Genomic DNA, 57,671 nt, shown 5'->3' with positions numbered 1-57,671 from the left:
TGGATGGCTGGCAAGCGAGCGGACAGCCGTTAGCTCCCGTTTGCCCGCAGCTGCCCGCCCATGCTGAGCGAGCCACCTGCGAGCCTTAATCATTTTATTACTGATAAACAGATTTATTGTCGATAAATCAGCTCAAGTGGTTGGCGAGACGACGTCGCTGTTGAGCTATTAGGGCTTTGACGTTCAGCCTGACTTTCAACTTGATTCTGCAACTGCCTTGTTTGCAACTGCTTTGACTGACGGGCATTGCGGGGAATCAGCGTCGCTTGATCGGACGTGTTGTGGCTGTTTTCTGCGATTAGGCTGTCTAACAACCCATGCTGGAGAGAGTGCTGGCACACCGGGTCGGTGGCGTTCATATCACCGGTTAATAAATAGGCTTGGCAGCGGCAGCCGCCATGGTCTTTATCGCGGTCGTCGCACTGTTGGCAAAGCGTAGGCATCCACTGGGTGCCGCGAAAGCGGTTGAACGCATCGCTTTGGTACCAAATGTCCTGTAGCGACGTTTCTTTGACGTTCGGAAATGCCATCGGCAGTTCCCTGGCGCTGTGGCAGGGCAACACGGCGCCATCTGGGGCTACGGTCATAAAGATACTGCCCCAACCACCCATGCACGCTTTAGGCGCTTGCTCAAAGTAGTCCGGTACCACAAATAGTAATGACATATCGCGGCCACGTGCCGCCAGTGTTTCACGCCAGCGATTGGTTTCCGCCTCGGCGCGTACCAGCTGTTCACGGGTAGGCATCAGCGCCTGGCGGTTCAAAAACGCCCAGCCGTAATACTGGCAGTTGGCCAGTTCAACTGCATCCGCACCTAGCTCATCGCAGAGGGCAATCAGATCGCCAATTTGATCGATATTGTGCCGATGCAAGACCACGTTTAATACCATGGGGTAGCCAGCGGCCTTGACCGCTTTGGCCATGGCTAGCTTGTTGGCGTGGGCCTTGGCAGAACCTGCCAGCGCTTGGGCTAGCTCGGGGTCGGCGGCTTGCAGGCTAATCTGGATATGATCCAGGCCTGCTTCTGCCAAGGCGTCTACCCGCTGGGCAGTGAGGCCGACACCGGAAGTCAGCAGGTTGGTGTAAAAGCCTAGCTGGCGTGCTTCGCTGACCAGCGCTTCCAGGTCTTGACGAATCAACGGTTCGCCGCCGGAAAAGCCAAGCTGTGCTGCCCCCATTGCTCGGGCTTGGCGCAGCACGCTAAACCACGCGTCGGTATCCAACTCGTTTTGGTAACGGGTAAATTCCAACGGATTAGAGCAGTAAGCACACTGCAATGGGCAGCGGTAGGTGAGTTCCGCCAGCAGCCATAAGGGCGGTGAGGTCGTTGTACTAACCACAATGAACCTCCTTCACGGTTAGCCAGCCGTTGTCTCGGGCTTCATCGATAAACTGTATGACATCGTCTGCTAAGGACTCCGCGCCTGGGTAGCGCTGCTGCAGGGTAGCGATAATATCGGCGATGGAGTGATGGCCATCAACCTGCTCAAGAATCGCGCCGGCAGTCGCGCTGAGCTTGACCATGCCTTCGGGATAAAGAATAACGTGGCAGCCCTGAATGGCCTCCCACTGTAGGCGCCAGCCGCGTCGCAGCTGGTAAATATCTTGATGTGATATGACGAGTTGCTGTGACATGGTGAATTCCCCAACGCTAGTCGATCATTGCCTAGTAATGTGAGTGCTCAAGCCCACGGTGATACACCGCTTCGTGGGTGACGGTGTGGTAAGGCGGTCGGTCTAACTGATAGGCCATAGTCATGGCATCCAACATGCTCCACAGCACATCGAGCTTAAATTGCAAAATATCCAGCGCGCGCTGCTGCAGCGCCACCGTGGTACACATGCCTAAAGCGATTTCCAGACCGTGCTCGACGTCTCGGCGGGCTTCACCGAGACGTTTACGAAAATAGCGATAGCCTTGCTCGTTAATCCACGGGTAGTGCTGAGGCCAGGTAACTAGGCGGTTTTGGTGGGCAAGCGGCGCAAATAGCTCGGTAAGCGATGAGATCGCCGCTTCCTGCCAGGGGGCACGGGCGACAAAGTTGCGGTAGGCATCCACCGCAAAGCGCACGCCGGGTAGCACATGCTCCTGGGAAATCAACGTATGACGCGGTAAACCTACGGCTTCACCTAGGGCTAACCAGGCCTCAATCCCGCCTTCATCTCCGGCGTGGCCGTCGTGGTCAAGCAGGCGCTGAACCCATCGTCTGCGGGTGTCGGCATCTGGGCAGTTGGCCAGTAGTGCGGCGTCTTTTTGGGGAATCATCAACTGGTAGTAGAAGCGATTAGCCACCCAGCCTTGCAGCTGTTTCTGGCTAAGCTCGCCGTTGGCCATCGCCTGTTGAAAGGGGTGATTAAGATGGTAGTACTGCCCTTTACCCATTAGTGCTTCACGGAATGCCTCCCGGCTGAGCGGGGTGGCAGAAGCACTGGGCGTTATCGCTGTCATCGCCATAGTCGTTTTCCTGATTATTTTTTTAATATCTAATATATATATTGCTGATTTAAATGGTTTTATTTTTAGCCGTTCTTTATGAATAGGGTTTGTTTAATGAAACAGGGTTTTTTGGTTATAGATCGCTCTATTTGAATTATTTTATTAAGTTATATGCTTATTTTGATTTAATTATTTCAGGGCCTGTTTTCTCACTTTTTATTGCCCTGCTATCTTTTAAATTCTACTAACCTAGTGCTTTTTTAATCTAAGATTTAGGTCTGGATGTTAATCGATTAATACTCAATGATATCTAAGATGAGAGAGTGTTTAAGGTCTATGAACGTTGATTTAAAACGTCAGTTTCATCCCGTCGTAAGCTGTTTCGATGCCTGAGGCCTGCAATGTTTTCGCTGCATCGCTAGCGCCGTCCAAAATCGGGTTGGTGTTGTTGATATGAATCAAAATGCGCCGCGTGCTGCTGGGTAGATCGCTCAATAGCGCACACATACCGTCGCTGCCATTGAGCGCAAGGTGACCCATCTGTTGGCCTGTGGAAGTGCCAACGCCAAGCGTCTGCATTTCGTCGTCTTCCCACAGGGTGCCATCCACCATCACCACATCTGCGGCGTTTAAGAAACGCATGGCCAGTGGTGTTGGGTTGCCAAGCCCTGGGGCGTAGCACAGCGACTTGCCGCTACGACGATCAACAATATACAGCCCCAAATTATCGCCACAGGAGGGTGCGCCGCGCCGAGGTGAGTAGGGCGGCGCATTGCTGTGTAGCGCAAAGGCGGTCAGCGCGATATCTGGCAGAAAGGGAACCGAAAACTCGACAACTTCCTGATGACCTTCCAGCTCAATCGGCTGCCAGTGCAGTCCGCCCCAGTGTTCCAGCATCGGAAATAGCGGAAAACCTGTCGATAAATCGCGATGCACATTAGGTGTGCACCACACCTCTAACGGGCAGCCTTCCCTTAAGGAGAGTAGCCCGGTGACATGATCGATTTGGGCATCGACCAGTAGCACACCACGAATACCACTGCCACGCAGGTCGCTTGGCCATAATTCCGGATTGGCATTGAGCTGAGCGCGAATATCTGGGGACGCATTGCATAGCAACCACTGCTTGCCATCCACGCTTAACGCAATCGATGATTGAGTGCGAGGTTGATGATCTGCACTGCCCAGGCGAGCGTGGTAGCAGTTAGGGCAGTTGCAATTCCATTGGGGAAAGCCGCCACCTGCGGCAGCCCCAAGAACTAAAATCTGCATAGACTGACCTCCTACGTGAGTGCTGTGGTTGTGCTATGAATCCTGGGTAAAAGCCCCTACCTGATATAAACCCAATAAGGCAGGCAGGGGCCGCGGTTCAGTCGCTAGCGATTAGCGGGTAGAGATATACAGCGTTACTTCAAAGCCAAGGCGCATGTTCTGATACGTCGGTTTGGTCCACATAAGTGACTCTCCTGCGTTGTTAAGCATGTTGTTGTGAGTGCCGTTACAAACGTCATGACAAATGTCGTTATAAGTACTGTTGTGGGCGTTTTTGGAGGTTAATCATTATTGCCATACCCACTACTTCAGTTAATCATTGGTGGGGTGAATTGAATGCGGTACTTTGGAAGTAGTTTTCTCTAACTTTTGGTGGGGAATCGTTGTTAAAAAGGGTAGTGTTGTAGTTAAACAACCCAATTGAATCGAAGGTTGAATAGTAACTGGCGGTCGCCGCGTTAGATCCTAAACTGCTATCTGGCGCGACGACGCATGTCAGTAATAATGCCCAGCGTCCAATAACCAAGGGTAAAAATATGACTGTTTTGGTCATGACGCTGGAAATGGGCTAACCAAGGGAGAAAGCGTGTGAAAATAGGCGCACCGAAAGAGACAGCTCAAGGAGAAGCGCGTGTAGCGCTTACTCCTGAGAGCGCAAAACAGCTTCAAAAGCTAGGCCATGAGTGCTTGGTGGAAGCCGGCGCAGGGGCTGCCGCGGGCTTTAATGACGACACGTATCGCGACGCGGGTGTCAGCGTTGTGGAAAGCGCGGAAGCGCTGTGGCGTGATGCGGACGTGGTGATTAAAGTCCGTGAACCTTCGGAAACTGAGGCTCACTATTTGCGAGAGGGCCAGACGCTGATCGCGTTCTTCTGGCCTGCACAAAACGAAGCGCTGTTAGAAACCTGTAAAGCTCAGGGCGCATCTGTTATTGCGATGGACATGGTGCCACGTATTTCCAGAGCGCAGAAAATGGATGCGCTCTCCTCAATGGCCAATATCGCGGGCTACCGTGCGGTGATTGAGGCGGGCAATAACTTTGGCCGCTTCTTTACTGGCCAGGTAACCGCCGCCGGTAAAGTTCCCCCTGCCAAAGTATTGGTGATCGGCGCAGGTGTGGCGGGCTTGTCGGCGATTGGTACCGCGGCTAGCCTTGGCGCTGTGGTGCGTGCGTTTGATGTACGCCCAGAGGTGTCCGAGCAGATTGAATCCATGGGCGCTGAATTCCTGTTTCTCGATTTTGAAGATAGTCAGGACGGTTCAGAAAGCGGTGGCTATGCCTCACCCTCTAGCCCAGAGTTTCGCGAGAAGCAGCTAGAGTGTTTCCGCGAACAAGCACCGGATGTCGACATTGTCATCACCACGGCGCTGATTCCTGGTAGGCCCGCACCCAAGCTGTGGCTGGAAGATATGGTTGCAGCCATGAAACCTGGCTCGGTGATTGTCGACTTAGCCGCTGAAAAAGGCGGTAACTGCGACTTAACCAAGCCGGATGAACGCGTGGTATCTGATAACGGCGTCGTGGTGGTCGGCTATACCGACTTCCCCTCACGCATGGCTACCCAAGCGTCGCTGCTTTACGCTACTAACATTCGCCACATGCTAGCTGACCTCACGCCTGAGAAAGACGGCGTCATCCATCACAACATGGAAGATGATGTCATTCGCGGCGCTACGGTCACGCACCAGGGCGAAATCACCTTCCCGCCGCCGCCGCCGAAAGTAAAGGCCATTGCCGCAGCGAAGCCGAAGAAAAAAGAGCAAGAACCAACGCCTGAAGAGAAAAAGGCGACTGAACACGCGGCGTTTAAAGCGCAAACCAAGCGACAAGCTGGCTTACTCGCCGTTGGTGGCGCGTTGATGCTGTTGCTGGGTCAAATAGCCCCTGCCTCATTTATGCAGCACTTTATTGTGTTCGTGTTGGCGTGTTTCATCGGCTTCCAGGTGATTTGGAAGGTGAGCCACTCGCTGCACACGCCGTTAATGGCGGTCACTAATGCCATCTCCGGCATCATTATTTTAGGGGCGATTTTGCAAATCGGTTCAGGCAGCGGTGTCGTTATCGTGCTGGCGGCCATTTCAGTACTGATTGCGTCGATTAATATCGTGGGTGGCTTCCTGGTGACACGCCGGATGCTGGCCATGTTCCAAAAATCCTAAGCGGCGGAGAAACGAGATGTTAGGACAAGGATTCGTATCTGCCGCGGCAATTGCGGCAAGTGTGCTATTTATTTTATCGCTAGGCGGCTTGAGTAATCAGGAGAAAGCCAAGCGTGCCGTCTGGTACGGCATTGTGGGCATGGCCGTAGCGGTATTATTTACCTCCCTTGGGCCAGGTATTGGCGGCTACTGGTGGCTGGTGCCAGCGATGTTGATTGGTGCCGGGATTGGTGCCTATGTCGCAGGCAAGGTCGAAATGACCGAAATGCCTCAGTTGGTAGCGGCACTACATAGTTTTGTGGGTCTGGCAGCGGTCTTTGTTGCCTGGAGCGCAGATTTAGAGCGCCGCCGGGTGCTGGCCGCACAAGCCGCCGATGGTGCGATGCAAGAGTTTTCTGCGTTTGCCGCCTTGGTGGCCACAAAGGCTCCTGCTGAGCTGACCTTTTTGCAGATCGAGGTGGTGTTCGCGATTTTCATCGGTGCGGTGACCTTTACCGGCTCGGTGATTGCATTCGGTAAGCTGGCAGGCAAAGTAGATGGCAAGCCTCGTCAACTGCCGGGCGGGCATATGCTCAACGCGGGGGCTGCGGTGCTTTCGCTGCTGCTCGCGATTATGTACCTCAACGGTGCAGGCTTCTGGACATTGATCGTGCTGGCAGCGCTGTCATTCTTTATTGGCTATCACCTGATTATGGGCATTGGCGGTGCGGATATGCCCGTGGTGGTGTCGATGCTGAACAGCTACTCTGGTTGGGCGGCTGCGGCGATTGGTTTCACGCTTTCTAATGATCTGTTGATTGTTACCGGCGCACTGGTGGGGTCCTCAGGGGCAATCCTGTCTTACATTATGTGTAAGGCGATGAACCGCAACTTCGTTAACGTGATTTTGGGCGGCTTCGGTGGTGCTCAAGGGCCAGCGGCTGAAATTGAGGGCGAGCAGGTAGCGATTGATGCGAGTGGCGTAGCAAGTGCCTTAAACGATGCCGACAGCGTGATTATCGTGCCGGGATATGGCATGGCGGTGGCTCAAGCGCAAAGTGCGGTGAGCGATCTAGTACGCAAACTGCGGGCAGCGGGGAAGACCGTACGTTTCGGTATTCATCCGGTGGCAGGGCGCCTACCTGGGCACATGAACGTACTGCTGGCTGAAGCCAAGGTACCTTACGATATCGTGCTGGAAATGGACGAGATTAACGACGATTTCTCAAGTACGGACGTGGTGATCGTGATCGGCTCCAACGACATCGTAAACCCAGCGGCCGAGGAAGATCCCAATAGTCCTATCGCTGGTATGCCGGTATTGAAGGTTTGGGAAGCTAAGCAGGTGTTTGTCAGCAAGCGCGGTCAGGGCACGGGCTACTCTGGCATTGAAAACCCGCTATTCTTCAAAGAGAACACGCGTATGTTCTACGGCGATGCACGGGATAGCTTGAACGCACTATTGCCACTGGTAGAGTAAAGATAAGAAAACACTACTATCCTGATAGTGGTACGGGCAGGGCGTCTGACGTCCTGCCTTTTTTATGGGCTCAGTTTTTATTGACTCAGCTTTTAGTAGCTAAGTTGTTATTGGCTAAGAAATAGCTAGTTTAATAATAAATAACTATCGATCTATTGGTTTATTACAAATTGTGACTATCGATGAGGTGCTTTAAAACAGTACATATCAACGCAACGCTTGCTGATTACCTACACTGTAGGCAGCAATATGAGATGTCGATCATCTGTTTCCTTGGCGAGCCCAAGGCGAAGAGCAAGAAGGGGAGAGAAACATGAGTGGAAAATGTCCTGTAATGCATGGTGGTAATACGTCTACTGGCACCTCCAACAAAGATTGGTGGCCAGAGGCGTTGAACCTAGACATTCTGCACCAGCATGATCGTAAAACTAACCCGATGGATCCTGACTTTGACTATCGGGAAGAGGTCAAAAAACTCGATTTTGACGCCCTCAAGCAAGATGTTCATGCCTTGATGACTGATAGCCAAGCATGGTGGCCAGCCGACTGGGGCCACTACGGTGGCCTGATGATCCGCATGGCATGGCACTCTGCCGGAACTTACCGTATTGCCGATGGCCGTGGTGGCGGTGGTACCGGTAATCAGCGTTTTGCACCGCTCAACTCCTGGCCGGATAACGTAAGCCTGGATAAGGCGCGCCGTTTGCTGTGGCCAGTGAAGAAAAAGTATGGCAATAAAATCAGCTGGGCCGACCTAATCATTCTTGCGGGCACAGTGGCCTACGAATCTATGGGGCTGCCCGCTTACGGATTCTCGTTTGGCCGCGAAGACATCTGGCATCCGGAGAAAGACATCTATTGGGGGGCTGAAAAAGAGTGGTTAGCGCCTTCCGATGAGCGTTACGGTGACGTTGAACAGCCGGAAACAATGGAGAATCCGCTGGCTGCGGTGCAAATGGGACTTATCTATGTTAACCCAGAAGGGGTTAACGGCCAGCCTGATCCGCTTAAGACAGCTCTGCAGGTGCGCGAAACCTTCGCCCGTATGGCGATGAACGACGAAGAAACCGCTGCTTTAACAGCAGGGGGCCATACCGTGGGTAAGTGCCATGGTAATGGCGACGCCGCTGCGTTAGGTGCTGAACCTGAAGCCTCTGACGTTGAAAATCAGGGCTTTGGTTGGGGCAACCCACACATGGGTGGCAAAGCGAGCAATGCCGTGACGTCGGGTATTGAAGGCGCTTGGACTACCAACCCAACTAAGTTCGATATGGGCTATTTCGATCTGCTGTTTGGCTACGAGTGGGAACTGAAGAAAAGTCCCGCGGGTGCTCATCAGTGGGAGCCTATCGATATTAAAGAGGAAGATAAGCCGGTTGATGCAACCGATCCCTCTGTGCGTCACAACCCGATCATGACCGATGCGGACATGGCGATGAAGATGGATCCGACGTACCGTGCCATTTGCGAAAAATTCATGGCCGACCCGGAGTACTTCAAGCAAACTTTCGCTAAAGCGTGGTTTAAGCTAACTCACCGTGATTTAGGCCCGAAAGCACGCTATATCGGCCCAGAAGTGCCTGCGGAAGACCTTATCTGGCAAGATCCAGTGCCTGCCGGTAGCACCGATTACTGCGAAGAAGTGGTTAAGCAGAAAATTGCTGAGAGCGGCTTAAGCATTAGCGATATGGTCAGCACCGCGTGGGATAGCGCGCGCACTTACCGTGGCTCCGACATGCGCGGTGGCGCCAACGGTGCGCGCATTCGCTTGGCTCCCCAGAAAGATTGGCAAGGCAATGAGCCAGCGCGTCTTGCCGATGTGCTTAACGTATACGAGCAGATCTCTGCTGATACGGGGGCCAGCATTGCCGATGTGATTGTCTTGGCGGGTAGCGTGGCTATCGAAAAAGCCGCCAAAGCAGCGGGCTATGAGGTGCGTGTGCCGTTCCTCAAAGGCCGTGGCGATGCCACGGATGAAATGACTGACGTAGACTCTTTTGAGCCTTTAGAGCCACTTGCCGATGGCTTCCGTAACTGGCAGAAAAAGGATTACATCGTCAAACCCGAAGAAATGCTGCTGGATCGTGCCCAGTTGATGGGACTCACCGCGCCGGAGATGACCGTGCTGTTAGGTGGAATGCGTGTGCTGGGCACCAACTATGGTGGTACCAAGCACGGTGTGTTCACTCACCGTGAAGGCCAGTTGACCAACGACTTCTTTGCCAACCTGACCGATATGGGCAACAGCTGGAAGCCGGTGGGCAACAATATTTACGAAATTTGCGACCGTCAAACGGACGCCGTTAAATGGACAGCCTCTCGCGTTGATCTAGTGTTTGGGTCTAACTCACTGCTACGCTCCTACGCAGAGGTGTACGCCCAGGACGATAACGGCGAGAAATTTGTTAAAGACTTCGTCGCCGCCTGGGCAAAAGTGATGAATGCAGACCGCTTCGACGTCGCATAAACGTCAAAGCAACGCTTGCTCTAAGTAACTTCCCTGTCCTAACCCGCATCTTTCGATGCGGGTTTTTTTAATGCCAATGGCTTAATTGCTTCCGGTAGGCAATTTGCGCTTGGCTGGCACTGACAGGGCTCAAACGCACCTCGGTTCCCGGTACGCATTGAGCAAGCAGCGCACAGGCCATCGGGGTAAGCGCACCAAGGCGAGGATAGCCACCAATGGTTTGGCGGTCATTCATTAAAATAATCGGCTGGCCGTCGGGGGGGATTTGCACGGCGCCAAGCGGAATGCCTTCAGAAATAACGCCGCCGAGCGTGCAATGCAGAGGCTGGCCAGTGAGGCGGATACCCATGCGATCAGCGCGATTATCGACTGTCCAAGGCTGGTTAAAAGCATTGTACAGGCTACGTCCAGCGAAATGTGAAGCTTGCGAGCCAAGCACCATGCTGAGTTGGCAGCTTTTTTCCGGCATGGCGGGGGCTATTCCTTCAGGCAAGCTGCGCTCGCCGGATGAGCTACCTTGCCAGGTGAGCTGATCGCCGGTTTGTAGTGGCCTGCCGTCGTCGCGGAGCCCGCCAATTTGTTCGCGGGCAGTGCAGGCACGGCTGCCCAGTATCGTTGGTGCGTCTAATCCGCCAGGAAACGCCAGATAGGCTCGCAGGCCGCGACGGGGTTGGCTGAATATGAGTGTTTGACCGCAACGCAGCAGAAAGCTTGTGTTGGTGGCCAATGGCTGACCATCGATGGTAGCACCAAGGTCAGCCCCGGTGAGCGCCAGACGCACCTCGGCATTGGCAACCAAGCTGAGATTGCCACCCATAACAATTTCCAGTGCCGCGCTATCTGGTGCGTTACCAAGTAGCCAGTTTGCCCAGCGAAATGAAATCCAGTCGGCGGCACCTCCCTGAGTGACACCCAAATGACCCACGCCGAACCGCCCTAAGTCTTGAATCAGAGCCAGTGGCCCAGCCTGCTTAACCGTTAGCATTGCTTGGCTCATGGCCGCTCCTCCATCGGCGTGGTATCGCCTCCTGATGCTTCGAACTCTGCTTGGCCAATCGCTTTAAAGCGCACTTTATCACCAGGGCGAAATAGGGGGTCGCCCCGCTTAGCGAATTCAAAGAGCGGTACGGCGGTGCGACCTAAAATATTCCATCCTCCAGGGGAAAGGAGCGGGTAGATAGCGGTTTGTCGATCGGCAATGCCCACACTGCCTGCCGCGACTTTGCGGCGCGGCGTTTTCAAGCGAGGCGTGGCGATGCCCTCGTCTACCAATCCCATAAAGCCGTAGCCGGGGGCGAAGCCCAGTGCGAAGACGCAGTAATCACGGTCGCAGTGACGCTCGATTAGAGAGTCAACGCTGAGTCCTGCACGTTTTGCCACCAGCGGAAGTTCAGGGCCAACGCTTTCGTCGTACCACACGGGAATCTCGTGCAGCTGACCGTTCTGCGATTCGCTAGGCTTTAAGTGGCGCAAGGCACTGCGAATCAGCGTCGCGACTTGACCAAAGCTGAGTTGCTGGCTGTCGTAGTGCACCAGCAGCGTGGTGTAAGAGGGAATCAGGTCAATGAGTGCCTCGCCCAGCGCATCGCGCAGGGTTTGATCGGCAGCGATGATCCACGCCATATTGGATTCATCAATAGTGTCAAACAGCCGTACCGTTACGGCGTCCATGGCCGCCGTTTCTAAACGCAGTTTCACGCAGACTCCAGCGCCGTAAAGGCATCACGAATAGCACGCACGGCAGCGACTGACTCAGGGTTGTCGCCGTGCACGCACAGGGTGTCGCAGGGCAGGTGCAGCGCGCTACCATCACGGGCGGTCAGTGCTTCGCCTTTGGCGAGTGCAACGGCTTGCGCAACGATAGTGGCTTGGTCGTGATGGACAGCGCCTGCCAGGCGGCGAGAAGCGAGGTGGCCGGTTGCTTCATAAGCGCGGTCAGCGAACGTTTCAAACCATAGGGTAACGCCCATTTTTTTCGCCAACTGACGATGAGGTTCCGGATCGGCAGTTGCCATGACCATCAGCGGAAGATTGGCATCATAAGCGCGTACCGCGCGCATGGCACCTTCCAATAGCTCAAGATTCGCCGCCATGTCGTTATACATCGCCCCATGGGGCTTTATGTAGCTCAGCGTCGCACCTTCGGCTTGGCAAATTCCGGCCAGCGCACCGACCTGGTACAGCATCATATCCTCTACTTCTGCGGGCGAGCAGGCCATAGAGCGACGACCAAACCCCATTAAATCGGGATAGCCGGGGTGGGCGCCAATACGCACGCCATGCTGGCTGGCCAGAGCGACCGTGCGGCGCATTACATGGGGGTCTGAGGCATGATAGCCACAGGCGATATTGGCGCAATCGACATAAGGCATTACGTCGGCATCTAAGCCGATTGACCAATTACCGAAGCTTTCGCCCATGTCGCAGTTGAGCAGTGGGGTTGCCATATCGTCTCCTAGCCTGTTTTGAATTTATTGGAGTCACTTGTTGGTTAACAGCGAGTTGTTCGTTAGCTGCGTTGGCAAAGAACGCTTATTTTTAATTAAGAAATGCTAATGTTGAAGAATTTGTTGTTAAAGATGCGATTGTCTGTGTTTGTTATGACTGACCAGTGTAAATAGTTAGCGTGATTATTACTGTGACGTCTTAAAACCAATATATGAACCTATCTTGTTAAGTTCCAATCGTTTTTAGCGATACTTAGTATCGGTGCTTCCTATCGTGCTGTTATTTATTGGGAAAATAGTTGACGCTAGGGGGGAATGCGATTATCAAATAAATAAAGCAGCTCAATAAAAGATTATAAAAAACGCTCACGCCAGCCCTAACGAATATCCGCAGCGCTAATAATAATCGGCGGCCAGTGAGTCGTTTTGAGGAGTGAAACATGCAAACATCGGCCATGAGTCAGCTTGTCACTGTTCGGTTAGACGCTGTTCAGCGAGAAACAGAAGGTAATCTCACGATGCTGGCTCTAAAATTGCATGACACAGCAATGCGACTATTTAACCCAGTGACACATCGCGCTAGGGAGCGGCACTGCGCGCGACGTTACCTGTGCTGTGAAGGAACCCACGCCGATGTTACTGCAACCGTTGGTTAGGCAAACGTATGCTTGATTTCAAGGAGCTAGACGCTTTTGTATGGGCGGTAAAACTTGGCTCTTTTCGTAAGGCGGCGGTACGCCTGCATATCACACAGCCTTCTGTTTCTGAGCGTATTTCACGCTTGGAAAGCACCGTAGGCGAGCTGTTGCTTGAGCGCTCGGCGCGCCCGGTTCAGCCGACCATGCGTGGCCGCGAGTTCTTTCTGCACGCTGAGCGCATACTGCATCAGCGTGATGAGGCGCTGAAGCTGTTTGATAGTGCCGAAACTTTTTCTGCGCCGCTTAGGCTTGGCACCATTGAAACCATTGCGCATAGCTGGTTTCCCGCATTCATTCAGCAGCTTACTGCGCGTTTTCCTGAGCTTATCATTGAGCTAACAGTCGATTACTCGCCGGTCCTCAATGATCGGCTGATGCGCAACGAACTTGATATTTTGCTGGCAATGAATGGTTACTTGGCCCCGGAGCAAATTGAGTGTGAGACGTTAAGCCCTTATGAAATGGGTATGTTTGTTTCGCCTCGTCATGCCGCGTTGCTAAACGAACACCCTAATGCTTGGTGTCAGTCGTTGCCGTTTATTTCCTTTGGCCGGCAGGCTCGCCCCTACGAAGAGCTAGTTCGTTACCTTTCTGACGTGGGCGTTCGACAGCCTCGTATCCATAGCGTTAGTACATTGATGACCATTGCGCGGATGACGATGGAGGGGCTGGGAATCGGCGCGCTCCCGGTCGCCACCGTATTAGATGAGTGGCGACGGGGTGATCTATACCGTTTAACGCTACCCGTACCGTTGCCGCCTATGAACTATGATGTGATATGGCGCAGTGCAAATCATCCGCGCTTTTGTCGCAGCGTGGGCCGAATTGCCCAAGAGTGTGCAGTTAACTATGCCAGAGAGCGGCGCGCTGATATGGCAAACACATGTGTTACCGGTCGCTGGGTTCGTCCTAGCGCAATCTCTACCACTCCCGAAGCAGCACCTCGATCAACCTGAGCTTCCATTAATATGAATAAGAGGACGTCCCCATGCATAAACGTATAACAACGCCGTTACTATTAGTGACCGCTTGCAGCCTTGCCGCTGCGGCAACCGCCCAGGCGGCTGAATGGACCATGGCAACGCCTTATGGTGATGCAAGCTTCCATACTCAAAACAATAAACAGTTTGCAGAAGATGTGGCTGAGGCCACAAACGGCGAGTTAACTATTACGGTGCACAGCGGTGGTTCGCTGGTCTCTCATGGTGAAATTAAACCGTCGGTGCGCCGCGGTACAATTGATGCTGGTGAAGTATTCCTCTCGATTCTTTCAAATGATGACCCTATTTTCGAAGTGGATACGCTGCCGGGGGTAGCCGGTAGCTATGAAGATGCCTATGCCTTGTGGGAAGCCACCAAGCCGATGATTACTGAGCTATTTGCCTATGAAGGAATGGTGCCTTTGTATGCTGTTGCTTGGCCAGCTCAGGGCATTTACACCTCTGCGCCGTTAACGGATCCCGGCCAGTTCGACGGCTTGCGGGTGCGTGCGCCGAATATTAATACCCAGCGCTTCGTTGATAATTTAGGTGGCAGCCCGACAGAAACCGAAGAGTCCGATATTCCTACCGCTTTTAGCACCGGACGTGTGGATGCCATGATTACGTCCAGTTCTACCGGTAACTCCATGGCAGCCTGGGACTATGTAACCGATTACACCGATGCCAACTTGTGGCTGCCTAAGAACATTGTGTTCATGAGTCAGCGCAGCTTTGATCGTTTAGATGAAGCTACCCAAGAGGCGCTGATGGAAGCCGCGGCTCGTGCCGAGGAGCGTGGCTGGCAAATGAGCCGCGAGAATAATGAAGCTAGTCTGGAAGCACTGAAAGAAAATGGTATTTCGGTTTCTGAGCCTAACGAAGCGGTTTCTACTGCCCTGCAAGCGGCAGGGGATGAGCTATTTGCCGACTGGGAATCCCGTGCTGACGATGACGCAAAACAAGCCTTAGAGAGCTATCGCGAACAGCGCGGTAACTAAGTCTTAATGGCTAGTTTTAAGCGCTAGCTTTAATCACTAATGCTGGCTTTAAGGGCGGTTGTTTGTACCGCCCTTACCACCCACGCGCTCAATGAGACTGCGAACATGATGTTTAAATTCGACAAACTCTACCGCCTCGGGGCTTGGGGTGCTGCCGCGTGTATGGTGGCTATTTGTACACTTATTGCACTGCAGGTTACGTTTCGGTTAGTAGATGCGTTGCTTGTTTTGGTTGGCCTTAGCCGGCTCGGCGTGAGCATCACCGGCGTTTCTGAAATGGCGTCTTATCTGTTAGTTGGGGCAACGTTTCTTGGGCTTGCCTACACCTTTGTTCACCATGCGCATATTCGGGTGACGCTGCTGATCTCGCGCCTACCTTCTGCTATACGCGTCTGGTTTGAGGTGTTTGGGCTGCTCATTGCGGTAGTAATTAGCCTGTTGCTGGCCTATGGCTTGATTGGGCTGGCAAGAGAAAGCTTTCAATATAACGATGTGTCGTCGGGCTTTTTATCGATTCCCTTGTGGATACCGCAATTGGTATTGGTTGTTGGGGTAGGGCTCTTAGCATTGGCTCTTCTGGAAGCCTTATGGATAGCGCTGCGGATTGCTATCCACGACCCTGCGAGCTTCCGTGAAGCAACTGCTATCGACGATAACGAAGCGCATTAAGACGCTACCCAGGAGACACCCCCGTGTTATTACTTAGTTTGGCTACCATCATGACTCTTGTGGTGCTGTTGGGCAGTGGCGTCTGGATTGCCTTTGCTCTGATTGGCACTGCTTGGATTGCGCTTCAGTTTTTTAGTCCCTTCGACCCCGGCCCTATTCTTGCCTCGGATTTTTGGGGAGCAAGCTATGGTTGGGATTTAACGGCACTGCCGATGTTTATCTGGATGGGTGAGATACTGTTTCGCTCAGGTCTTGCCGACAATATGTTTCGTGGCTTGTCGCCCTGGTTAAATCGCTTGCCGGGACGTTTGCTTCACACCAATATCATTGGCAGCGGCATGTTTGCCGCCGTATGCGGCTCTTCCGCGGCGACCTGTGCAACGGTGGGGAAAATGACCCTGCCGGAACTCGAACGACGCGGCTACGACAGCAACATGGCGATTGGTACATTGGCCAGCGCTTCAACGCTGGGCTTGCTGATTCCGCCTTCCATCGTGCTGATTGTTTATGGCGTCGTGACTGAGCAGTCCATTACTCGGCTATTTATGGCAGGTATTGGGCCGGGGCTGATGATCTTAGCCATGTTTATGACTTATCTGGTGCTGTGGGCACTGTTGAAAGGTAACCGAAACGGGTTAACCGGTGCTGATGAGTCGGGCATGAGCTTTGTTGAGAAGCTGCGCAATACCTGGTCGCTGGTGCCAATCCTGCTACTTATCGGTGGCATTATCGTATCGATCTATGGCGGCCTAGCATCACCAACAGAAGCCGCTGCGGTAGGCGTTGTACTGTCGATGGTTATTGCGCATTTTAATGGCCACTTTAATCGAGAAATTTTTACCAGCTCGTTATTTGCCGCCGTACGTACCGCATGCATGATCGCTTTTATTATTGCTGGCGCGTCATTTCTAACCTCTGCGATGGGCTTTACTCAGGTGCCAATGCAGTTAGCTCGGGCGATTGGTGAAATGGGGCTGTCCCCCACGATGCTGCTGGTGGCCTTAACGGTGCTGCTGTTGATCATGGGCTGTTTTTTGGATGGTATTTCACTGATTCTGCTAGTCACGGCCATTATTATGCCAGTGGTTAGCGCCGCTGGATTCGATCTGATCTGGTTTGGTATCTATCTGGTGATTGTGGTTGAAATGTCGCAAATTACTCCGCCAGTGGGTTTTAACCTGTTTGTCATTCAAGGACTTACTGGGAAAGATATTGTCACCATCACGAAAGCCACACTGCCATTCTTCCTACTGATGCTTTTGGCGATTGCTTTTATGCATCTCTTCCCTGAAATCGCCTTGTACCTGCCCCAGGCAATGAACAGGTAGTCGACGACTACCCGTTAATCTTGGCCATGAATGGAGATTCCCCGGCGGCCAGAGCGTTTGATGGCATACATGCTCTGGTCGGCGGCATCTATTAGCTCCCGCTCATTGCTGAAATTACCATCGCTTAAACACGCAATGCCCATCGAAGCGGTGATATATAGTGCTGTCTGGTCGATCTTCAGCATAGGTTGCTCGTTTAAATGCTGCGCGATACGTTCGGCTAACTGTCTCGCGGTTTGAGCCGTCTCATCGGGTAAGATAATTAAAAACTCTTCACCGCCGTAGCGCCCAGCCAAGTCGCCTGAGCGAGTTAATGACGCTAGTGTTTTACCAAAGCGCTCGAGAATTAAGTCGCCTGCCTGGTGGCCATACTGGTCGTTAAGCACTTTGAAATGATCTAAATCGATAAACACCACTGACAGTGTGCGACCTTGCTCACTGCAAAGCGCAAAACGTTCTTGGAGCTGCTGCTCTAGCCACGCACGGTTAGCCAGTTGAGTGAGTGGGTCAATACGACTGCGTGCTTCTAATGCAGAATTATGCAGCTGTAGAGTGTCCAGCTGCTGTTGCTGACCATCTAATCGTGCGGAGAGCGTCAAAGAGTGCTGATAGAGCAACTGCTGTGCGTCCGTCAGCAGGGCATGACTATCCACAGGCGCGGGTACGGTGAGATCTAGAATATCTGTTAATAAATCAATTTGTTCTGACAAGTGATGGAAAAGCGCCTCAATGACATTGGTGGGCAGTGTTTCTGTGACTGCTAACTGCCTAAGTAACATTGCTAAGGTGGTGGTTGGCTCAGGGCTGAGCCATGCATCGGCGATGGGGCCGGATAAGCGTAGGCAGAGTGTTGTCATGTCATCGGTTAAAAAGCCGTCATGGCTTTGGCCAATAGCATGCACGATTGAGGACGGTAGCCCCCATTTGGCGGCTAACCAAGCGCCAATTAGTGCATGGTCACTGCCAAAGTGGCGGCGCTCAGCGTTGATTAACTGTGTGTGAGACATTTTGCGTTCAGCGTATAGTGCCTCTGCCTCATCTGGGTAGGTGGAGAGGATCGCCAAAATGCCGATATCTTGCAGTAGGGCAAGCGTGAATGTACTGCCAACCTGTGTGGGGCAGAGTTGGTGCGCCAGCTTGCTTGCTACCACGGCGGCAACAATAGCGCGTCGCCATGTTTGTAGAGCCGCATTCTCTGTGGGTGGCCAGGGGAACAGAGTGAAGCTCAATACGGTGGCGAGCGTTGCGTCTAATCCCAGTCGCTGGGTGGCTTCCAAACTGGTTTGTGCAGGATGAGCTGAACGTAGGTAGTGCACGCTATTCGCTGCCGCAATAAGGCGCGCCGTTAACCCAGGGTCGCGTTCAATAACGCGCGCATAGTCACTCAGAGAGGCCTGAGGGGAGCGTGCGATTTCAAGCGCTTGTATGGCAATAGCAGGAAGCGAAGGCAGATTGGCCGAGCGTAATAATGCATTACCAAGAAAGCTGGGAAGCTCGCTAGTCAGTGAAGTGTAAAGTGTTTCGTCTACCGCTGAACGGCTCGTCATATTATCCCTCAACGTGCTGTCCAGCATAGCGAGCAGCCACTAAGTTATGTACTAGGTAATCAATTCTAGCGTCTGCGTGTGTTAGCAGGATCATAGATAGGCATGGTAAATCAGTAAAATAACTGTTTATGCTGTAGCCCGCTGCATTTTATTGCAATAGCTTATTACAACAGTGCACTGTAAGCAGCTGCTTTACGATGACAAAGGTGAGTGCGCCAATGCACACCAGAAACGAAGCGTCGGAGATTTTCCGTCAGTTGGCGGAAGGTTTAGGGCGTAGCGGAAGACCTGACTTTTATACGACGCTTGTCGAGCAACTGGCTCAACTACTAGGGGTCGATCATGCGTTGATTGCGGTGGTCACCGAGCCGCATATGGCCACAACGTTGGCCGTTTGGTCAAATAACGATCATCAGGAAAATATTGCTTATCCTCTCGCTGGAACGCCTTGTGAAACGGTTGTAGGTAGAGAGCCTTGCTTGTATGCCTGCGATGTTCAGGCGCGCTTTCCTAAAGACGAGCTGCTCAGCGAACTGGGTGCAGAGAGTTACATGGGGTTGCCTCTTTTTTCACCTGATGGCTCGGCCATTGGTATCTTGGCGGTGTTAAGCAATAAACCGATGCAGCTCGACGGGCTTGAAAACGAAATCTTGCGCATTGTGGCTGCTCAAGCAGGGGCAGAACTTGGCCGCTGCCAAGCCGAGCAGGCGCTTCGTCAAAGTGAAGAGTTGGCCCGGGAGAGTGAGCGGCGTTTAAACACATTGCTTAATCACCTTCCTGGCATGGCCTACCGTTGCCTAAATGATCAACACTGGACGATGCAGCTGGTCAGCCAAGGGGCTGAGGCGCTCACGGGCTATCATCCGGATGAACTGCAAAATAACCGAGGCATCAGTTTTGTCTCCCTCATACACGAAGCCGATCAAGACCGCCTTCATCTGGCTGTAAAACAGGCAATCCAGCAGCGTAAGCCATACCGTGTGGTGTACCGATTGCGCCATCGGGACGGCAGTTACCGCTGGATGTGGGAGCAAGGGCAAGCCGTTATCAATGATGATGGGCAGGTGGCCTACCTCGAGGGCTTTATCTCAGATGTGACCGATCAACATGAATCACAGCGCGTGCAGGACGCGGTGGTACAAGTAGCCTCTACAGTTACCTCACGCGTAGGAGACGATTATTTTCACCAGTTGATCGTCACGTTAGTTACGTTATTAGAAGCAGATGCCGGGTTTATCGCGTTACTGGATCAGCCCGTTCCGCGGCCTTTGGGAACATCTAATAAGATAAACACGCTGCGGCCCGCAACTGCAGCTCATACCGTTAGTTTAGTCGCTAATGGCCAGTTAATAGATAACCAAACGTTTATGCTGCAGGGAACGCCGGCTGAACGGGTGGTCTTTGAAGTCGAGAGCGTTGTGCAAAACGGTCATGCGTTTACGCTGCCGGGAACCTCGTTCAGTACCCAGGCGTGGATAGGCCGTCGCTTGGACAATGCTAAGGGCGATGCTATTGGGGTGATGATGGTGTTTTATCAAACACCACTAAACACTAATGCGTTTGCAACTTCCGTGCTGAAAATTCTCTCTACGGGTGCGGCCGGTGAGCTTGAACGTCGCCGTGATCATCGTCACATGCAACGTCTGGCTTACACAGACAATACAACAGGATTGCCTAATCGTGCGTGCTTTATTGAGCTATTGACTAGCATGGGAAAAGAGGTCGCTAGTCAGGGTGACTCCCTTTCACTGCTGCTGCTGGATATCCGACGCTTTAAAGAGGTAAATGATTTACATGGCCACGAGGTAGGAGATCAGTTACTCGCGACCGTGGCCGAACGCTTGCGGCAAGCCAACCGATATCAAAACGCTGTCGCGCGACTTTCCAGTGATGAATTTACCGTGCTGTTGCCCAGCATTGGGGATGTTCGCCTTCAAGAAGTGGTGTTTCAGTTATGCGAAATTATCAAACGCCCTATTCAACTGGGACATCGTATTTTTAATCTCGATGTCAGTATTGGAATTGCTAGCTATCCAAGCGATGTAGCGGAGGTCGATGAGCTGTTTAATGCGGCCAGTATCGCGCTCCATCACGCAAAACGCCGTGAGAATAGCGTATGCCCCTATACGCAAGCGATGCGTCAGGCGCTGGAGCGTCGACAATGGATGACTGAGCGCCTGCATCAAGCCATTACTGAGCGACGCTTACAGCTTTATTTTCAACCGCAGTTCAGCCTTACGAGCAAAACATTAACGGGGGCTGAAGCGCTGTGCCGCTGGTTCGATCCTGAGTGGGGCTGGGTAAGCCCGAGCGAGTTTATTGCTCTGGCGGAAGAGCGTGGCTTGATCCGCAGCCTGGGAGACTGGGTGCTAGAAGAAGCAGCGCGTCAGTTAAGTGTTTGGCAGGTCGGCAATACGCCACTGCCAGGTAGGCTCTCGATCAATATTTCAGCTCAACAGTTTGCCGACCCCCAGCTAACCGCACACGTGGCTAAGCTGACTACCTGTGTACCTCCGAGCACCATTGCACTTGAACTGACTGAAAGTGATTTTATGCGTGACCCTGACCAGGCGGTCACTATTACTCAGGCGATGCGTCAAGCTGGCTACGCGCTGTTTATTGATGACTTTGGTACGGGTTACTCATCGCTCTCGTATTTACGGCGCTTTGCTGCGGACGCGTTAAAAATCGACATTTCGTTTGTGCGAGACATGCTCGATAACCACCATGATCGGGCGATTGTGCAAACCATTATCGCCATGGCTAACACGCTTGATATGAAGACCCTTGCAGAAGGCGTTGAAAATCTTGCCCAGGCTGATTTGCTCGCCAAAATGGGCTGCAGCGAAGCTCAGGGATACTGGTTTGGTCGCCCACTACCCGCCGATGAGTTTGCTGCAATGTGGTTAACCCCTTAAGCCATTTTATGGGTAAAAGAGGAGAGCAATTTCTATTCTCATCAATGGCGTCATCGTCCTGTCATCATCGTTGGCATACCCTACGCGCCGCCGAACTCGCGAAAAAAGGAGTGCCACATGCGCCTCGCTCTGTTTGATCTTGATGACACCCTCCTGGATGGAGACTGCAGCGACCGCTGGAATTTATGGATGATTGAGCAAGGGTGGATCAGTGATGCCGAGACCTTTATCGCCCGTGCCGAACAGATGCAGCAGGCTTACCACGCCGGTAAGTTAAAGCTAGAAGAGTACTTGGCAATGACCTTGGCACCGTTGCGGGGTCGCCGGGTAATCGATGTACAAAAAGAAGTTGAGCGCTTTGTCGCTACCCATTTGCAGCCGCGTATTTTTGATCAAGCCTGGCGCTGCTTGGATGCACACCGTCAGTCAGGCGATATCCTAATCCTCATTTCTGCGTCATCGCATCACCTAGTCGCGCCGATTGCGACAATGTTGGGGATTGAGCATGTGCTGGCGGTAGAGCTAAGTATTGAACAAGCGGCAAGCGGGGCAAGTTACACCGGCCATAGCAAAGGCGTGCTCTCTTACCGTGGGGGGAAAGTAGTGCGTTTTCAGCAGTGGTTAACCGAGCAAAAAATTGCCCCCAGCCATACAACGTTCTACTCAGATTCCCGCAACGATATCCCGCTGCTGCAGTATGTCGATTGCCCAGTGGCGGTTAACCCTGATCCCGTGCTGGCGGAGGTGGCTAGTGTAGAAGGGTGGCAGCGCTTAGACTGGCGGATGGCAGCGTCGACAGGCGCTTCATCGGTCAATGATTTGTCAGGAAAATCGGCGCATGCCTGATGCCTACTACTTACAGTTAACGGAACAGCTTCGTTATTTAATTACCCAGCATGCCACGCAGTGGGAAGGTAGGTTGCCCGCTGAGCGAGCCTTGGCGGAGCGCTTCTCTACGACTCGGGTGACGCTTCGCCAAGCCTTAGCGCAACTGGAAGGGGAAGGGCTCATCCATCGCAGCAATCGGCGTGGTTGGTTCATTTCACCCGCCCGGCTGGTGTATGACCCCACCCGGGATGCAGGCTTTAATGATTACGTGAGCGCCCAGGGAAGGCAACCACGCACGGCGGTTCTAAAGCTGGAAACCCGCTCACATATGACGGCTGCCCGTGCCTTGGGGCTGCCCGATGATCAGCCGTTTCATCATATTCGCCGTCGTCGCTACGTGGATGATCGCGCTGTGCTGGTGGAGTCGCTTTGGGTGGTGCCAGAGCGTGCGCCAGAGTTGCTAGACATCTACAGCGGGCAATCACTCTGGGGGTTGTTAAGAGGGCGATGGGGGCATCACTTGGCCAATCGCTCGATCCGCATGGTGTCCGAAGCGCTGTCGCCATTAGATGCAGAAGAATTACTCGTTACCCCAGGCGCGGCAGGACTCAACATTTGCCGTGCCATTTTTGATGATCAACAGCGCCCCATCGAATATGACGAAGAGCACTGGTTGCACGATTCGTTATGCATCCGTGTTGAGCTGTCGGGTCAGCAGTAGCCTAGCAAAGACAAGGGCGCTCACGAGCTCCCATCCATACGCGTACATAACAACTTAAAGAATTGGTCAAACAAGCGTCATCGCACTGTCATTTAACGACGGCAAACTCCTGGTCTATACCAAAACGCTGGGAGCCTACCATGTCGAAACTTCGCTGTTTGTTCCAACCGACTCAGACTGCAGCCGCTCTGCTTGCAACGGCTGCTGTTGCCTTCACTACTGCGGCTAGCGCCACTGAGCTAACGGTGTACACCGCCGTTGAGTCAGATGACCTGCAAAAATATGCCGAACGCTTCAATGCCGCCCATCCCGATATCACCATTAACTGGGTGCGAGACTCTACGGGGGTGATTACTGCGCGCTTGCTGGCGGAGAAAGATAATCCTCAGGCAGACGTCGTCTGGGGCTTAGCTGCTACCAGTCTGTTAGTACTTGAAGAGGAGGGTATGTTGGAACGCTATGCGCCCGCTGGCGTTGAAAATCTTGATCCAAAATTTATTGATGCCGCTTACCAGGATGGTGAAGACCCTGCGTGGGTAGGCATGGATGCCTGGGTCGCGGCCATTTGCTACAACACCATTGAAGGCGAGCGCCAGGGCGTGCCGATGCCGACTTCCTGGGAAGACCTGACCCAGCCTGAGTTTGAGGGGCATGTGATCATGCCTAACCCCAACTCTTCCGGTACCGGTTATCTGGATGTAGCCAGCTGGTTGCAGCTATGGGGCGAAGAGCAGGGCTGGGATTACATGGACCGCCTGCATAACAATATTTCCCGTTACACCCACTCTGGCTCTGCTCCTTGTAGCCTAGCGGCCACCGGTGAGGCGGTAGTTGGCGTATCGTTTGCCTTCCGCGGCGCACGGTTAAAATCCCAAGGCGCACCGATTGAAGTGATCTTCCCGCAAGAGGGGCTTGGCTGGGATATGGAAGCTGCCGCCATCGTTGCGGGTACCGCCAAACAAGAAGCTGCACAAACGCTAATGGATTGGGCCGTTTCCCGCGAGGCTAACGAGCTCTATAACGAAGGTTACGCCGTGGTGGCTTACCCCGGTGTGGCACAGCCGATTGAAAACTATCCCGCTGACATTGGCGATCGCATGATTGATGCCGACTTCCAGTGGGCCGCGGTTAACCGCGAACGTGTGCTAGCAGAGTGGCAGCGCCGCTTCGACGGCAAAACCGAACAGTAAGCACGAACAGCTGCCCCGGCCAAGGCTGGGGCTTGGAGATGTTATGCAGACCACACTGACATCGCCGCTGACGGCTCACTCGGCGGCGAAAACCCTCTCACCTTCCGCGCACCTAAGCATAGATGGTGTCACCAAGCGCTTCGGTATCTTTACCGCGCTGGACAACATTGCGCTACAGATTCAGGAAGGCGAATTTGTATGTTTTTTAGGGCCTTCAGGTTGTGGCAAAACAACCCTGTTGCGCACTATTGCGGGCTTAGCTCAGCAAACAGCAGGTAGCTTAATTCAGCGCGGCAAGGATATCTCCACGCTGCCCCCGCAGGCGCGGGATTTTGGTATCGTGTTCCAATCCTATGCGCTGTTTCCCAACCTGACGGTGTTCGACAACGTTGCCTACGGGTTATGCAACCGTCGCAGTGATCGAACGGCGATTGCTGCCCGCGTGGCGGAGTTACTTGCGCTGGTTGATCTTAGCGGTAGCGAGTATAAATATCCTGCCGCACTTTCTGGTGGGCAGCAGCAGCGGGTTGCGTTGGCGCGGGCGCTGGCTACCGAGCCTGGCCTGTTACTGCTCGATGAACCGCTCTCAGCGCTGGATGCGAGAGTACGCGGCCATTTGCGGCATCAGATCAAAGCGCTACAGGCGCGTCTTGGCGTGACCACCATTATGGTGACCCACGATCAAGAAGAAGCACTCACCATGGCGGATCGTATCGTAGTGATGAACCACGGGGTGATCGAGCAAGTGGGCACGCCTGCCGAGATCTATCACCAGCCCGCCAGCGCTTTTGTAGCGTCATTTATTGGCACCATGAACTTTCTAGAGGTGACCGCTCAGGCGAATAACCACGCGTTGCTAGGCACTACTTTATGCCCTTGCTTGCCGCACGCCTATACACAAGGCCAAGCCGCTCAACTGGCCATTCGCCCCGAAGCAGTCGCGCTTAGTGCTAGTGCCGGCGAGCTGAGCGGTGATGTCATGGGTATTGAGTTTTTAGGTGCATTCCAGCGGGTATCACTGCGCCTTAACAATACCGAACAATGGTTGCTGGCTGATGTGCCCAGCCGTGATAGCGCCACATTAGGATTACAGCTAGGGCAAACCTTAGGTGTCCATTTGCCAGCCGATGCTGCCCGTTTATATCCGGCAGGGAGCAACCAGTCATGAAGGCGAATACATTTTCAGCGACGGCAGCAGCGCCTTCGTTGGAAGCATTGATACGCCTGATCGTGCTGCTAGCGGCTGTGGCGCTGTTAGTGTTCGGCCTGCTGTTTCCGCTATTTGCAATGTTGGTGAAAAGCCTGCAAGACCGCAGCGGCGACTTTATTGGGCTGGCGAACTTTGTGCAGTATTTTCAAACGCCAGCACTGGTCAATTCGATCGCCAATTCATTGCGCGTTGCGCTCACCACGACGGTGGTCGTCGTAGGGCTCGCCTTTTTATGCGCCTACGGCATTACCCGTACCTGCATGCCGGGCAAACGGCTGTTTCGAATGTTGGCAATTTTGCCCATTTTGGCACCCTCGTTGCTACCCGCCATTAGCTTGGTTTATCTGTTTGGTAACCAGGGGTTTTTGAGCGACGTGCTGGCAGGTCATTCGATTTATGGGTCGATTGGCATTGTGATGGGCATGAGTTTCTGGATTTTTCCCCATGCGCTAATGCTGCTAACCACTGCATTGACCAATAGCGATGCACGCCTCTATGAAGCAGCAGAAGCACTAGGCACGCCGAAGTGGCGTACGTTTTTGACGATTACGCTGCCCGGGGTGCGTTACGGGCTGATTTCATGCCTGTTCGTGGTCTTTACGCTGGCGATTACCGACTTTGGTGTGCCGAAAATTATTGGCGGCCAATTCAGTGTGCTCGCCACCGATGTGTATCGCCAAGTGGTGGGGCAGCAGAACTTCCAAATGGGCGCGGTGGTTAGCGTTATGCTACTGATGCCTGCAGTGCTATCGTTCATCGTCGACCGCTGGATACAGAAACGCCAAGTGGCTCAGCTTTCGGCTCGGGCAGTACCCTGGCAGCCAACGCCTAGCCCGCTGCGAGACTGGACGTTTGCGCTACTGTGCTATTCCGTTGCGGGCATTATTCTGCTGGTCATTGGTACCGCGGTGTATGCCTCGCTCATACAGTTTTGGCCCTATAACCTGTCGTTCACGCTGCAGCATTACACCTTTCAGGGCTTAGCCGGCGGTGGTTGGGGAGCGTGGTTCAATTCCCTAAAACTGGCCTTTAGCGTCGCGTTAGTGGGTACGCTGGTGATTTTCTTCAATGCGTGGCTGATTGAAAAGAGCGAAGGCTATCGCCCGCTGCGCCAGGGCCTACATTTTATGGCCATGCTGCCCATGGCGGTGCCGGGTATGGTGCTGGGTTTGGCTTATATCTTCTTTTTCAACCAGGCAGGGAATCCCCTTAACTGGCTTTACGGCACCATGGCGATTCTGGTGCTCAATACGCTTGTGCACTTCTATACGGTGTGTCACCTCACCTCTGTCACCGCGCTGAAACAGCTCGATCCAGAATTTGAAGCCGTGGGGGCCTCGTTAAAAGTACCGTTCTGGACCACGTTTAGCCGTGTGACATTGCCGGTATCGTTGCCCGCCGTGCTGGATATTTCTGTCTACCTGTTCGTCAATGCGATGACGACAGTATCTGCGGTCGTGTTCCTCTATAACAGTGATACGCGGCTTGCTTCAGTGGCGGTGCTGCATCTGGACGAGGCGGGCTATTTTGCTAGCGCTGCTGCCATGGCTGTGCTGATTTTCCTGACCTCGCTGGTGGTTAAACTGCTCCACACGGCGCTTACTCACGTTCTCTTAAACAACGCTCAGCGTTGGCGTCAGGCGGGCTAAACAGCTCGCTACGCCAATGGCTAATATGTGCTTAAAAACTGGTATAGACCAAAATGATGAATCATTCACAAGCGCCTTACCTCTTAACCCCAGGGCCACTCACCACCTCCCACGCGACCAAAGCAGCCATGTTGCGGGACTGGGGCTCCTGGGATGACGACTTTAATCGCGTCACTGCCGATGTGCGTGCGCAACTGCTTGCCATGGCCGAGGCGGCAAGTGATGTCTATGCCTGCGTGCCGATGCAAGGCAGCGGCACGTTCGCCGTTGAAAGTGCGCTGGCCTGCGCAACCGACCCCAACGGCAAGGTGTTGGTGTTAATGAACGGCGCTTACGGCAAGCGGGCTGCTCAACTGCTCGATATGATGGGCCGCCGTTATGTGACGCTGGACAAAGGTGATTACCTACCACCGCAACCCGACGAAGTAGCGGCGCTGCTACAGCAAGATGCTGACATTACCGCTGTATTTCTAGTTCACTGTGAAACCAGCTCCGGCATTTTGAACCCGCTGGAAGCCATCGCTGAGGTGGTGCGCGATCATGGAAAAACGCTGATCGTTGACGCCATGAGCTCATTTGGAGGCGTACCGGTTAGCCTGGCAAAAACGCCTATTGATGTGCTGATTTCATCGGCCAATAAGTGCATCGAAGGCGTACCGGGCTTTGGTTTTGTGATCATTCGCCAGACGCTACTTGCTGCTGGCAAGGGGCGTGCCCACTCGCTAAGCCTGGATTTACACGCTCAGTGGGACTACATGGAACGCACCGGCCAGTGGCGCTTTACTCCGCCCACGCACACGGTGGTGGCCTTTCAAGCGGCGCTTGCCCAGCACCGGGAAGAGGGCGGCGTGGCGGGGCGCTGCGCACGTTATACCCATAACCGTGATGCGCTGGTAAAAGGCATGCGGGCGTTAGGCTTCAGCACGCTTTTAGAAGATGAGTGGCTATCGCCGATCATCACCACCTTTTTGAGTCCTAGCGACCCTGCGTTTGAATTTAAGACGTTCTATGCAGCGCTGAAGACGCGCGGTTTTTTGATCTATCCGGGCAAGTTAACTGACGTCGACAGCTTTCGCATCGGCTGCATCGGCCAATTGGATACGGCAGTGGTTGAGCAGCTACTCAGCGTTATTCAAGACGCTCTAACGGATATGAATGTTTCTCTCTTCACTGAATCAAGGAGTGCCTGATGCACTATCAATCTCCTCAATGCCTGCAGGCGGTGATTTGTGACTGGGCGGGTACGCTGGTCGATTTTGGCTCCTTCGCCCCGACCCAGATATTTGTCGAAGCCTTTGCCGAACTGGGTGTGGCGATCAGCCTAGAAGAAGCACGCGGCCCGATGGGCATGGGCAAATGGGATCATATCCACACGCTGTGCAATCAGCCTGAGATAGCCGAGCGCTTTCTCCAAGCAGTCGGCCACCTGCCGACTGATACCGATGTGACGGCACTTTATGAACGCTTTATGCCGCTGCAGATCGCTAAAATTGCCGATCACTCGGCGGTGATTCCTGGGGCGCTGGATACGCTCACTTGGTTGCGAGGGCAGGAGCTAAAGATCGGTTCGTGCTCCGGCTATCCGGCCGTGGTGATGGAAAAGGTGGTGGCGCTAGCCGCCGATAATGGCCTGAAGGTGGATCATGTAGTGGCCACCGATGAGGTACCCAACGGTCGCCCACACCCCGCCCAGGCGCTGGCCAATGTCATTGCGTTAGGCATCAGTGATGTTGCTGCTTGTATTAAGGTTGACGACACCACCCCAGGCATACTTGAAGGGCGCTGTGCAGGAATGTGGACGGTCGCACTCACTTGCTCAGGCAACGCCTTGGGGCTGAGTTATGATCAGTATCAAGCGCTAAGCGATCGCGAGCGTCATGCCGCCCACGAGCGAGTAGCCGCACAGTTTGCTCCCTCAAAACCGCACTACAGTATTGCCACTATCGCCGAGCTGCCAAGCGTTGTAGATGACATAAATGCCCGTTTACAGCGAGGAGAACGGCCTTGAGCCCAGCCGCACTGGCATTAGTACTGTTTTCGGTGTGTATGCATGCTGGGTGGAACGTGCTGGGTAAGCGCAATGCGCCGTCGCTGGCATTTTTTACCTTGGCATACGGGGCAGGCGGCGTGTTGTTGCTACCGCTGGTGTGGCTTGGGCCATCATTAGCGGCGCTACCCAATGCATTTTGGGGATGGCTGGCGCTTTCAGGGCTGTGCCAAATGCTCTATATGGGTGGCTTAGCCTGGGCTTATGCGCGTGGGGAAGTCAGTGTTCTCTATCCCATTGCTCGGGCGCTGCCAGTGGTACTTGTGCCGCTCGTATCCATTGCACTGCTCGGCAACCGCACGCTGGATGTGGTCGATGGCATTGGCATGGCTTTGGTGGTGGCGGGGGCGCTGTGCCTGCCGCTAAGCCACCCCGAGGCGCGTAGGCTATCGACCTATTTAACACCAGCCATGGGGTTTGCACTGCTGGCAGCCGCAGGCACGGTGGGCTATTCGCTGATAGATAAGCAGGCACTGGCGTTAATGCAGCTAGCCGGTCATAGCAGCTTGACCGCCGGCGCGGTGTTTATGGCGTTACAAGCAGTGATGACCTTAACCTGGGCTATCCCACTGCTGATGCTGCTACCCACGGAGCGTCGTCGGTTGCCCGCCATCCGCCGGCAAGGGCTAGTGATGCTGGTCGTCACAGGTTTAATGATGACCTGCACGTATGGTTTGGTACTCATGGCCCTGGCGCTAACCGACGAAGTGAGTTACGTGGTGGCGCTACGCCAACTCTCCATTCCGGTGGGGGTATTAATGGGTGTGTTGTGGCTAAAAGAGCCTGCATCGACGGCAAAAGCCGCTGGTACACTGATCATGTTGAGTGGGCTGCTGCTGGTGGCACTTTAAGCTCGTGCTAGCTGACCGCTTGCCAGATTAGGTTGATTCCCACCAAGAACATGGCCAGGATCACTAAGCGGTAAAATAGCACTTCGTTGACGCGGCTTTGCAGCCACAGCCCATTGCGCACGCCGATCCAAGCGACGGGTACCAACAGCAACGACGCCCAGGCGCTAGTGACATTGATTTCACCCAGCCACATATACGGCGCTAGCTTGATCGCGTTGACTACGGCAAAGGTCACCGCGCAAGTGGCAATAAAGCTCTCTTTCGATAGTTTGCGCGGCAGGAGATAAACGTTTAGCGGCGGCGCGCCCGCATGGGCCATAAAGCTAGTAAAGCCGCAGACACTTGCCGCTGGCAATGCCCAACGGGTGGAGATCGGTTGCTTGGCCACGGGCTTAAGTAGCATATAAGCGGCGAACAGCAAGGTGATAACGCCGAGGGTCAGACGTAAGCCCTGTTCGCTCAAGCTGCCAAACAGCAGCGTGCCCACCGTCACGCCGATAAACAGGCCCGGTACAAAGCGCCAGACCTCAGCGGCGTCCTGCTTGCCCCACCATGCCTTCACCGCAAAAACATCCATCACCAGCAGTAGCGGTAGCAGCAGGCCTGCCGCTTGGGTGGGGCTGATCGCCAGCGCCATGAGTGGCACCGAGAGCGTGCCGAAGCCACCCGCGAAACCGCCTTTGGAGACGCCGGTCAGATAAACGGAAAATACAATTAACACCCAAGCGATGGTGGAGTAATCGGGAAGCATAGGGCCTCTATGGTTAAAGGTAATGCACAAAAAAGCCCCGAATCAGCGGGGCCAGTTAGCATAGCATTAGATAAATGTTAGCAGGCAAATTGTGCAGCCTGTTAGGCTTTCATTAACCACTCATGGTCGGGGTCGTTGTGAAATTTCCACGCCCGCTTGGGCCCCGCCATGACATTTAAGTAGTAGAGCGAGTAGCCATGAGAAGCGCCCACCGGGTGGTAGCCCTTGGGGACCAACACGCAGCAACCGTTCTCTACCGCCATGGTTTCATCAAGGCTTCGGTCATCGGTGTAAACGCGCTGAAAGGCGAACCCTTGTTCAGGGTTAATGCGGTGGTAGTAGGTCTCTTCCAGGTAGGATTCGTGGGGTAAGTTATCCACATCGTGTTTGTGAGGTGGGTAGCTCGACCAGTTACCCGCGGGTGTGAATACTTCAACCACTAGTAGGCTATCGGCAGGCTCGGTTTCCGGCAGAATATCGTGAACATGGCGGGTATTAGTGCCTTGGCCTCGGGTGCTCTGCTTGATGTTGTCGGGGGAAATCAGCCTTGGGATGTGGTTGCCATGTCCAGGAGCAGCGCACACCGCTAGCTCTAAATCCGTGGCCGCTTCCACCGCATAGCTAACATGGTCAGGCAGATAAACCGCGTAGGGAGGGATCTGCTCAAAGATATCCATGCGCTTGCCGATGTCTTCAAAGCGGTGCTCGCCGCAGGTCACTGTGGCCCGCCCGGTGAGCAGCACCAGGCAGACTTCCTGGTTATCGCTGCTGGCCTCCAGGCGCTGGCCCTTGGCGAGTTTATGCACCCGAAAGCCAACGTACGTCCAGCCAGCAGATTCAGGAGTAACGTCAATTACGGTGCCTTGAGCATCTGGGGCGGTGGGGCGTACCAGTAGTGAAGCCATATATCGCTCCTTCTGATGGCTAGCTGCTTGGTTGACAGCTAGTCGTTGTCGATATGAAAGGTCTACACAGACCTGTCTGCGTCTGTTTACACCGAGGCGTCGAGCAGGATTTTGCGACCTTCACGCAGCGAACGCTCCGCTGCATCGGCTAGGCGCAACGCCTCTAGGCCATCTTGGGCACCTGCGAGTGGCGCACGCTTCTCTTGCCAGGCGGCGACAAAGTCGCCAATTTCAAGTTGGTAGGCTTGGGCGTAGCGCTCCAGGAAGAACCACTTGGGTTTATCCTCCACTTGTCCTGCTTCACCTGTAAAACGCAGCCGGGTATCGCTCTCGTTCTGAGCTTGCAGCATGCCCAGGCTGCCAAAGGCTTCGATACGCTGATCGTAGCCGTAGCTGGCGCGCCGCGAATTGCTGATTTGGCACAGCTTGCCACTGGCGGTGGTCAGGGTGACCATGGCGGTATCCACATCACCAGCTTCGCCAATCGCTGGGTCAATGATGCTACTACCGACGGCAAAGACGCTTTCAATGGGCTCATCAAGCAACCAGCGAGCCATATCAAGGTCATGGATCATCATGTCGCGAAATAGACCGCCCGACTCAGCTACATACTCGGCAGGCGGGGGAGAGGGGTCGCGGCTAATAATCGTCAGCGTTTCAAGTGCGCCAATACGCCCTTCGGTAATCGCTTTTTTCAATGCCGCAAACTGTGGGTCGTGGCGACGGTTAAAGCCTAACGCGCAGGTCACCGGGTGTTCACTAAGTACCTGCAGGGCATCGCGCGTGCGCGCTAAATCCAGGGCGATAGGTTTTTCGCACAGAACCGCCTTGCCTGCACGGGCGGCACGCTCCAGATACTCCGCATGAGTAGGCGTGCTTGAGGCGATCAGCACGGCATCAATCTCATCATCTGCGAAGATTTCATCCACAGAGGCTGCTCGGCTAGCGTACTGCTTGGCCAGGGCTTCTGCAGTAGGCTGATGAAAATCAGCCACAGCAACCAGCGTCACGTTTGGATGTGAGTAAATCGCCTGGGCATGCACTTTGCCGATGCGCCCAGCGCCGATAAGCGCGAGTTTCATAAGCACTCCTGTTTTGTTGTTGCTGTTGGCTTGGTGTTTATGTCTTACGTTTTTTAGTTGAGGCTTTTTCCAGGGCTTTGTCCCGGGACTTGTCTTGTCGCACGCCCAGGGCAATGGCCAAGGCTTGGGTTAAGCAGAGCGATGCGGTTAAGCCGCGAAAGCTTTTCACTTCAGCTTCGTTAACTACGAAAGCAACATCTGCGAAACGCGCCAGTGGGCTAAGGCTTGAGTCGGTAATCACCACAATGGGTAGACCGCGCTGATGGGCGTCTTCGCAGGCTTTTTGGCTCTCTTCGGCATAGGGAGAGAAGCTGATGGTCAGTAGGGCGTCGTGTTGGCTCATCGCGCGCAGTTGCTCGCCGTACATTCCCCCCAAACCACTGACCAGCAGCGCAGGTTTATCCACATGCGCCAGGGCATAGGTCATGTAGCTGGCGACCATGAAGCTACGTCGTGCGCCCATCACATGGATCGCATGGGCCTTTTCAAAAATATCTAGCGCCTTCTCTAAGCTCTCTGGATCAATGCGGCTGGGTAACTGCTCAAGCACGGCGCGGTTGGCGTCAGCGAACTCCCATAATAGTTGGGTGCTATCGGGTGTTTCTCCGGTGGCGCTGCGTACCGCACGAATTCGCTCGGTGTAGTTAGGCAACTCATCGACTAGGCGGCTGCGAAACAGCTGCTGCATTTCGGAAAAGCCCTTAAAGCCCAAGCTATTGGCCAAGCGAATTAAGGTGGATGGGGTGACATCCGCCTGTTCGGCAATTTTGGCCACGGTCGCTAAAGCAACTTCCTGAGGGTGATCAAGCATAAAACGCGCGGTTTGCTGTAAGCGTTTGCTCAGTGTGGCGTACTCAGCGGTGATCAGCGTTTCCAACTCACGGTAGCTCTGTGGTGGTTGTGGCATACAAATTCCTTCGCGTTGGCCCATCTAGCAGCCTTCTGCTTATGTACCCGTGGATATGCAGTACTGAGCAAAGTGACTCGTTGTTGTGCAGTCTAGTTGATTGGAATAAATATTCCATTTATACCAAAGTATAGAATAAATAATTTGCTATAACTGATGTTTGGAATCTATATTTCATGACGCCAAGGCATTTAATGCCACTTCCCTACCAACAACGATAACGTTATGAGGAATTATTTATGGCACGTCTATCTCAATGGCTTCTAGCCTCTGCTGCCACCACGGCATTAATGGCAGGTGCCGTACAAGCACAAGAAGAGAGCCGTTTCGTCATGGTGACCCATGGTGTTCCCTCTGATCCTTTCTGGTCGGTGGTGAAAAACGGTGCAGAAGCCGCCGCTGAAACCGTTGGGGCTAGCTTGGAGTATCGCGCACCTTCTACCTTTGATATGGCTAAGATGCAGCAACTTGTAGAAGCCGCAGTGGCATCTGGTCCTGATGGGTTGATTCTCTCTTTTACCGATGAAAATGCCTTGGGTGGCGCTGTGCAAAATGCTGTCGATAACGGCATCCCCGTCATCACCATTAACTCCGGTGGCGACGTGGCTCGGGATTATGGTGCCCGGCTGCACGTTGGGCAGAGTGAGTATGAAGCCGGTAAGCAGGCTGCTGAACGCATGCAGGAGATGGGCGTTGAGAAAGGCGTCTGCGTTAATCATGAACAAGGCAACCAAGGACTTGACCAACGCTGTGATGGTTTTGTCGACGGCTTCGATGGCAATGCTGAGCAGCTAGCGACCACTTACGACCCCACCAATATTCGTAATGCCATTGTCGCTTACCTTAACGAGAACAGTGATGTGCGAGGTGTATTGACCTTGGGGGCATTGGCCGCTGATCCGATGATTCGGGCCATGCGTGAGCAGGGGGCAACCGATATGTTCACCCTGGGTACTTTTGATCTTTCACCCGGTATTTTGGAAGCCTTGGATGCGGGTGAGCTGGACTTTGCGATCGACCAACAGCAGTACATGCAGGGCTACCTACCTGTCATGTTCCTAGATCAGTTCGTCAAGAACGGTCTGCTGCCCGCAGGGGATGTTGCCACCGGACCAGGATTTGTGACCCAAGAAAATGCTGCCCAGGTCATTGAGCTGAGTAGTCAGGGCATCCGCTGATAACTACCTAATCGGAACAGGCTCGGCGGTGTCGAGCCCTTGGGAGTCGATCGCTATGAATTCCACTGAAACGAAACCATCGGCTGCGCCAGCAGCGGCTGATCAAGATGAGCGCATCCAGAGAGTCTCTTTCTGGAAGAAAGCGCTGAATCGCCCGGAGCTGGGGGCGCTGGCCGGTGCGGTATTGGTGCTTGCCTTCTTTATTGCTGCCTCCAGCGGCACCGGGATGTTTACTCCTGCGGGTATTATTAATTTTCTTGAAGTCGCCGCTCAGCTGGGCATTATCGCCACGGCAGCTGCATTGCTGATGATCGGCGGAGAATTTGATCTGTCAATTGGCTCGATGATTGGCTTGGCGGGCATTCTAATTGCCATCCCTGCGGTGGAGTATGGCTGGCCGCTATGGGCCGCAATTTTATTGGCGTTCGCCTGTGCGGGTTTGGTGGGCTGGATTAACGGTAATCTAGTCAATAAAACAGGCTTGCCGTCATTTATCGTTACCCTGGGCTTCCTGTTCATTCTGCGCGGCTTAGCCATCGGGATCAGTCGGTTATTGACGGGGCGTACTCAGGTAGGAGGAGTGCAGGAGCATATCCCCGGAGATTGGTTTGCGGCGCTTTTCTCTGGAGAAGTCGCTACGGGCCTATTTAGCTGGATGGCAGAAAATGGCTGGATGGCGACCAACTTTGCGGGTAACCCCACGGTTACCGGTATTCCCGTCTCGATTGTCTGGTGGCTAGGCTTAACCGCTGTAGCGACTTGGGTGCTGCTTTGCACGCCTTATGGCAACTGGATATTCGCTAGCGGTGGCGATGCCAATGCAGCACGCAACTCAGGCGTTCCCGTCCAGCGTGTCAAGATTTCACTGTTCATGTTCACCGCTTTCTCCGCCACCATCTTTGCCTGCATACAGGTAATGGATACCGGCTCGGCGGACACCATTCGCGGCCTGCTAAAAGAACTGGAAGCCATTATTGCGGTGGTAATTGGCGGCGCTTTGCTAACCGGTGGTTATGGGTCTGCCATTGGTGCGGCGCTGGGGGCACTGATCTTTGGCATGGTGCAAATGGGCATCTTTTACACCGGTGTTAATACCGACTGGTTCCAGGTTTTCCTCGGCGTGATGTTGCTGGTGGCGGTGCTATTCAACAATTACATGCGCAAAAAGGCGATGGAGGCCAAATAACATGACCACACGTACGCCAATGATTGAAATGCGCAGTGTCAGCAAACACTTCGGCAGTGTTATCGCCTTAAGCGATATCTCGATGCAGGTCTACTCAGGTGAGGTTATGTGCCTGCTAGGGGATAACGGTGCTGGCAAATCAACGTTGATTAAAACTCTTTCCGGTGTTCACCAGCCTACCCACGGTGAAATGCTATTGGATGGCAAACCCGCTCGTTTCAAGTCCCCTGCTTATGCATTAGACGCTGGTATCGCGACCGTTTTCCAGGATCTGGCGATGGTGCCATTGATGTCGATTACCCGTAACTTTTTTATGGGGCGCGAACCGACGGTGGGCTGGGGGCCTTTAAAGCGAATTGATTGGAAGTATGCCGACCGGGTAGCCAAAGAGGAAATGGCTAAAATCGGTATTGATGTACGCGACCCAAGCCAGCCGGTGGGCACGCTTTCCGGTGGGGAGCGCCAGTGTGTGGCGATTGCTCGTGCTGTCTACTTTGGTGCCAAAGTACTGATTCTGGATGAGCCTACGTCCGCGCTTGGGGTTAAGCAGGCGTCTGTTGTACTGCGCTACATTGCCAAAGCCCGCGCCGATGGCCTAGCGGTTATCTTTATTACCCACAACGTCCACCATGCTTACCCAGTGGCCGATGCGTTCACCCTATTATCACGCGGCGGTAGTTTGGGTTCCTTCCGCAAAGAAGAAGTCAGCCGCGAAGAAGTGCTCAATATGATGGCGGGGGGCGCTGAGCTTGAAAGCCTGGATGCAGAGCTTGCGGAATTCCAGCGGGAGGATAAAGCCAAGAAAGCCAGCTTAGCCGGTCAAGATACTCAGCCTGTCGATGCAAGCAGTGCGGAGCAATCTTCACCGCGAGCGGCAAGCGGTTATTAAGGAAGCGTGATGAATAAGTTGACCCCATCATCACCGTTCACGCTGGCTGTCTGTGCTGAAATGATCTTCTGCGATTTGCCGGTACTGGAACGCGTTAAGCGTATCTCTGAACTGGGCTTTCAAGTCGAAATCTGGGACTGGACGAAGCACGACATTGATGCGCTGGCCAATAGCGGGGCGACGTTTTCGTCCATGACCGGCTATGTCACCGGCACCCTGGCAGATGCCCCCGGAGCAGATGAATTGCTACGCACCGCCGCTGAGTCGGTCGAGGTAGCAAAGCGCCTAGGCATTCCGCGCCTTAACCTTCACGGCACCGGGCTAGATGGTAATGGGTTGCCCGTTCAGCCTTGCCAGCAGATGACGGGCGCTATGTGGCTAAAAGCCCGCGAAACGCTCAATCGGCTGGCAGATCTCGGCGAGCAGCACGGTGTCACCTTCGTACTTGAAAACCTTAATACCGAGGTTGATCACCCCGGCGTGCCGTTTGCTCGCCTGGAAGATGTGCTTGCGCTGGTGGAGAGTATCGACCGGCCTAGCTTGCGCATCATGCTAGACGTTTATCACGCCCAAATTGGCGAAGGTAATCTGATTGAATTGATTCGCCGCTGCGGGCCGTACATTGGTGAAGTGCAGGTAGCCGATGTGCCTGGGCGCTGCGAACCGGGGACTGGCGAGATTAACTACCCGGCCATTGCTCAAGCGCTGAACGACATAGGCTATCGCGGCACGGTGGGGTTAGAAGGCTGGGCCTCTGGCGATGACGGCCTAGCCCTTGATCGATTCCGTGCTGCCTTCTCACTTTAGGTACGCCTCATCGATAGCCACCCAAGACGCTTTGATGCCCAGCGCCCTCTTTTGCCCGATACCACGAATTTGTGACGTGGGGAGACATTTATGCTGAATAACAATAGTCAACACCGGCCGCTTGATCTGATTTGCCTGGGACGTGTGGCGGTCGACCTGTACGCCGAGCAGATTGGCAGTCGTTTAGAAGACGTGGCGAGCTTTGCCAAGTACCTAGGTGGTAGCTCGGGCAATATGGCTTACGGTACCGCTCGTTTGGGATTGAAGTCTGCCATGCTCTCGCGGGTAGGGGATGAACAAATGGGCAACTTTGTTCGCGAGGAATTAGCACGAGTGGGGGTGGATACCTCCGCGCTACAAACCGACCCCGAACGCCACACCGGCTTGGTGCTGCTGGCGTTAAAAGATCGCGAAAGCTTCCCGCTGCTATTTTACCGCCGCGACTGTGCCGATATGGCCATCGACGCCGATGCTATCGACCCTGAATTTATCGCTCGGGCCAAGGCGCTGGCGATTACCGGCACCCACCTTTCTACCGATACCACTCGCCGGGCGTGCCGCAAAGCACTGGACGCTGCCGCCCAGTATGGCGTGAAGCGAGTGCTGGATATCGATTACCGCCCCGTGCTGTGGGGGCTGACCAACCCCGGCGATGGCGAAACCCGCTTTATCGCCGATGCAACCGTGACCACCGACCTGCAGCGCTGGCTGCCAGATTTTGACCTGATTGTGGGCACCGAAGAGGAGTTTCATATTGCCGGTGGCAGCACCGACACCTTAACGGCCCTGCGCGCGGTGCGTGAGGTTAGCCAGGCGACCCTGGTATGCAAGCTGGGCCCCATGGGCTGTGTCGTATTTGAAGGGGCGATTCCTGACCGCATTGAAGATGGCATTCTGGTCAAGGGCGTTCAGGTCGAAGTACTCAATGTACTGGGCGCTGGCGATGCCTTTATGAGTGGGCTGCTACGTGGCTGGCTACGCAATGAATCCTGGCAAACCAGTGCCAGCTATGCCAATGCCTGCGGCGCGCTGGTGGTCTCCCGCCACGGCTGTGCCCCCGCCATGCCCACCGAAGACGAGTTATTTGATTACTTGGCGCGCCGGGCTGAGGTACCCCGCCCGGATATCGATCAACGCCTGAATCATCTGCACCGCGTCACTACCCGGGTGCCCGTTCAATGGCCCGAAGTGTTGGGGTTGGCATTTGATCATCGTCGCCAGCTCACCGATATGGCCCGCGCAGAGCATGCCAGCTGCGCGCGGCTGCCAGCACTCAAAAAACTCTTAGTCACCGCCGCTGAAGAGGGCGCTAAGCTGGGCGGTATCTCCACTCCCGCGATCCTGGTTGATGACGTGCTGGGTCAGGACGCGCTCAATCATGCCAGTGGAAAAGGCTGGTGGATTGGTCGGCCGGTAGAGCTGCCAGGCTCACGCCCGCTGCGTTTCCAGCATGGCGATGACTTAGGCGCTTGCCTGCGCAACTGGCCTAGAGAGCAGATCATTAAATGCTTGGTGTTTTACCACCCTGACGATGAACTCTCACTACGCCTAGAGCAGGAGGAGCGTCTGCGTCAGCTCTATCAAGCGGCCTGTGCTTATGGGCTAGAGTTGCTGATTGAGATAATCCCACCCGCTGATATGCCAAGTGATAACACGACGCTACCGCGCAGCCTTCAGCGGCTCTACAACCTAGGCATTCGCCCAGACTGGTGGAAGCTACCTGCCATGTCAGATGCAGCTTGGAAAGCGGTGGGCGAGACCATTGAGCGTGAGGATGCTTACTGCCGTGGGGTTGTACTGCTCGGGCTCGACGCCCCTATGGACGACATGAAACGCGGCTTTGAAGCAGCTGCCAATCATGCCTGCTGTAAGGGGTTTACCGTTGGCCGCACGCTATTTGCCAGTGCGAGTCGTGATTGGCTGGCCGGACGTATCGACGACGCTAGCTTGGTAGAGCGCGTCGCCCAGAACTATGCCGAACTGATAACGGCGTGGCGGCAATTAAGGCAGGCGCAGCCGCACACGCTGGCCCATACCGAGGAGGCGTAAGATGAGCACCATTCGACTCACTATGGCTCAAGCACTGGTCAAGTACCTTGCCGCTCAGCGTATTGATATCAATGGCCAAGAAGTGGCGCTTTTTGAGGGAGTGTTTGCGATTTTTGGTCATGGCAACGTGGCGGGCTTAGGCGAAGCGCTGTACCACGTGCAAGACGAATTGCCGACCTTTCGTGCCCATAACGAGCAGTCCATGGCCCACGCGGCGATTGCCTTTGCCAAAGCCAATGGTCGCCAGCGCCTAATGGCGGCGACCAGCTCCATCGGCCCAGGGGCGACCAATATGGTCACCGCTGCGGCGCTCGCTCATGCCAACCGTTTGCCGATCCTACTGCTGCCGGGGGACACCTTCGCCACCCGCGAACCCGATCCGGTACTGCAGCAAGTGGAACATTTCGGCGACCCGACGATTAGCGTCAACGACTGTTTTCGCCCGGTATCGCGCTATTTCGACCGCATTAACCGCCCCGAGCAGTTGCTGACCAGCCTGCCCCAGGCGATTGCCACCCTGCTTGACCCTGAGCACTGCGGTCCCGCGACTCTGGCGCTGCCCCAGGATGTGCAAACCTTTGCCTACGACTATCCTGCGGCATTTTTTGCTCCCAAAGTGCACCGCATCCGCCGCTCGCCACCAGATGCTTACGAGCTTCGTCAAGCCATCACCGCACTGCAGCAGGCTAAGCGCCCGTTGATCATTGCTGGCGGCGGCGTGCACTACGCTGCTGCCTGCGACGCCTTAGCCGAGTTTGCCAAAAAGCGTGCTATTCCGGTGGCTGAAACCCAGGCGGGCAAGGGTGCGCTGGCCGATAGCCACCCTTGCGCTGTGGGTGCCATTGGGGTGACCGGTAGTGCCGCGGCTAACCAGCTAGCGGAGCAGGCGGATGTCATTCTGGCGGTGGGCACACGACTGCAGGACTTTACCACTGGCTCTCGGGCGCTGTTTGAAGGCAACGATAAAACACTGATCGCCCTTAACGTTGGCCGTTTCGATAGCTTGAAGCATCAAGCGTTGCCGCTTAGCTGCGATGCTTTGATCGGGCTGGGGCAACTCGACGCAGCGCTGGGCGAGTGGCGCGGTAGCGATGAATGGCGCGAACAAACCGGCACGCTCAAACGCGAATGGGTCGAAATAGTACGCCGTGTAACCGCAGATCAAGGGCTAGCGCTGCCCACCGATGCTCAGGTAATAGGGGCCGTCAATCGCCAGGCTGGCAACGATACTACCGTGGTCTGCGCTGCCGGTGGTTTGCCCGGTGAGCTGCACAAACTCTGGCAATGTTCGGGCCCTGGCAGCTACCACGTTGAGTACGGTTTCTCCTGCATGGGTTATGAAATTGCTGGCGGGCTGGGCGTCAAGATGGCCAAACCTGACAGCGAGGTAGTGGTGATGGTCGGCGATGGCAGCTACCTGATGCACAACTCGGAGCTGGCGACCTCGGTGATGCTGGGCCACAAGCTGACAGTGGTGGTGTTGGATAACCGCGGTTATGGCTGTATCAACCGCTTGCAGCACGCCACTGGCGGCGCGGGGTTTAACAACCTGCTGCAGGATTGCCTCAGCGTCGAGGCGGGCGCACCGAAAACCGATTTTGCCGCCCACGCTAAAGCGTTGGGCTGTAAGTCTGAATCAGTGAGCGGCATTGCGGAGCTAGAGCAAGCGTTGCTGCGCGCTCGCAGCGCCTCTTCGACCTACGTGATTGCCCTGGACACTGATCCACTGCCCAGCACCCAAGAAGGTGGTGCCTGGTGGGAAGTGGCTGTTCCCGAAGTCTCCGAGCGTGAAGCCGTCAATAAAGCCTATCAAGGTTACCGCGAAGCCAAGCAGCGCCAGGCCCGCTAATCGAATGCAGAACATCAGAGAGTCGGCGATAGGGTAAAGCGCCCTAACGCCAAAAATACTCAGACAAAAATGACAAGGAATACGCTATGCCAACGGTTACTTTAGGCATCAATCCGCTCACCTGGACCAACGATGACTTACCCAGCTTGGGCGGCGCAACACCGCTGGAAACCTGCTTGAAAGAGGGGCGCGAGGCAGGCTTTAGTGGTTTTGAATTAGGTAACAAGTTTCCTCGCACGCCTGACGCCTTGACTCAGGTGCTTAGCGCCCATGACTTGGCGCTTGTGTCGGGCTGGTACTCCGCGCGGCTGTTGGAGCGCACGCCTGAAGAAGAGATTGGCGCTATTCAGGATCATATGAACCTGCTCAAGCAGTGCGGCGCTAAGGTAATGGTGCTATGTGAAGTTACCCACTGTGTGCATGGCGATCAGGAGCGGCCGCTCTCACAGCGTCCGCATCTTTCCGAGCAACAGTGGCAGCGCCTGCTGCATGGCCTTGAGGTGGTGGGTGACTACCTGAAATCCCAGGGCATTCAACTGGTGTATCACCACCACCTGGGCACGGTGATCGAAAGCCAGGCCGACGTTGAACGCTTAATGGATTACACCGGCGAGGGCGTAGGTCTGCTACTTGACTTTGGTCATCTACGCGGTGCTGGCGGCGACCCGCTGGCCATCGCCAAACGCTACAGCCAGCGCATTCACCATGTGCACTGCAAAGACCTGCGTTTCCCTGTGCTGGACGCAGTGCGCAACCGCGACAAAAGCTTTTTAAACGGTGTGCTAGACGGCCTGTTTACGGTGCCGGGGGATGGCAATGTGGATTTTCTGCCCGCCTTAACCCACCTGTGCGAACAGGGCTACCAGGGGTGGTTAGTGGTTGAAGCCGAGCAAGACCCCGAAGTCGCCCATCCGTTGACCTATGCTCGCCTTGGGTATCGCAACTTGCGCCAACTTGCCGAGCAGGCAGGTTTTGACGTTGCCAGCTAAACAGTGCCAATCGCCGCCTTTTAATCAGGAGCTTTTATGAAGATGTTATCCCATTATCTTAATGGTGAGTTCTCCACTGGTCAGAGCCAGCGCACTGCGCCGGTTTATAATCCGGCCACTGGCGAACAAAGCGCCCAGGTAGCGCTAGCCACCGCCGATGAAACTCGTGAAGCCGTGCGTATCGCCGACGAAGCCTTTGCCGGCTGGTCAAAAGTCTCGCCGCTAAAGCGCGCGCGTATTCTGTTTAAGTTTAAAGCGCTGGTTGAGGAGCACACCGATGAGCTGGCGCGCCTCATCTCCAGTGAGCACGGCAAGGTGTTTTCTGACGCCAAAGGCGAAGTGACCCGCGGCCTGGAAGTGGTTGAGTTTGCCTGCGGCATTCCCCATCTGCAGAAGGGCGAGCACTCCATGAACGTCGGCAGTGGCGTTGATAGTTACTCGATGATGCAGCCGCTGGGCGTGTGTGCAGGTATCTCGCCGTTCAACTTCCCCGCGATGGTGCCCATGTGGATGTTCCCCATCGCTTTGGCCTGCGGCAACACTTTCGTCATGAAGCCTTCGGAAAAAGATCCCTCCACGCCGCTGCGCCTAGCGGAGCTGCTTAAAGAGGCGGGCCTGCCGGATGGTGTCTTTAACGTCGTCAATGGCGATAAAGAAGCTGTCGATGTGCTGCTCACCGATGAGCGTGTTCAGGCGGTAAGTTTTGTGGGTTCCACCCCCATCGCCGAGTACATCTACGCCACGGCGTCAGCACATGGCAAGCGTGTTCAGGCGCTGGGCGGGGCTAAAAACCATATGGTGATTATGCCCGATGCGGATCTCGACCAAGCCGTGGGTGCCCTGATGGGCGCGGCCTATGGCTCAGCAGGCGAGCGCTGTATGGCAATTTCTGTTGCTGTACCCGTGGGCGAAGATACCGCCAACCGCCTGCGTGAAAAGCTGGTGGCTGAGCTGGATAAATTGACGGTCGGGCCTGGCCTGGTTGATGGCCCTGATAATGATATGGGGCCGCTCATCACCCGCGAGCATCGCGACAAGGTGGCGGACTATATTCAGGTTGGTGTGGATGAAGGCGCAGAGCTCGTGGTCGATGGTCGCCAGACAACGGTTGATGGCGCAGGCGATGGTTACTTTATTGGCGGCACTCTGCTCGATCATGTGACGCCAAAAATGCGTATTCACTCGGAGGAGATCTTTGGCCCGGTGTTGGCTATTGCTCGCGTGGCGAGCTTCGACGAAGCGGTCAGCATGATCAACGCTCATGAATACGGCAACGGAACGGCAATCTTTACCCGCGATGGTGATGCTGCGCGTCAGTATTGCGAGCAGATCCAGGTCGGTATGGTCGGCGTTAACGTACCGATTCCGGTACCCATGGCGTTCCACAGCTTTGGCGGTTGGAAGCGCTCGCTGTTTGGCCCGCTGCATATGCACGGCCCCGATGGTGTGCGTTTCTACACCCGCATGAAAACCATCACCCAACGCTGGCCCAGCGGCATTCGTGACGAGACTAACCACTTCACCATGCCGACCATGTAAGCAGCCTACGGGGCACGACACCATTCAACGCCGGGCCCAGCCCGGCGTTATTGTTTTAGAACAGGGATAACCACAATGAAAACCCTCAAGATTGGCCTGATCGGCACTGGTTTTATGGGTAAAGCCCACGCCATTGCCTTTAATGCAGCATCCAGTGTTTTTGAACTGCCTGCCAAGCCCGTTTGCGAGCTGCTGGCGGACGTTGACCTTGCCACTGCGGAGAGCCGAGCGCGGGCCTGGGGATTCGCCCGCGCCACCGATGACTGGCGCGCCCTGGTAGCCGATAGTGACGTGGATGTGGTGGATATCTGCGCGCCTAACTTTCTACATAAAGAGATGGCGCTGGCCGCCATTGCCGCTGGCAAGCATGTTTACGCTGAAAAACCGCTGGCGTTGAGCACGGCAGACGCCGACGAGATGGTTAACGCGGCTGAAAAGGCGGGCGTCAAAACATTGGTGGGCTTTAACTACATTCGCAATTCCGCCACCCAGTTGGCTCGTCAGATTGTCGCCAGCGGTGACATTGGCGAGCTGATCCACTTTCGTGGGCGGCACAACGAGGATTACCTGCTCGACCCGCACAAGCCCCACGACTGGCATACCAAGCGCGCTACTGCAGGCGCCGGTGCATTAGGCGATGTGGGGTCGCATATCCTTAATATGGCCGAGTTTTTAACCGGGCAGCGGATTAGCGAGGTTTGCGGTCAGCTACAGACTGTCATCCCCACTCGGCCTAGTGCCGACGGCAGCGGTATGGCCGCGGTAGAAAACGATGATCAGGCCCAGGCTATGCTGCGGTTTGATAAAGGATTAATCGGCAATATCGAAACGTCTCGGGTGGCGGCTGGTCGCAAAATGGGCTTGGCCTACACGCTAACGGGCACCAAAGGCGCCATTGTGTTTGATCAAGAGCGCATGAGCGAGCTGCAGTTATATCGCCACGACGGTGCCCATGGCAGGCGTGGGTTCACTACGCTGTTAGCAGGACCGGAACACCCCGACTATGCCGCGTTCAGTCCCGCGCCAGGACATGGTCTAGGCTATAACGATCAGAAGATTATCGAGGTGCGCGATTTGGTGGAGGGGATCATCAACCATCGCCCCCTTTACCCCGATTTCCGCGCAGCCGCACGGGTGAATCGCTTGATAGATGCCATCGAAACGTCAGATCAAACGGGGCAGTGGGTTCATGTGTCATCTTAGCAGCCCTGTGCCTGACTAAAACCTGAAGCACCCGCTGAGCGATAATGGTTTGCTGACAATGTTTTGGTGATGATAACGATAGAAAAGGCGTACTTCGCTTTAGGCATTTTGCAAAGTACGCCGCGCTTCCCTCCAGCCAGCTGCAACGCCATAAACAACCATCAGGACCAGGCCGCTAAGGATCACGAGAAAATCAAACCTTCGTGTCAGGAAAACGGCGCCAGCATCGCGCTAATATCTTTGTCCTTGTAGGGCGGATAGACATCGACGGTCTTGTCCGCGGGCGAAATCAGCAGCGACTTAGTGTTGCTGAGTGCATCGAACCCCGTCTTGCCGTAATACTTCCCTATCCCTGAATTGCCGACCCCGCCGAAGGGCAGCGAGCCGACCCAGCAATGCAGATTGGTCAGGTTTACGCAGCCGCCGCCGAAGGACACTGACTGAAGAAAGTGCTCGATCGTCGCCTCGTCGCGGCTGAAGATATAGGCGGCCAGCGGTTTGTCTCTTGTCTTCAGCATTTCGATCAGCGTGGCCATGTCGCCGTAGCGCAGGATGGGCAGCACCGGACCAAACACTTCCTGCTGCATCGCTGGGTCCGACCAATCGGAAGGATAAAGCAGGGTGGGCTCGACGTAACGGGCAGGCACATCGAAGCGCCCCCCGAGTACGGTTTTGTCCGGCAGGATATAGGAAGCAACGCGCTGCGCATCTTTCTCGCTGATCATGCGCGCGAAGTCAGGGCTTTGCGAGGGATCGGCCCCGTACATGCGCGTGACCGCAGCTTTCAGTTTCTCGACAAAAATGTCTGCGACACTATCATGTACGCAGACGAAACCGGGCGCGATGCACCATTGACCCGAGATCGCATTATGCCCCCAGGCGATGGCGTCGGCGGCACGATCAAGGTCTGCGGTTTCGTCGACGATTGTCGGGTTCTGACCACCCAGCTCTAGGATCACAGGCGTCAGGTGCTCGGCAGCGGCACGCATGACGACTTTGCCCACCGCCGAACTGCCGGTGAAGAAAATGAAGTCGAAGGGCAGCTCCAGCAGCGCAGAGATCTCCTCGCGTCCACCAGTAACCACGGATACGTCCTCGGGCTCGAAATATTGCGGCACCAGTTCCGCGAAAAGCGCGGCAGTTGCGGGCGTAGTGTTAGCTGGTTTCAGGATCACGGGATTACCCGCTGCCAACGCCGCAATGGCTGGATCGAGCAACAGGAGGATCGGCGCATTGAATGGCCCGATCACCAATGTCACGCCGAAGGGTTCACGTCGGATCACACCGCGCTGGCCGAGCTTTGCCAGTCCTTCGGGGATTTCGATCTCTTCCGGTGCCATCAGCCGGTCCAGATTGTCGCGATAATAGGCGATATTTCCCATCGGCACCGTGATCTCGAACTGCTGTTCGAACGGCGGCTTGCCGAAATCTTGATGAAGTGCCGCACACCAGCGTTCGCGATGTTCAAGCAGCATGCGCTCCATTCTCGCGAGCTGATCTAGCCGCCAGTCGCGTGATTTCGTGCGGTCGCTGAGAAAAGCTGTTTTCTGGCGGTGGAATAGCGTCTCATACGGATTGTTCATATGTCCGGTTCCCCATTAGCGTGCAGGTGTTAACGGTCATTCACTCGACTTCATCCTGTGTTGTTGTTGTCCGGTGAAGTCGGTCTATTTATTTCCTTCGTTTTTTCCCTCGGCCAGCAGCTTTCCGTTCGACAGTTGTGCCCTGAGCATTGGCATCTTGTTTCAAAGATGACTCGCTCATCAGAATCGCCCTATTGCCTGATTCCCTGCGTTATCCGGAGCCGTGCCGCACATAGCAGAAATATATGGGCACCTTCACCAAGTCAAGCGGTGCTTAGCGATTTCTCCTTTCAAGTGTTGCAGTGCCCGCCAGGGGCACATGGTTATAGGATGATTAAAGTAGCTAACCCCAAGAACGACATAAAGCCGACCACATCCGTAACGGTGGTTAAGATGACGGCACCTGATAATGCGGGGTCTATTTGTAACCTTTTCAACACTAAGGGAATCAGCACCCCTGATAAGTTCGCTAGGCTCATATTCACAAAGATGGCCAGCGTAATCACCAACGTAATCAGCGGATCGCCAAACCACAAATAAGAAATTCCACCAACGACGAGCGCCCACACCAAGCCGTTACTCATCCCTACCCACAGTTCCTTGTTGTAGAGCCACTGTTTGTTGTTACCGGCAATTTGCCCCAGCGCTAAACCGCGGATCACCACCGTGAGGGTTTGGCTGCCGGCAATTCCGCCCATACTCGCGACCACTGGCATCAGGATGGCTAGCGCTACAATTTGATCCAGCACCTCTTCAAACTGTCCAATCACAAAAGCCGCTAAAAAGGCCGTGAGCAGGTTAATGCCTAGCCAAATGCCGCGGCTCTTTGCGCTGCGCAGTATCGGAGTGAAGACTTCTTCTTCGTCGCTGACGCCCGACATGTGCTTTAACGTCATATCAGCATCATCTTGGGTGATTTCTAATACATCAGCGGCGTTCAACTGGCCCACTAACAGGCCGTCACTATCGCAAACCGGGACAAAAGGCAGCTCTTTAGAGCGGAGCAGTGCGGCGGCCTCGTTTACCTTCATCTGGTCATTGAGTGTGAAGGGGGCAACCATGTACTCATCAACGACGCTCTCCTGCGGTTGTTTGACGAGGTCAATCAGCGTCAGCGTGCCCAACAGGCGTTTATCCTTATCGGTCACCATGATTTGTTGCGACTCATCATCCAACAGCTGATGAATACGGATATAGCGCTGTACGGCTTCCAGCGATACGCCCTGTTTTACATTGACCGTTTCTGGGTCCATGTAACGCCCAACCACGTCATCTTCATAGGAGTGCAGGTTCTCAACCTGGGCGCGGATCTCCTGATCTAGGCTGGCATAGACAGTTGTTTTGATCTGTTCGTCGGCGACGTCGAGAACTTCAGCCACTTCCTGGGCATCAAGGCCTTTTACGATTTGCTCTACAACGCTGGCAGAAAGGTCTTCAATATAGTCGGCACGAATATCTTCATCGACTTCGGCGAGTACTTCGCCGAGCAGTGCCTCAGGAATGTACTCCCACAATCGGTCGCGAGTTTTGGTTGGAAAAGACTCGAGCGTGCGCGCAATCGATAAAATATCGAGTTCAGTAAACAGTTCGCTTAGAGCGGCGGTATCTTCCTCATCTAACCGTTTTTGAAGATAGAGCAGTTGCTCCTCTGAATTTGTGTATTTTTCCTCATCGCGCATAGAGTCCGTCCTTATTGGAAGCTTAGTGTTAAAAGCTTAGTGTTAAAGAAGTGCAAACTCCTGGCGGCTCGCTTTATGAATGTTATAGACAGGTAGGGTTGAAAGCCATGGCGGTATTGTGATGCAAGCACACGATATACCAGCCCATATCAAGCCCAAGCAGCTCTACAGCTGGAAGTGGCGATCACCTCACTAAACGATGAACTATCAGTCACATTAGCTATGAGACGAAGGCTCTGGCCGGGTCGCCAACCAAAGTGCAATCAGCATCAGTAGAGCCACTACCGAGCCGCTTAACCAACCAGGGCCAAGTGACCAAACGATAATTATCGCGCTCACTGCTATTGTGCAAACGGCAACAATCTTAGCGCGCTTGGGGATGGCGCGTTCTTGCTCCCAAGTAACCAGCAGCGGCCCGACATAGTGGCGGGAGCGAATCCAGGCTTCAAAGCGTGGCGACCCCCTTGAGGCACAGTAAATCGCTATTAGCATAAACACGGTGGTCGGCAATAGAGGCAGAAAAATGCCTAATACGCCGATGCTGAAACTCACCCCTGCCAGCATTACCCACATGAGGCTGATCAGTCTCATTCTTGCTCCCCGATTGGCACACGGTAATGCATATATTGCCCGTTACGTATGGATAAGTATGGACTTATATGAAGGCTTTGCCACTCTGCGGGATAGCGTTTGTTGGCTGCTGACAGTTAGCTTAAGGCGTTAGAGCGAGAAGCGGGGCAGTAGTGTTGCCGCTACTGATAGGCAGCAGCTCTACGTCATAAACCTTGGCGATGGTGGCGGGGTCAAGCACTAGGGTGGGCGAGCCGTGAGCAATCCGCTGGCCCTGATGTAACAGCCATACCCGGTCGGCGTAGGTGCTGGCGAGATTGAGGTCGTGGAGCACGCAGACAATCGCCATCTGGTGCCGTTCTGCCCAAGCGCGCAGTTGGCGCATTAAGCGCTGTTGCTGACCGATGTCGAGTGCGCTGGTAGGTTCGTCCAGCAGTAAAAGCCCGCCATCTTTAGCGCTAGAAGAGCGCCGTGAGAGTAGCTGGCAGGCACCTCGTGCAATCATTACCCGTTGGCGTTCGCCGCCAGAGAGTGAAAGCACGCTGCGTTTAGCTAAATGGATCAGATCTAGATCGTGCAGCAGTTCCGCAATCAGTGCGCTGCTGGGGTTACTGCCTAAGCCCACCAGCTCGGCGAGCTGCCAATCAAAGCCGGGCAGCTCTTGCTGGGCAACCAGCGCCCGACGATTGGCAAGCTCGCTGATTGGCCACTCACTCAGGCGTTTTCCGTCCAGATGTAGCTCGCCCTGTTCACAGGGGCGAAATCCCGACAGCATACTAAGTAGCGTGCTTTTACCCGCGCCATTGGGACCAACAATGGCGAGTAGCTCACCAGGGCGCAGAGTGCCGTCCAGCGGCGCGATTGAGGGCGTGGTGGTAAAACCCGCCTGGTGTAGGGTTAGCATGCCCGGTTCCGACGCATTAGCAGGTAAAGAAAATAGGGGCCGCCCAGTAGGCTGGTTAATAGCCCAACGGGAATTTCGGCGGGGGCACTGAGGGTGCGCGCCAGGGTATCGGCCACCACTAGCAGTAGTGCACCGCCTAACATAGAGGCGGGTAGCAGCAGGCGATGGCCAGGCCCGAGCCACAGTCGCAGGCAGTGGGGGACGAGCAAACCAAGAAAGCCAATCACGCCGGTAAGCGCGACGCACAGCCCTACACCCAGAGAGGTAGCAACGACCACGCGGCGTTTTAAACGCGTCGCGTCCAGGCCTGCTGCATGGGCGGTAGATTCGCCCAACTGAAGTAGGTCAAGCTCACGAGCACTGCGTATTAACAGCCATAGGGCAAACGCAATCAGGGCAAGGGCTACGGCTGTGGTGCGCCACAGAGCGTTGGTAAGCGTGCCCATTCCCCATAAGCTGAGCTGACGAAGTTGCTCGTCGCTGGCAATAAACGCCAGTATGCCGCCTCCAGCGCCTGCTAACGTGTTGATTGCCAAACCTGCTAGTAGCAGTGACATGACGGCGGCACTGCCACCCCCTTGGCGCTTGGCAATGCCAAACACCACTAAGCAAACGCTAAGCGCACCGAGAAAGCCCGCTGCAAACTGGCCATAGAGGCTACCGGCAGCGCTGCCCTGAAATAGCACAATCCAAAGTGCTACAAATAGCCCTGCACCACTGGCAAGGCCTAATAGCGTTGGGTCGGCCAATGGATTTCTAAATAACCCCTGCATAGCAGCGCCACTGCCCGCCAGCATCGCTCCCACGGCAACCCCCAAGAGTAGGCGCGGTAGGCGTAGCTGCCACCACACTTGGACACTGAGTTCATCTGCGCTGCTATTGATGAGTGCCCAGGGTGACACGCCTAACGCGCCTGAAGCAGCACCCCAGCCGAGGGCGATCAATAACGCCAGGGTAAGGCCACTCAATACACGTGCTGTCCGGCTAAGCGGTAACAAGGGACGATAGCGATCGTGTGAAGCGCTGGTGATCATCGGCTAGCCTGCTCTGTGCCAAGCAGTGCTTCAATGTCCTGGCGCAAGGTGAGTAACTGGTCAGGCGTGCGGGGGCCAAAGCCGAGCAATGCCTGATCATCAATCACAATAAGCCGCTGTTCGCGTCCTGCGGGCGTTAAGCGCATACCCGGTAACTGCCATAGCGCGTTTTCACCGCCCAGCGCGTCTAACCCCCGTTGGGACATAATCACTAGCGCGGGTGCTTCCTTGGCCAGGGCTTCGGCACCCACGCTGTGGTAGCCCTGCATCTCGGCAAAGGCATTTTCCAGCCCCACCGCTTCAAGCGCGGTGTGCGCCGCTGTATTGCTCCCCGCTGCACGTGGGGTTAAGCCGCTATGCTGCATGATAAACATCGCACGGATCGAAGGTAGGGCGGGCAAGTTGGCCAGCCGCTCAAGCTTATCCGTTAAGACGGCTGCTAGGCGTTCACCAGCGTCGTCACGCTCTGTTAATCGCGCGACAGATTGGACTTTTTCAGGAATCGCTTTAAGCGAGGTGGGTGCGTCAATCACATCAACCGTTACGCCTACAGCCTCTAGCTGTTCCAACACTTCCTTCGGGCCGGAATGCCCCGCTGCTAACACGCGATCCGGCGCGACGGAGAGGACGCTCTCCGCCGACAGCTGGCGCAGGTAGCCGACCGAAGGCAGGGCGGCCATTGCTGGTGGGTGGAGTACCGTATCGTCGCGGGCGACGACCTCGATATCCGCGTCAAGCGCGGCGATGGTTTCAGCGATATCGCCGCCTAGTATGACCCAGCGTTCGTTGGCTAGTGCCCCGCCAGTGGTTAACCAGCCAATCAGTAGCGCGGCAAGCGAGCGGCGTGCGAAGCGTGAGGCGCTCATGCCACGGCCTCTTGACTGCCAAGCTCATTTAGCAACTGCCGCCACTCTGGACGCTCCACGCGACCTTCCTGGCGCTCAGCGTAAATTTGCAGCACCAAAGAGCCTTCGGCATCAAAGGCTTCTACATTGGTGACGCCACCGTCGCGGTTAGGCTTGCTGACCTGCCACATTTGCTCAATGGCGGTGTCATTAAGGTGCAGCGTGAACTGCTCGCCAAACAGGTTCAGCCAGCCGCGGGCGCGCTGAGGTTCAGGTAGCGTGCCCGTGCGAATTTGCACACAGCCAGGACTGGCTACGAACAGCATCAGTGGCAGTGCGCGCTGACTGGCTTTGGTTAACAGATTTTCCAGGGCATCGACGGGCAGCGCGCGGGTATAACGGCCTTCCATTAGCTGGTTGGCTTCAATGCGCTCTAGATGGTGGCGCTGGAGCAGGGCGAAAAATTGGTGCACATCGCGCATCGCCGCCCATTCGCTGGCGAGTGTCGGCGCTTCAGGAAGCGCACGCTTTAAGCGAGGCACGCTTTGGGTAAACGCAGGAGTATCTAGGGTGCCTAGAGCGGCTAATGCGCCCCATGGGCGGGGCAGCGGATTTTCCAGCGCAAAGCTTTTGTGAATGGCGCAGCCATGCTGATTGAAAATTTGCAGGCTCCAGCGCCACTGGCCTTGCTCGTTCTCCGTGGGCATGGGGTCACGAATTAGGCAAGCCCAGTGCCAGTGGGAGTACAGCAACCGTAAATCTAGGCCGCCTGGGTCAAGCAGCAAGCCGGTTTGCGGCCCGCCGTCCAGGTCAGGGTAATCACCGGTTTGCTCAAGCACAGCTAAACGGGAGCGGGTGAGCGCTTTGACTCGGCCTAACAGAGGGAGGCGAGACGCAAGGTCTTTCGGCGTGAGGGGCAGCGTCCATACGTCACGGCCTAAGCGCGCGGCCTGAAGTTCGCCTTCACTAATTGATAAGCGCTCGGCAATATCAATCGCTGGCAGGCGAGGCTGTGCCGCTCGTGCTGCGTCAAAGGCTTCGAGAATTGCGATCTGCTGGGACTCAATCATACGTCACCTCTAGGCTTAACATTGCAAGGAGTTACCACTGCCAGTTGAGGGTGGCGAACAGGCTACGTCCGTCGCCCAGACTGCCATCGGGGCGATACCACACTTTGTCGCCGAGGTTGGCGAGGCGCAGCGCGGTATCAATAGCGGGAGTGATTTGCCAGGCAAGATGGATATCGTGCAGCCCATAGCCTGGTAGGCGTTCATCGTCGCCCTGTTTGTCGAACGCCTGGGCAAAGCGGCCTTGCCAGCCGATCCGTACAGCGTTGTTATAAAGCGCAACATCACTGCCCAGGGTCATTTCCAGCGGTGTTTGGCTACCCAGAGCCTCACCACTATCGCGATCTTTGCCGGATACCTCGGAAAGACCTACAAAGCTGGTCAGCAGTGGGAATGCGCTAGGTTGCCAAGTAAGTCGAGCGTCATAGCCCCATAGCTGGGCACGCTGCACGTTTACGGCCTGAGTGGTGCCCGCCATGATATCGACCTGGGTGTCGATGAAGTCGTCTGCACGAGTGTCAAAGTAGCTGGCGCGCGCCTGCCAGTCGCCTTGGTGCCATACCACACCGCTTTCCCAGGTGCGGCTGGTTTCAGGCGACAGGTTCGGATTGGGAATCCAGTAGTTGTCGGGCGTGCAGAAAGATGGCCCAGCGCAGAACCCGGCAAAGTGACGCTCGTTGGCGTAAAGCTCGGAAAGGCTGGGGGCGCGGAAGGCTTCGGCGTAGCCGGAGAACAGCATTAAGGTGTCATCGGGTCGCCAGGCAAGACGAAAGCGCGGCGATACTTGGTCGTGCACGCTGTCGGCATCGTTTTTACCACTGGCATCATAGCGGTCATAGCGCGCGCCAATGCCGACGTCAAACTGCCCCGCACCGCCCTCAGCTAAATAGCGGCCCGCGGTAAGGGTGGTGTCAAGATAGGCTGACTGAGTATCGATATCAGCCTTCGGGAAACCATTCGCTTCACCGTTAGGCCGTTGGCGGGCCTGCTCCAGTTCAGCGCCAAACACCAGTGTTTGTGAAAGCCAGCCATGGTCGATGCTGTGATAGCCATCGCTTTGCAGGCCGACTCGCTCAAGGGTACGGTTAGCCTGTGGCTCGTCGATATCCTGTTGGCTAAAGGTAAGCTGAGAGGTGATTTCAGTGGCCCCACTCGGTTGCCAGCGGTGGCCAAGTTGTACGTTATTACTCTCAACATCACGGTCGCGTAACGGGTTGCTAGCGTTGGTTGATAGCTGCTGCGGATTAGCGGGTTGGGTGGCGCGCTCATCATAGTGCTGCCAGCTAATAAACACCCGCTGCTCATCGCTTGGTTCCCAGCCGCCTTTCAAAAGCAGGCTATTGAGGCTGGCATCTTCTTCTGCTTCGTCACCGCCCGCGCGACGAATATCGCCGGACTCGCTGCGGCCCACCGAAAATAGCCCGTCCACTTGCCCATTAGCCGTATCGCGACGGCCAAATGCCGTTAGGTTGCCGCGTAGCTCGTCGTTCGCTGTTGCCCCGCCTAGGGAAAGACGTGCACCGCTATCGTCACCTGGGGCTAATAGATCGCTGGCCTCGACGCTGGTAAAGCTAACAACGCCGCCCATGGCATTGCTACCGTACAGGCTGGAAAGCGAGCCACGGGCAATCTGCACTTCTTGAATCAGCGCTGGGTCGAGGAAGAAGTTGCCCACATGGCCGGTGGAAATATCCTGGCGAACGCCGTCCAAACGCACCAGGACACCATTGCTGCCGAAGCCACGCATACTCAGTGTTTGACCGTTACGGCGTCCTTGGCCAGACACATGCAGGCCAGGCTGGCGGCTCAGCACGTCTTCAACGCGACTCGCGGTGGCAAGCGTTGCGTCTTGGCGTTCGATGATGTCGATAATCAGCGGTGCGCGGGACAGGTCCGTCGGTGCGCGGGTACCGGTGACTGTTAGCGGGGCTAAGTCTGAGTCGTTGGCGTTGGCAGGCAAAAGAGGGAGTAAGGTAAGGCAAAAGCCTAACGTGTGAGTTGGTTTCATGGGCCAGACAGTTCCAGCAGAAAGTGATGGATAATGTTGCTGGCTGGGTGCGATGGGCTACCTGGCTGGCTAAAAGGGTTAGTAGTAGGTACGTGATTATTTAAAAGGGCTTACGCCGTTAAGATCAGCTTGCCGCTTTTCGTGCGGCGCAGCACATAGCGTCGCTGTTCATGGTGAATAACCAACTGACCGTCTTGATCAAGCAGCGCCTGACTTGTCACTTCGCGAGATGCGCTAGGCGAGCTTTCTGGCGGAATGTCTTTTTTTCTGGGCTGCATGAGAGGCTGTTTCCTGTGCTAATGATAACTATTAGCATTAATTTAGCAGATTTCGCTACCCCTCACAACCATCACTCCCAACCTTACCTAACCACTGTGCAGATGCTAAACCAGCCCGTTTTAAAAGGTGGGGAATAGCTTGCGAATGAGCGTTCACCTAACAGTAGAGTTCTCGTCATTACCCTGTCATTTAAATTGATTAGTGTCCTCTTAACATAAAACTAGCGCGTGTTAACCGTGACGAGAGGAGCGTTGTTATGAGCAAGGAAATTGAAGATCATCGCCTGTTTAACCAGAGCAGCAACCAGCCGTTTGCGGATGTGTTAGCGCAGCATGTTTCTCGGCGAGCGGTAATGCGGGGCGGCTTAGGCTTGGCTGCAGCTTCAATGCTTGGCTTTGGCGGTGCCGCCCAAGCACTGGCTTCAAGCGGGGCGCAAAAAACGCCGTTGACGCTGGCGTTTGAGGCAGTTCAAGGATCGCTAACAGATGCTGTCGTAGTGCCTGAAGGCTATGTTGCCCAAGTGCTGGTGCCGTGGGGCACACCGTTGAACGCTGGTGACAGCTGGCAGTCCGACCAGCCAATGACTGCCGAGCGCCAAGCCGCGAGTGTGGGTATGAACCACGATGGAATGGCTGGTTTTGCTCTGGATGCCGATAACGCCTCACGGCGCTTTGTGCTGGTGCTCAACAACGAATATATCGAACAAGATGCGCTGTGGGCTCCTCAAGGTGGCCCCACTGATGCTGAAGGCAAGCGCCCCGCCGAAGAGTCGCGTACTGAAATCAACGCTCACGGTGTCACTATTGTGGAAGTTGAGAAAGACGCTAACGGACACTGGTCGCATGTGCCTGGCTCCCGCTATAACCGCCGTCTTACCAGCGCGACGGTGATGGACATTGCTGGCCCAGTGGCAGGCAGTGACTATGTGAAAACGCGTTTCTCCCCAGCGGGTACGCAAACCCGTGGCACCAATAACAACTGTGGTAATGGGTTAACGCCCTGGGGTACTTATATCGCTTGCGAAGAGAACTGGCCCAATGTGTTTGTTAATCACGGCCAACTCTTCCAGGACGACGCGCGGATTGGTATTCCTACCGATAAAAGCCGCTATGGTTGGGATACCTCGGCGGGCGATGCCTCTGAAGAAAACGATGAATTTGCCCGTTTCAATATCACGCCACGGGGCGAGCGTGCTGAAGATGATTACCGCAACGAAGCGCGCACCTTTGGCTACCAAGTAGAAGTCGACCCCTATAGTGATGCGCATGCGGTAAAACGCACGGCACTTGGTCGTTTTCGTCATGAAGGGTGTTGGCTAGGTAAGCTGGAAGCAGGGCAGCCTGTGGTGTACTACTCTGGCCACGATTCCCGCAACGAGTACGTCTATAAATACGTTTCTGACGCTGCCTGGGACCCCGCCGATGCCAATCGTCCGGGTGAAGCGTATGATCGCCTCGCCATTGGTAGTAAATATCTGGATAACGGCACCCTCTATGTAGCTCGCTTCAACGCTGATGGCAGCGGTGAGTGGTTGCCGCTAACACCTAGCGCGCAAACACGCGACGGCCGTTCGTTGGCAACGGCGTTGGGCTTGGCAGAGGATGACTTAGCTGGGGTGATTATTAACACCTGTGATGCAGCGGATCTACTGGGAGCGACACCGATGGACCGCCCGGAGTGGGCAACCGTGGATCCTTCCTCTGGCGAGGTGTACCTAACGCTGACCAATAATTCGAAGCGCAGTGAAGAAGCCGCAGCGGCTACTTTCACCAATCAAGGCGATGACATTGCTCAGCTAGGGGTAGGCTATGAGACAGCCCCGGCCAACGCTGTTAATCCACGCGCTAATAACGAAGCAGGTCACATTATTCGCTGGCGTGAAAGCCGCCTGCCGAATGCCTTTCGCTGGGAAGTATTTGTGTTTGGTGCCGCCACTAATGATGAAGGCAATCATTCCGGCCTGACTGAAATGAACCAGTTTGCTAGCCCCGATGGTCTGTGGTTTGACCAGCGTGATGATGGTCAGGGCATACTCTGGATTCAGACTGATAATGGCTACGAAGGCATTACCGAGTACACCAACGACCAGCTATTAGCCGTGGTGCCTAACAGCCTGGACGAGATTCAGGGTACCGGTCCGGTGATTAACAATAGCAATCAGCAGCAGCTGAAACGCTTCGCCGTAGGGCCTAACGGTTGTGAAGTGACCGGCATTTTTGCGACACCGGATAAAACGGCGCTGTTTATTAATATTCAGCACCCCGGCAACTGGCCCGCGGATGGTAGCGCACTGACCCAAGATGCCACCGCTGAGACCAGTGGCCAAGTACGTCCTCGGGCATCTACCGTTGTTATTCAGAAGCGCGATGGTGGGCCTGTAGGAGTGTGAAAATAGCGGTTGAGTCTTAGTCACCATTGTGGGTGCTTAAAACGCTATTGAGAGCTTCCATTAAAAGCTTCGAACCTGTGAAAGGTTCGGAGCTTTTTTTGAT

General features: G+C 54.9%; 49 protein-coding genes and 1 pseudogene (1 of these 50 running past the window's edge). 28 read left to right on the top strand and 22 right to left on the bottom strand.

The annotated features are described in order from the left end of the window. Positions 1 to 89 carry the 3' end of a rhodanese-like domain-containing protein gene (locus HVE01_RS12395; protein ID WP_146944457.1) on the top strand. 508 nt of this gene lie to the left of the window's left edge, so the window shows 89 of its 597 coding nt (coding positions 509-597); the start codon falls outside the window, past its left edge; it ends in the stop codon at positions 87 to 89. A gap of 24 nt (positions 90 to 113) precedes the next feature. Here the strand turns inward: HVE01_RS12395 and pqqE are convergent, their stop codons facing one another. From pqqE to pqqA, 5 genes are all read right to left on the bottom strand, one after another. Next, positions 114 to 1,340: a pyrroloquinoline quinone biosynthesis protein PqqE gene (pqqE, locus tag HVE01_RS12390; RefSeq protein ID WP_244973754.1), complete on the bottom strand. Its 1,227-nt coding sequence runs from the start codon at positions 1,338 to 1,340 to the stop codon at positions 114 to 116. Further along, complete coding sequence (pqqD, locus tag HVE01_RS12385) at positions 1,333 to 1,635, bottom strand: pyrroloquinoline quinone biosynthesis peptide chaperone PqqD (RefSeq protein WP_146944453.1); 303 nt, start codon at positions 1,633 to 1,635, stop codon at positions 1,333 to 1,335. Before pqqD ends, pqqE begins: the two co-directional genes overlap by 8 nt. Positions 1,636 to 1,666: 31 nt before the next feature. After that, positions 1,667 to 2,455, bottom strand: coding sequence for a pyrroloquinoline-quinone synthase PqqC (gene pqqC, locus HVE01_RS12380; protein WP_146944451.1), 789 nt, complete (start codon positions 2,453 to 2,455; stop codon positions 1,667 to 1,669). 330 nt (positions 2,456 to 2,785) lie between these two features. Continuing rightward, positions 2,786 to 3,709, bottom strand: a complete 924-nt coding sequence (gene pqqB, locus HVE01_RS12375; RefSeq protein ID WP_146944449.1) for a pyrroloquinoline quinone biosynthesis protein PqqB — start codon at positions 3,707 to 3,709, stop codon at positions 2,786 to 2,788. A 111-nt stretch (positions 3,710 to 3,820) separates the two neighbouring features. Then, complete coding sequence (gene pqqA, locus HVE01_RS12370; protein ID WP_146944503.1) at positions 3,821 to 3,892, bottom strand: pyrroloquinoline quinone precursor peptide PqqA; 72 nt, start codon at positions 3,890 to 3,892, stop codon at positions 3,821 to 3,823. A gap of 405 nt (positions 3,893 to 4,297) precedes the next feature. On the opposite strand from pqqA, the gene HVE01_RS12365 reads away from it, so the two are divergent. From HVE01_RS12365 to katG, 3 genes are all read left to right on the top strand, one after another. Then, a complete protein-coding gene (locus HVE01_RS12365) occupies positions 4,298 to 5,869 on the top strand; it encodes a Re/Si-specific NAD(P)(+) transhydrogenase subunit alpha (RefSeq protein ID WP_125752170.1) in 1,572 nt (523 codons plus the stop codon). Positions 5,870 to 5,885: 16 nt separating this feature from the next. Then, the gene (locus tag HVE01_RS12360) at positions 5,886 to 7,328 is read left to right on the top strand and encodes an NAD(P)(+) transhydrogenase (Re/Si-specific) subunit beta (RefSeq protein ID WP_125752167.1); all 1,443 of its coding nucleotides are present in this window, start codon (positions 5,886 to 5,888) and stop codon (positions 7,326 to 7,328) included. Positions 7,329 to 7,641: 313 nt separating this feature from the next. Continuing rightward, positions 7,642 to 9,795, top strand: coding sequence for a catalase/peroxidase HPI (gene katG / locus HVE01_RS12355; RefSeq protein WP_146944447.1), 2,154 nt, complete (start codon positions 7,642 to 7,644; stop codon positions 9,793 to 9,795). A 67-nt stretch (positions 9,796 to 9,862) separates the two neighbouring features. On the opposite strand, the gene HVE01_RS12350 is transcribed toward katG, so the two are convergent. From HVE01_RS12350 to HVE01_RS12340, 3 genes are read right to left on the bottom strand one after another with little or no spacing between them, the layout of a single operon-like run. After that, positions 9,863 to 10,792, bottom strand: coding sequence for a 5-oxoprolinase subunit C family protein (locus HVE01_RS12350; protein WP_146944445.1), 930 nt, complete (start codon positions 10,790 to 10,792; stop codon positions 9,863 to 9,865). Further along, a complete protein-coding gene (gene pxpB, locus HVE01_RS12345; protein WP_146944443.1) occupies positions 10,789 to 11,493 on the bottom strand; it encodes a 5-oxoprolinase subunit PxpB in 705 nt (234 codons plus the stop codon). The genes HVE01_RS12350 and pxpB overlap by 4 nt, the downstream gene beginning before the upstream one ends. Continuing rightward, positions 11,490 to 12,242: a 5-oxoprolinase subunit PxpA gene (locus HVE01_RS12340; RefSeq protein WP_146944441.1), complete on the bottom strand. Its 753-nt coding sequence runs from the start codon at positions 12,240 to 12,242 to the stop codon at positions 11,490 to 11,492. Before HVE01_RS12340 ends, pxpB begins: the two co-directional genes overlap by 4 nt. A 440-nt stretch (positions 12,243 to 12,682) precedes the next feature. Here HVE01_RS12340 and HVE01_RS12335 point away from each other — a divergent pair, with 440 nt between their 5' ends. From HVE01_RS12335 to HVE01_RS12315, 5 genes are all read left to right on the top strand, one after another. Continuing rightward, positions 12,683 to 12,898, top strand: a complete 216-nt coding sequence (locus tag HVE01_RS12335; protein ID WP_125752152.1) for a hypothetical protein — start codon at positions 12,683 to 12,685, stop codon at positions 12,896 to 12,898. Positions 12,899 to 12,906: 8 nt separating this feature from the next. Continuing rightward, entirely contained in the window at positions 12,907 to 13,896 is a 990-nt protein-coding gene (locus HVE01_RS12330) for a LysR family transcriptional regulator (protein ID WP_125752148.1), read from the top strand. A 32-nt stretch (positions 13,897 to 13,928) separates the two neighbouring features. Continuing rightward, positions 13,929 to 14,918 (top strand): TRAP transporter substrate-binding protein, encoded by a 990-nt coding sequence (locus HVE01_RS12325; RefSeq protein WP_146944439.1) that lies wholly within the window; start codon positions 13,929 to 13,931, stop codon positions 14,916 to 14,918. A 105-nt stretch (positions 14,919 to 15,023) separates the two neighbouring features. After that, a complete protein-coding gene (locus tag HVE01_RS12320; RefSeq protein WP_125752142.1) occupies positions 15,024 to 15,587 on the top strand; it encodes a TRAP transporter small permease in 564 nt (187 codons plus the stop codon). A gap of 23 nt (positions 15,588 to 15,610) precedes the next feature. Next, on the top strand, positions 15,611 to 16,915 hold the full coding sequence (locus HVE01_RS12315) for a TRAP transporter large permease (RefSeq protein ID WP_125752139.1): 1,305 nt from the start codon (positions 15,611 to 15,613) through the stop codon (positions 16,913 to 16,915). 14 nt (positions 16,916 to 16,929) lie between these two features. Here the strand turns inward: HVE01_RS12315 and HVE01_RS12310 are convergent, their stop codons facing one another. Further along, the gene (locus HVE01_RS12310; RefSeq protein WP_125752136.1) at positions 16,930 to 18,462 is read right to left on the bottom strand and encodes a GGDEF domain-containing protein; all 1,533 of its coding nucleotides are present in this window, start codon (positions 18,460 to 18,462) and stop codon (positions 16,930 to 16,932) included. A 218-nt stretch (positions 18,463 to 18,680) separates the two neighbouring features. On the opposite strand from HVE01_RS12310, the gene HVE01_RS12305 reads away from it, so the two are divergent. From HVE01_RS12305 to HVE01_RS12265, 9 genes are all read left to right on the top strand, one after another. Then, entirely contained in the window at positions 18,681 to 21,380 is a 2,700-nt protein-coding gene (locus HVE01_RS12305; protein ID WP_146944437.1) for a bifunctional diguanylate cyclase/phosphodiesterase, read from the top strand. Between the two features lie 117 nt (positions 21,381 to 21,497). Then, a complete protein-coding gene (locus tag HVE01_RS12300; RefSeq protein ID WP_146944435.1) occupies positions 21,498 to 22,226 on the top strand; it encodes an HAD family hydrolase in 729 nt (242 codons plus the stop codon). Beyond that, positions 22,219 to 22,929, top strand: a complete 711-nt coding sequence (locus HVE01_RS12295) for a UTRA domain-containing protein (protein ID WP_146944433.1) — start codon at positions 22,219 to 22,221, stop codon at positions 22,927 to 22,929. The genes HVE01_RS12300 and HVE01_RS12295 overlap by 8 nt, the downstream gene beginning before the upstream one ends. Positions 22,930 to 23,069: 140 nt before the next feature. After that, positions 23,070 to 24,119: a putative 2-aminoethylphosphonate ABC transporter substrate-binding protein gene (locus HVE01_RS12290; RefSeq protein WP_146944431.1), complete on the top strand. Its 1,050-nt coding sequence runs from the start codon at positions 23,070 to 23,072 to the stop codon at positions 24,117 to 24,119. 43 nt (positions 24,120 to 24,162) lie between these two features. After that, positions 24,163 to 25,287, top strand: coding sequence for a putative 2-aminoethylphosphonate ABC transporter ATP-binding protein (locus HVE01_RS12285; RefSeq protein ID WP_146944429.1), 1,125 nt, complete (start codon positions 24,163 to 24,165; stop codon positions 25,285 to 25,287). Then, complete coding sequence (locus HVE01_RS12280; RefSeq protein WP_146944427.1) at positions 25,284 to 26,978, top strand: putative 2-aminoethylphosphonate ABC transporter permease subunit; 1,695 nt, start codon at positions 25,284 to 25,286, stop codon at positions 26,976 to 26,978. The genes HVE01_RS12285 and HVE01_RS12280 overlap by 4 nt, the downstream gene beginning before the upstream one ends. A gap of 53 nt (positions 26,979 to 27,031) precedes the next feature. Continuing rightward, a complete protein-coding gene (locus HVE01_RS12275) occupies positions 27,032 to 28,168 on the top strand; it encodes a 2-aminoethylphosphonate--pyruvate transaminase (RefSeq protein ID WP_146944425.1) in 1,137 nt (378 codons plus the stop codon). Beyond that, positions 28,168 to 28,986, top strand: a complete 819-nt coding sequence (gene phnX / locus HVE01_RS12270) for a phosphonoacetaldehyde hydrolase (RefSeq protein WP_146944423.1) — start codon at positions 28,168 to 28,170, stop codon at positions 28,984 to 28,986. The genes HVE01_RS12275 and phnX overlap by 1 nt, the downstream gene beginning before the upstream one ends. After that, positions 28,983 to 29,876, top strand: coding sequence for an EamA family transporter (locus tag HVE01_RS12265; RefSeq protein ID WP_146944421.1), 894 nt, complete (start codon positions 28,983 to 28,985; stop codon positions 29,874 to 29,876). Before phnX ends, HVE01_RS12265 begins: the two co-directional genes overlap by 4 nt. 7 nt (positions 29,877 to 29,883) lie before the next feature. Here the strand turns inward: HVE01_RS12265 and HVE01_RS12260 are convergent, their stop codons facing one another. From HVE01_RS12260 to HVE01_RS12245, 4 genes are all read right to left on the bottom strand, one after another. Continuing rightward, positions 29,884 to 30,627, bottom strand: coding sequence for a sulfite exporter TauE/SafE family protein (locus HVE01_RS12260; RefSeq protein ID WP_125752106.1), 744 nt, complete (start codon positions 30,625 to 30,627; stop codon positions 29,884 to 29,886). Positions 30,628 to 30,728: 101 nt separating this feature from the next. After that, a complete protein-coding gene (gene iolB, locus HVE01_RS12255; RefSeq protein WP_146944419.1) occupies positions 30,729 to 31,532 on the bottom strand; it encodes a 5-deoxy-glucuronate isomerase in 804 nt (267 codons plus the stop codon). Between the two features lie 86 nt (positions 31,533 to 31,618). Further along, complete coding sequence (gene iolG, locus HVE01_RS12250) at positions 31,619 to 32,614, bottom strand: inositol 2-dehydrogenase (RefSeq protein WP_146944417.1); 996 nt, start codon at positions 32,612 to 32,614, stop codon at positions 31,619 to 31,621. 37 nt (positions 32,615 to 32,651) lie between these two features. Beyond that, on the bottom strand, positions 32,652 to 33,521 hold the full coding sequence (locus HVE01_RS12245; protein WP_146944415.1) for a MurR/RpiR family transcriptional regulator: 870 nt from the start codon (positions 33,519 to 33,521) through the stop codon (positions 32,652 to 32,654). Between the two features lie 239 nt (positions 33,522 to 33,760). Between HVE01_RS12245 and HVE01_RS12240 the strand changes: the two genes are divergently transcribed. The 9 genes from HVE01_RS12240 (at position 33,761) to HVE01_RS12200 (ending at position 45,210) form a co-directional block, all read left to right on the top strand. Then, positions 33,761 to 34,699 (top strand): sugar ABC transporter substrate-binding protein, encoded by a 939-nt coding sequence (locus HVE01_RS12240; RefSeq protein WP_125752094.1) that lies wholly within the window; start codon positions 33,761 to 33,763, stop codon positions 34,697 to 34,699. A gap of 55 nt (positions 34,700 to 34,754) precedes the next feature. Then, positions 34,755 to 35,885, top strand: coding sequence for an ABC transporter permease (locus tag HVE01_RS12235; RefSeq protein WP_125752091.1), 1,131 nt, complete (start codon positions 34,755 to 34,757; stop codon positions 35,883 to 35,885). Position 35,886: 1 nt separating this feature from the next. Further along, positions 35,887 to 36,774 carry an ATP-binding cassette domain-containing protein gene (locus tag HVE01_RS12230; RefSeq protein WP_125752088.1) on the top strand — a complete coding sequence of 296 codons (888 nt, stop codon included), beginning with the start codon at positions 35,887 to 35,889 and terminating at the stop codon, positions 36,772 to 36,774. A gap of 9 nt (positions 36,775 to 36,783) precedes the next feature. Then, positions 36,784 to 37,581, top strand: coding sequence for a TIM barrel protein (locus HVE01_RS12225; RefSeq protein WP_146944413.1), 798 nt, complete (start codon positions 36,784 to 36,786; stop codon positions 37,579 to 37,581). A gap of 90 nt (positions 37,582 to 37,671) precedes the next feature. Then, positions 37,672 to 39,630 carry a bifunctional 5-dehydro-2-deoxygluconokinase/5-dehydro-2-deoxyphosphogluconate aldolase gene (locus HVE01_RS12220; RefSeq protein ID WP_146944411.1) on the top strand — a complete coding sequence of 653 codons (1,959 nt, stop codon included), beginning with the start codon at positions 37,672 to 37,674 and terminating at the stop codon, positions 39,628 to 39,630. Between the two features lies 1 nt (position 39,631). Beyond that, positions 39,632 to 41,479, top strand: a complete 1,848-nt coding sequence (iolD, locus tag HVE01_RS12215) for a 3D-(3,5/4)-trihydroxycyclohexane-1,2-dione acylhydrolase (decyclizing) (RefSeq protein WP_146944409.1) — start codon at positions 39,632 to 39,634, stop codon at positions 41,477 to 41,479. An 86-nt stretch (positions 41,480 to 41,565) separates the two neighbouring features. Next, positions 41,566 to 42,468, top strand: a complete 903-nt coding sequence (iolE, locus tag HVE01_RS12210; RefSeq protein WP_146944407.1) for a myo-inosose-2 dehydratase — start codon at positions 41,566 to 41,568, stop codon at positions 42,466 to 42,468. Positions 42,469 to 42,504: 36 nt separating this feature from the next. Further along, the gene (locus HVE01_RS12205) at positions 42,505 to 44,007 is read left to right on the top strand and encodes a CoA-acylating methylmalonate-semialdehyde dehydrogenase (RefSeq protein WP_146944405.1); all 1,503 of its coding nucleotides are present in this window, start codon (positions 42,505 to 42,507) and stop codon (positions 44,005 to 44,007) included. A 75-nt stretch (positions 44,008 to 44,082) separates the two neighbouring features. Beyond that, positions 44,083 to 45,210 (top strand): Gfo/Idh/MocA family protein, encoded by a 1,128-nt coding sequence (locus tag HVE01_RS12200; RefSeq protein WP_125752068.1) that lies wholly within the window; start codon positions 44,083 to 44,085, stop codon positions 45,208 to 45,210. 206 nt (positions 45,211 to 45,416) lie between these two features. Here the strand turns inward: HVE01_RS12200 and HVE01_RS12195 are convergent, their stop codons facing one another. The 9 genes and pseudogenes from HVE01_RS12195 to hemP all read right to left on the bottom strand — a co-directional run bounded on the left by HVE01_RS12195 (position 45,417) and on the right by hemP (position 55,178). Beyond that, positions 45,417 to 46,793, bottom strand: a complete 1,377-nt coding sequence (locus tag HVE01_RS12195; protein ID WP_146944403.1) for an aldehyde dehydrogenase family protein — start codon at positions 46,791 to 46,793, stop codon at positions 45,417 to 45,419. A gap of 323 nt (positions 46,794 to 47,116) precedes the next feature. Beyond that, a complete protein-coding gene (mgtE, locus tag HVE01_RS12190; protein ID WP_146944401.1) occupies positions 47,117 to 48,472 on the bottom strand; it encodes a magnesium transporter in 1,356 nt (451 codons plus the stop codon). Positions 48,473 to 48,688: 216 nt separating this feature from the next. Beyond that, positions 48,689 to 49,063: a YbaN family protein gene (locus HVE01_RS12185; RefSeq protein ID WP_232060280.1), complete on the bottom strand. Its 375-nt coding sequence runs from the start codon at positions 49,061 to 49,063 to the stop codon at positions 48,689 to 48,691. Positions 49,064 to 49,184: 121 nt separating this feature from the next. Then, positions 49,185 to 49,886, bottom strand: a pseudogene (locus HVE01_RS12180) (ATP-binding cassette domain-containing protein); the annotation flags it as partial. Positions 49,887 to 49,939: 53 nt separating this feature from the next. Further along, positions 49,940 to 50,980, bottom strand: a complete 1,041-nt coding sequence (locus HVE01_RS12175) for a FecCD family ABC transporter permease (protein WP_146944397.1) — start codon at positions 50,978 to 50,980, stop codon at positions 49,940 to 49,942. Continuing rightward, positions 50,977 to 51,846 (bottom strand): heme/hemin ABC transporter substrate-binding protein, encoded by an 870-nt coding sequence (locus HVE01_RS12170; protein WP_146944395.1) that lies wholly within the window; start codon positions 51,844 to 51,846, stop codon positions 50,977 to 50,979. The genes HVE01_RS12175 and HVE01_RS12170 overlap by 4 nt, the downstream gene beginning before the upstream one ends. Continuing rightward, positions 51,843 to 52,895, bottom strand: coding sequence for a ChuX/HutX family heme-like substrate-binding protein (locus HVE01_RS12165; protein WP_146944393.1), 1,053 nt, complete (start codon positions 52,893 to 52,895; stop codon positions 51,843 to 51,845). Before HVE01_RS12165 ends, HVE01_RS12170 begins: the two co-directional genes overlap by 4 nt. Positions 52,896 to 52,926: 31 nt before the next feature. After that, on the bottom strand, positions 52,927 to 54,900 hold the full coding sequence (locus HVE01_RS12160; protein ID WP_146944391.1) for a TonB-dependent receptor domain-containing protein: 1,974 nt from the start codon (positions 54,898 to 54,900) through the stop codon (positions 52,927 to 52,929). A 110-nt stretch (positions 54,901 to 55,010) separates the two neighbouring features. Next, positions 55,011 to 55,178 (bottom strand): hemin uptake protein HemP, encoded by a 168-nt coding sequence (hemP, locus tag HVE01_RS12155; RefSeq protein WP_125752040.1) that lies wholly within the window; start codon positions 55,176 to 55,178, stop codon positions 55,011 to 55,013. Positions 55,179 to 55,435: 257 nt separating this feature from the next. Here hemP and HVE01_RS12150 point away from each other — a divergent pair, with 257 nt between their 5' ends. Further along, positions 55,436 to 57,568 (top strand): PhoX family protein, encoded by a 2,133-nt coding sequence (locus HVE01_RS12150; RefSeq protein WP_146944389.1) that lies wholly within the window; start codon positions 55,436 to 55,438, stop codon positions 57,566 to 57,568. Positions 57,569 to 57,671 lie beyond the last annotated feature (103 nt).

Origin of the sequence: Vreelandella venusta, assembly GCF_007989605.1 — a bacterium.
GTDB classification, from domain to species: domain Bacteria; phylum Pseudomonadota; class Gammaproteobacteria; order Pseudomonadales; family Halomonadaceae; genus Vreelandella; species Vreelandella venusta.
The sequence above is the reverse complement of the archived record's forward strand: the minus strand, read 5'-3'. Positions and strand labels throughout refer to the sequence as shown.

Excerpts from the sequence above, each read along its gene's own strand:
- pqqD (WP_146944453.1), bottom strand. The coding sequence starts at position 1,635 with ATGTCACAGCAACTCGTCATATCACATCAAGATATTTACCAGCTGCGA.
- pqqC (WP_146944451.1), bottom strand. The coding sequence starts at position 2,455 with ATGGCGATGACAGCGATAACGCCCAGTGCTTCTGCCACCCCGCTCAGC.
- pqqB (WP_146944449.1), bottom strand. The coding sequence starts at position 3,709 with ATGCAGATTTTAGTTCTTGGGGCTGCCGCAGGTGGCGGCTTTCCCCAA.
- HVE01_RS12360 (WP_125752167.1), top strand. The coding sequence starts at position 5,886 with ATGTTAGGACAAGGATTCGTATCTGCCGCGGCAATTGCGGCAAGTGTG.
- katG (WP_146944447.1), top strand. The coding sequence starts at position 7,642 with ATGAGTGGAAAATGTCCTGTAATGCATGGTGGTAATACGTCTACTGGC.
- HVE01_RS12350 (WP_146944445.1), bottom strand. The coding sequence starts at position 10,792 with ATGAGCCAAGCAATGCTAACGGTTAAGCAGGCTGGGCCACTGGCTCTG.
- HVE01_RS12340 (WP_146944441.1), bottom strand. The coding sequence starts at position 12,242 with ATGGCAACCCCACTGCTCAACTGCGACATGGGCGAAAGCTTCGGTAAT.
- HVE01_RS12335 (WP_125752152.1), top strand. The coding sequence starts at position 12,683 with ATGCAAACATCGGCCATGAGTCAGCTTGTCACTGTTCGGTTAGACGCT.
- HVE01_RS12330 (WP_125752148.1), top strand. The coding sequence starts at position 12,907 with ATGCTTGATTTCAAGGAGCTAGACGCTTTTGTATGGGCGGTAAAACTT.
- HVE01_RS12325 (WP_146944439.1), top strand. The coding sequence starts at position 13,929 with ATGCATAAACGTATAACAACGCCGTTACTATTAGTGACCGCTTGCAGC.
- HVE01_RS12320 (WP_125752142.1), top strand. The coding sequence starts at position 15,024 with ATGATGTTTAAATTCGACAAACTCTACCGCCTCGGGGCTTGGGGTGCT.
- HVE01_RS12310 (WP_125752136.1), bottom strand. The coding sequence starts at position 18,462 with ATGACGAGCCGTTCAGCGGTAGACGAAACACTTTACACTTCACTGACT.
- HVE01_RS12305 (WP_146944437.1), top strand. The coding sequence starts at position 18,681 with ATGCACACCAGAAACGAAGCGTCGGAGATTTTCCGTCAGTTGGCGGAA.
- HVE01_RS12300 (WP_146944435.1), top strand. The coding sequence starts at position 21,498 with ATGCGCCTCGCTCTGTTTGATCTTGATGACACCCTCCTGGATGGAGAC.
- HVE01_RS12295 (WP_146944433.1), top strand. The coding sequence starts at position 22,219 with ATGCCTGATGCCTACTACTTACAGTTAACGGAACAGCTTCGTTATTTA.
- HVE01_RS12290 (WP_146944431.1), top strand. The coding sequence starts at position 23,070 with ATGTCGAAACTTCGCTGTTTGTTCCAACCGACTCAGACTGCAGCCGCT.
- HVE01_RS12285 (WP_146944429.1), top strand. The coding sequence starts at position 24,163 with ATGCAGACCACACTGACATCGCCGCTGACGGCTCACTCGGCGGCGAAA.
- HVE01_RS12280 (WP_146944427.1), top strand. The coding sequence starts at position 25,284 with ATGAAGGCGAATACATTTTCAGCGACGGCAGCAGCGCCTTCGTTGGAA.
- HVE01_RS12275 (WP_146944425.1), top strand. The coding sequence starts at position 27,032 with ATGATGAATCATTCACAAGCGCCTTACCTCTTAACCCCAGGGCCACTC.
- phnX (WP_146944423.1), top strand. The coding sequence starts at position 28,168 with ATGCACTATCAATCTCCTCAATGCCTGCAGGCGGTGATTTGTGACTGG.
- HVE01_RS12260 (WP_125752106.1), bottom strand. The coding sequence starts at position 30,627 with ATGCTTCCCGATTACTCCACCATCGCTTGGGTGTTAATTGTATTTTCC.
- iolB (WP_146944419.1), bottom strand. The coding sequence starts at position 31,532 with ATGGCTTCACTACTGGTACGCCCCACCGCCCCAGATGCTCAAGGCACC.
- iolG (WP_146944417.1), bottom strand. The coding sequence starts at position 32,614 with ATGAAACTCGCGCTTATCGGCGCTGGGCGCATCGGCAAAGTGCATGCC.
- HVE01_RS12245 (WP_146944415.1), bottom strand. The coding sequence starts at position 33,521 with ATGCCACAACCACCACAGAGCTACCGTGAGTTGGAAACGCTGATCACC.
- HVE01_RS12240 (WP_125752094.1), top strand. The coding sequence starts at position 33,761 with ATGGCACGTCTATCTCAATGGCTTCTAGCCTCTGCTGCCACCACGGCA.
- HVE01_RS12235 (WP_125752091.1), top strand. The coding sequence starts at position 34,755 with ATGAATTCCACTGAAACGAAACCATCGGCTGCGCCAGCAGCGGCTGAT.
- HVE01_RS12230 (WP_125752088.1), top strand. The coding sequence starts at position 35,887 with ATGACCACACGTACGCCAATGATTGAAATGCGCAGTGTCAGCAAACAC.
- HVE01_RS12225 (WP_146944413.1), top strand. The coding sequence starts at position 36,784 with ATGAATAAGTTGACCCCATCATCACCGTTCACGCTGGCTGTCTGTGCT.
- HVE01_RS12220 (WP_146944411.1), top strand. The coding sequence starts at position 37,672 with ATGCTGAATAACAATAGTCAACACCGGCCGCTTGATCTGATTTGCCTG.
- iolD (WP_146944409.1), top strand. The coding sequence starts at position 39,632 with ATGAGCACCATTCGACTCACTATGGCTCAAGCACTGGTCAAGTACCTT.
- iolE (WP_146944407.1), top strand. The coding sequence starts at position 41,566 with ATGCCAACGGTTACTTTAGGCATCAATCCGCTCACCTGGACCAACGAT.
- HVE01_RS12205 (WP_146944405.1), top strand. The coding sequence starts at position 42,505 with ATGAAGATGTTATCCCATTATCTTAATGGTGAGTTCTCCACTGGTCAG.
- HVE01_RS12200 (WP_125752068.1), top strand. The coding sequence starts at position 44,083 with ATGAAAACCCTCAAGATTGGCCTGATCGGCACTGGTTTTATGGGTAAA.
- HVE01_RS12195 (WP_146944403.1), bottom strand. The coding sequence starts at position 46,793 with ATGAACAATCCGTATGAGACGCTATTCCACCGCCAGAAAACAGCTTTT.
- mgtE (WP_146944401.1), bottom strand. The coding sequence starts at position 48,472 with ATGCGCGATGAGGAAAAATACACAAATTCAGAGGAGCAACTGCTCTAT.
- HVE01_RS12185 (WP_232060280.1), bottom strand. The coding sequence starts at position 49,063 with ATGAGACTGATCAGCCTCATGTGGGTAATGCTGGCAGGGGTGAGTTTC.
- HVE01_RS12175 (WP_146944397.1), bottom strand. The coding sequence starts at position 50,980 with ATGATCACCAGCGCTTCACACGATCGCTATCGTCCCTTGTTACCGCTT.
- HVE01_RS12170 (WP_146944395.1), bottom strand. The coding sequence starts at position 51,846 with ATGAGCGCCTCACGCTTCGCACGCCGCTCGCTTGCCGCGCTACTGATT.
- HVE01_RS12165 (WP_146944393.1), bottom strand. The coding sequence starts at position 52,895 with ATGATTGAGTCCCAGCAGATCGCAATTCTCGAAGCCTTTGACGCAGCA.
- HVE01_RS12160 (WP_146944391.1), bottom strand. The coding sequence starts at position 54,900 with ATGAAACCAACTCACACGTTAGGCTTTTGCCTTACCTTACTCCCTCTT.
- hemP (WP_125752040.1), bottom strand. The coding sequence starts at position 55,178 with ATGCAGCCCAGAAAAAAAGACATTCCGCCAGAAAGCTCGCCTAGCGCA.
- HVE01_RS12150 (WP_146944389.1), top strand. The coding sequence starts at position 55,436 with ATGAGCAAGGAAATTGAAGATCATCGCCTGTTTAACCAGAGCAGCAAC.